Here is a 57,671-nt window from a genome sequence, read left to right as displayed (position 1 = left end):
GGGTGTGAGCCTGGTGGCGCCAGGCAAAAATCATAAACAGCGCATTCGGCAGCCAGACTGCCATGCCTCCACCTAACGCGGAAGCGCCCCAAAAGGGACTTTTCAGGCAAAACAGCAGTCCGATTGCGACAATTGCCAGTAACTGAATAAGCAGAAGCTTGCGGGCCACGTTTCTATTCATGAGCGACACGGACATAGGTTCTCCACTTCTGCTCCCTTCGAGGTATGCCGCGTGTCGTATAAAACTGTCTTTGGGGCTCTGAGTCAAGCTTCAAAAAGCGGTCAAATTATACGGTGCGGCCTCGTGATTTCAAACCATAAGTAGCAAAAAGGTGAATAATTATTTAAAAAATTTTCAGGCGCCCATTTTCCAAACTTTTACAGAAACCCCGCGGGCTCATTCAAAAGTGCAAAAAAGCGGAATCGACTGACAACAAAACGTGCAATTGATCACATAACGCACTTTTTACTGTAAACTTTTTAAGCAATGCGTCGTCGGTACAAAAACTCATCCTACTGATAAAAAAGATAATTTTATTCTATTGTTATTTAAACAGGGCTAAACAAGCAGAAATCATCCCATTGACATTTAAAACCAACATTTAACATCTCATTTTAAATTAGCCTGCCAAATTTATAGCGCCCTGATATTTTCCATGTTGATTATTATTCTGTGTTAGCAAAAAACGCTACGTTAATCGGCAGGAAAACCTTTGTTGTTGTGAGGTTAAATGTAACCAACCATAACAAACCAACACCGTATAATTTTCCACCAAATGTAGCGCCTGTTAATCACACTTTTTTTGATAAATATTAAGTTTTATTTGCTCTGATTATCACCAGATGACGTTCGCCATCCAGCTCGGGAACATCCAGTTTGACCACCTGCTGAACGCTGACGCTGGCAGGCAGTGACGATATCTCGTCATCGGGACGCACGCCTTTCAGGGCATAGAAAGCGCCCTCTTCCCCCGGCAGATGGTGACACCAGCTCACCATATCATTCAGCGAAGCGAAAGCCCGGCTAATCACGCCGTCAAATGGCGGTTCGGCCGGCCACTCTTCCACCCGACTCTGAACCGGCGTCACGTTTTCCAATCCCAGTTCGTGCTGCACCTGACGCAGAAAACGTACCCGCTTGCCCAGGCTGTCGAGTAAGGTGAAGTGAGCATCGGGGCGGACGATTGCCAGCGGAATCCCCGGTAATCCCGGACCGGTGCCCACATCGATAAAGCGAGCCCCCTGCAGATGGGGCTCCACCACAATGCTATCGAGGATATGGCGCACCAGCATCTCCTTCGGATCGCGTACCGAGGTCAGATTGTAGGCTTTGTTCCACTTGTGCAGCAGACCAACATAGTCCACCAGTTGCAGTTTTTGATGATCGGGAAGTTCGATGCCCGCTGCGGCCAGTAGCTGTTCGAGTTTATTCAGCATGGTTATATCCAATAAAAAATGGGTAAGGTTCCCCTTACCCATACCGTCGATAATCCGTCAGGCGCTGCGGCGCAGCATCCCCTGTTTTTTCAGCCATACCAGCAGAATGGAGATCGCCGCCGGAGTGATGCCGGAGATCCGCGACGCCTGGCCAATAGAAGCCGGCTTGTGATCGTTCAGTTTGGCGATCACTTCATTGGACAGCCCCGTCACCTGGTGATAATCAAGGTCGGTCGGCAGCACGGTGTTCTCGTTGCGCTGCTGCTTATCAATCTCATCCAGTTGGCGTGCAATGTAGCCCGCGTATTTCACCTGGATCTCAACCTGTTCCGCCGCCCGTTCGTCTTCCAGCGCCGGAGCGAAAGGCGCATTCGTGGTCAGCTTCTGGTAAGTCATTTCCGGACGCTTAAGCAGATCCTCGCCGTTTGCTTCCCGGGAAAGAGGTGAATTCACCTGTGCATTGACGGCCTCACCGGCTGCCGTGCCCGGATGCACCCAGGTATCCCGCAGGCGCTGAAGTTCACGCTCGATATTCTCGACTTTCTGGTTAAAACGGGCCCAGCGTTCGTCGTCGACCAGTCCCAGCTCGCGGCCGATGGGGGTCAGACGCAGATCGGCGTTATCTTCGCGCAGCATCAAACGGTATTCAGCACGAGAAGTAAACATGCGATAGGGCTCTTTGGTCCCCAGCGTGCAAAGGTCATCCACCAGCACTCCAAGGTAAGCCTCGGCGCGAGCCGGTGCCCAGCCCTCTTTGTCGGCAGAATAGCGGGAGGCATTCAGCCCCGCCAACAGCCCCTGGGCCGCGGCCTCTTCGTAGCCGGTAGTGCCATTGATCTGTCCGGCGAAGAACAGCCCCTGGATGTGTTTACTCTCCAGGGTCAGCTTCAGATCGCGAGGATCGAAGAAGTCATATTCGATGGCATAGCCCGGACGCACGATCTTCGCGTTCTCCATGCCTTTCATGGAACGCACAATCTGCATCTGGACGTCGAACGGCAGGCTGGTGGAGATACCGTTCGGGTAAATTTCGTTGCTGGTCAGCCCTTCCGGCTCAAGGAAGATTTGGTGAGCATTACGATCGGCAAAGCGCATGACCTTGTCTTCAATGGACGGGCAGTAACGCGGCCCCACGCCTTCGATCACTCCGGCGTACATCGGGCTGCGATCGAGGTTGTTACGAATCACCTCATGGGTTTTTTCGTTGGTGTGGGTGATATAACAGGGCACCTGCTGCGGATGCTGGCTGGCGTTCCCCAGGAAAGAGAAGACCGGTTGCGGGTTATCGCCATGCTGCGGTGCCAGCACGCTGAAATCGATGGTGCGAGCGTCGATACGTGGTGGCGTACCGGTTTTAAGACGGCTTACGCGCAGCGGTAGCTCACGCAGGCGACGCGCCAACGGAATGGATGGCGGATCGCCTGCACGTCCACCGCTGTAGTTACCCATACCGATATGAATTTTGCCATCCAGGAAGGTCCCGACCGTTAGCACAACCGCTTTTGCCCGGAACTTCAGCCCCATCTGAGTTACCACACCGACGGCGCGATCGTTTTCTACGATCAGATCGTCAACGGCCTGCTGAAAGATCATCAGGTTAGGTTGATTCTCAAGCGCGGTGCGTACAGCCTGGCGGTAGAGCACGCGATCGGCCTGTGCCCGGGTAGCGCGGACGGCTGGTCCCTTGCTGGCGTTTAGTATCCTGAACTGAATACCGCCCTGATCGATGGCACGTGCCATTAGTCCGCCAAGTGCATCAACTTCTTTAACCAGATGTCCCTTTCCGATTCCACCGATCGCCGGGTTACAGGACATCTGCCCCAGAGTATCGATATTGTGCGTCAAAAGCAGGGTCTGTTGGCCCGTACGAGCGGCGGCCATCGCGGCTTCAGTGCCGGCATGGCCTCCACCAATGATGATGACGTCGAAAGGATCCGGATAAAACATGTTTAACTGCCTCGCGGTGTTGCGCATTGGGTTGGGAGCTCCCCGGGGCGGGAATTCTACTCAACTTTAGACTCCCGAGAAAGTGTTGGGATAGTCGCTTATTAAAAAGAAGATCTTTATATATTGGATCTGTTCTATTGTGATCTCTTATTAGGATCGACCGATCCTGTGGATAAGCAGGATCTTCCCAGAAGGATCATGCAATTAAGAAGGATCCTTTTCTGTGAATGATCGGTGATCCCGAACCGTATAAGCTGGGATCAAAATGGGAGTTTATACACAGGACAAAAACTGAACTGCGGTTGTACATTGGATAACTACCGCTTAATCCGAGCTTTTAAGCATAGTTATCCACAGAAGATCGTACGATCTTTACAATTCTCACAGCAATTTTTGCCAGGATCCCAGCCAGGCTTCCGCCGGATCCTCCGGAATGTCGTGCTGCTGGATGTCGATCTTCAGGATTTCGCCAGTACGGTGAGCCCCCAGATCGCTCAGCAGCGTATCGAACTTCTCTATAGCACCGCAGAAGGTGTCATATTCGCTACTGCCAATACCGATAGCGCCATAACGTAGCGCGCTAAGATCCGGACGCGCCGAGCTGAGTTCGTCATATAGCGGTTGAAGATTATCCGGCAGATCGCCTGCGCCATGCGTGGAGCTCACCACCAGCCAGGTCCCCGTCAGGGAAAGATCCGCAAGCGCGGGACCATGCAAGGTTTCAGTGGTATAGCCCGCAGTTTCCAGCTTTTCCGCCAGATGCTCCGCAACATATTCAGCGCTGCCCAGCGTGCTGCCGCTAATCAGGGTGATATCCGCCATTACAACGTCCCGTCGTTAATCAAAACGCCGCCATTGTACGCTGTGTACGTGATGGGATCTACCTGTGGACAACATGGGTATTAAATTTAGCCTCTCAGGGGGTAATGGTACGCATAATCGGGTTCTGTAAGGAGATCAGCGTCTCGGTAGACTGGATCTCATCAATGGTCTGGATCTTGTTGATAAGTACCTGCTGCAGGGAGTCGATAGAGCGACACATCACCTTAATAAAGATGCTGTAGTGGCCGGTGGTGTAGTACGCCTCCGTTACCTCATCCAGGCTTTCCAGCTTTGCCAGCGCCGCCGGATAATCTCTGGCGCTTTTCAGGATGATGCCAATAAAACAGCAGACATCGTAGCCCAGTTGTTTTGGGCTGATGTCGATGCGTGCGCCGGTAATGATACCTGCCTGCTTCATCTTCTCTACCCGCACATGGATGGTCCCGGGGCTAACGCCAAACTGTTTGGCCAGTTCGGCATAGGGAGTGCGGGCATTTTCCATTAACGCCGTCAGGATGCCGCGGTCCAGATTGTCGATCTGATAATTTTCCATCGCTTTTCCTTATGGATATTGAATGATGTTCATTTTTAGTAGGTTATAATTAGTGGATTATAATAGATATCGGCTTTTTTAATGGTGAATATTGAATGTATGGTGGGTTTTGTTGCTTAATCGTCTCTATTGAAGACAGGAGCAAAGACCATGAAATCCACCTGGATCGCAAAACAACGCCAAATCAGTTTCGTTAAATCCCACTTCTCCCGCCAACTGGAAGAGAAGCTGGGTCTGCTGGAAGTGCAGGCTCCCATCCTGAGTCAGGTGGGTGATGGCACCCAGGACAATCTGTCCGGTTGTGAAAAGGCGGTGCAGGTGAAAGTAAAGGCGCTGCCAGAAGCCCAGTTCGAAGTGGTTCACTCGCTGGCTAAGTGGAAGCGTAAAACCCTGGGGCTACATGACTTCGGCGCCGGTGAAGGGATCTACACCCATATGAAAGCGCTGCGTCCCGATGAAGACCGGCTTTCTCCGGTACATTCGGTGTATGTCGATCAGTGGGACTGGGAGCGGGTTATGGGCGACGGCGAACGTCACCTTGGTACCCTGAAGCAGACGGTTGAAACCCTGTGGCAGGCGATTCGGGCTACTGAAGCCGAAGTGAGTCGCGAGTTTGGCCTGACGCCGTTCCTCCCAGCGCAGATCCACTTTGTTCACAGCGAAGAGTTGCAGCGCCGTTTTCCGGATCTGGACGGTAAAGGCCGCGAGCGCGCTATTGCCCGTGAACTGGGCGCCGTATTTCTGATTGGCATTGGCGGCAAGCTGGCGGACGGTCAGCGCCACGACGTGCGTGCGCCGGATTATGACGACTGGACCACGCCGACGGCGGACGGTTTTGCCGGGCTGAACGGCGATATCCTGGTATGGAACCCGATTCTGGAAGACGCCTTTGAGATCTCATCGATGGGGATCCGGGTGGATGCCGAAACCCTGAAGCGTCAGCTTAAGCTGACCGGTGATGAAGATCGTCTTCAGCAATTGTGGCACCAGAGCCTGCTGGCCGGTGAGATGCCGCAGACCGTTGGCGGTGGCATTGGTCAGTCGCGGCTGGTGATGCTGCTGCTGCAACTGCCGCATATCGGACAGGTACAGTGCGGCGTCTGGCCTGCTCAGGTGCATGAAAGCGTGAACGCGCTGCTGTAATTTCCCCCGCCGGGTGGCATTCGTCGCCCGGCTTGTTTCACTTACGATCGCTTCGCTTCCAGCGCCGTAGCAGGCGGTTGCGCATGCCGGTATCAAAACGCCAGATATGATCGAAGATCCTCAGTATGCCGGGCTTACCGTGGGCAGACATCGCGACCGCGTGAAAGCACTGCTGCTGGCGGCGCTGTAGTGATTTCACCTTACGAATGACCTCATCCGGCAGACGCTGAGCGATAAAGTCGGAGATAACCACCGCATCGGCATCGTACCACTCGCCGTCCTGCATCTTTTCGATGACCGATCGCAGGCAGCCTGCCAGGTCGGTGCCGCCGCGAAAGCGCTGGCTCAGAAAGCGAATCGCCTGCTCGATACCGTCATCGGCGCTCAGTTCATAGCGCACCACCTCGCTGGAAAACAGCATAATAAAGCAGCGGCGTTTATCCGCCAGGGCGATACGCATCAGCGCCAGGCAGAACGCTTTGGCGCAGCGCTCATTAAAGCCGCCCATTGAGCCGGAGGTATCGACACAGACGATAAAGGGCCCGCGCGGCTGCTCGTCAAAATCCTGATGAATCACCGGGCGTTCGCTGATTTTTTCCTGCCAGGCGTCGCCGTGCAGCCGGTAGGTGATGAGCTGTTTTTCCGCCAGACGCCGGTAAAAGTCATACTCCAGCTCGCTAATCCCCAAAGTGACCAGCTCCGGCGGTAGCAGCCGTAGAATATCGTCGCTGTGATGTAGTCCTTCTACCTGTTCGGGCACCGAAGCGGGTACGCACACCTGCTGGCGCCAGATCTCCGTGGGGGCATCTGGTTTGGGGATCGATCGCGCTTCCCGGGATCGACCTAGCTGATCCGCCAGCGCCTGGAGTTCGGGCTGATGCTGTAGAAAATCGCCGTACTTTACAATCATCTGATAGTCGCCACGGCCCAGACGCCCGGCGCTCATATCCCACAGACGCCCGGCGGCATTATCGTTAGCCACCAGCACCGGATCTAACTGGCCGCTCAGCGCCAGGCGCTGCTGAATTTCCGCCAGTAGCTGTTCGCGTTCTTCTTCCAGCAGCTTTTGGCTTAGCGTGGTGGCCTGAACAATCAGGCTCAGGCGCCAGCGCTGCAGAAACAGGGTATGGAGCGAAGGAGTAAAAAGGGGATTATCTGCCGCCATCTGCTGGGCCTGGGCGGCAAAAGGTGAGGCCACCTCTGACAGCAGGGTCAGGGTAGAGGGTAACCGTGCGACAAAGTCCGGGGTTTCCAGTTGCTGGCAGGACTGATAGTGCAGAACTTCCCGGGCCAGCTGTGGCGGCACCCGGGTTTCATGTAGCCGCAGGCTCAGTTTTTCCCGCCAGCGCGGCACATCCCGGGAAACGGCATTCTTCAGACGCGGGAACTTTTTGAAGAAGCTTTCCAGCTGGGGGGCGGCCAGCAGCATGACGATAACCCCTTCTATCAGCTCCCCTTCGCTGATGGCGAGGATGGAGTCCAGCGCCGCCAGACTCAGCACAGTCGCGCCTGTTTTATCTGGGTTGCGACCTCTTCCAGACTGGCTTCTATCTGCCCCAGCCACTCCCGCGGGATAAACAGACACTTCTGCTGTTCATTGAAGTCATGGTGTTGCTGGCGCCAGGTGTTTTCCAGTTCATCGAGCTGTTCGATAATCGATTCTGGTACGCCGGGCTTATGAGCACCCGGTAGCGCCAGGAACGTTTCCTGAAGGCTGACATCACGGATCACCAGATGGCGGTTGCCATCCACTTCCATATTCAGCGGCTGGGCGAAGCCAATACCGTTCAGCTTGCCGCGAATTTCACCGCCCTTCTGTAACCAGTTGCTCAATGCGCTACGGGTGATTTCCACGTGAATCACTTCCATCTCATGGAGTCGCAGCGGTTTTTGCAGCAGCAGGGTGAGGTTGGCGTCCTGCAGGCTTTCCGGCAGGCTGTAGCTGTGGCGACGATTGAACATGCCGCTCTGGCGCTCTACCTTCAGCGCATCCCGATCGCTCTGGTGCTGTTGCAGCCGCAACAGATGCTGTTTGATGGCCCCCAGGCGGGACTGCATCGCCTGCTGTTGCCAGGCGCTTCCGGTCATCAATAACTCAACCTCTTTGTTGAGCTGATGCATGGTGTTGATATCGTGCCACAGGCAGTCTTTAAGCAGGATCAGATCGATGGGGGCTACCGCATCGCGGCCGCTAAAGAAGGCGCTGGCCTGCAGCAAGCGCAGCGCTTTTTTCCAGCGGCGGTCGGAAATGCCCGGTGCCTGAGGCTGTGCCTCCAGGCGTTCGCGCAGTTGGAATATCAGTTCGAAGACGTGATCGGGCAGGGTGATTCGTGTTATCTCCTGCTGCCAGCGTTGATACTCTTCATCGCTGACCTGAAGCCCCGGCGCCACTGGGTTCTCTTTTTCGTCGTGCTGACTGGTCAGCATGGCGCGGAAGTTGCCCTTATCCTGTACCCGCTCCAGATTCAGGCGGATCAGCATGCGATCGTAGAGCGCTTCCAGACTGTTATCCGCTTCCGGCAGTTCGTTGGAAGCGGCAACCAGCAGACGCATAGGGATTTTCTCTTCCCGGGTGCCGTTACGGAAGCGACGTTCGTTAATGGCGGTCAACAGCGTGTTTAGAATGGCGGGGCCGGCCTTCCAGATTTCATCCAGAAAAACGATTTCCGCTTCCGGCAGATAGCCGTCGGTCAGTCGCTCATAGCGCCCTTCATCTTTCAGAGCCTGAATGGATAAGGGACCAAACACCTCTTCCGGCGTGGAGAAGCGGGTCATCAGGTATTCGAACGCCCGGGCGTTGCTAAAAGCGAATTTAAGACGCCTTGCGATCAGGCTTTTGGCGATGCCCGGCGGACCGAGCAGAAAAACGCTTTCGCCACTCAGGGCTGCCAGCAGACAGAGGCGAACGGCGTGGCTACGCTCATAGAGTCCACTTTCCAGCGCCTGGCTGAGTCGTGAAATACGTTCTGCTAAAAGTGGGGGCTGGGCCATAATAGACATCTGCATCCTTACCCGTAATAAAGAGCGAGTATAGTTGTTTACGTTAATACTCAGTAATAGCCTGAAGTGCGGTGCAATTTTCCTTAAAGCTGCACGATTAGGCCAGATCCAGGGGTACGATTTTTTCCATAATCGTGCATACTGTGCGCTTTTTGTGAACCAGGAAGCAGAAATTTCTCTCATTCTTCGCGGTCACACGCGATCGGGAAGGGTTGTTTCCTGACTTAAGATGACGCTATGAGCACTGATAATAAGCAAGCATTGCCAGCTATTACGCTGGCGGCGATAGGCGTGGTATATGGTGATATCGGTACCAGCCCGCTCTATACGCTACGTGAATGTCTGTCCGGTCAGTTTGGGTTTGGCGTTGAACGTGACGCTGTTTTTGGCTTTCTCTCTCTTATCTTTTGGCTACTTGTCTTTGTAGTCTCCATTAAATATCTGACCTTCGTGATGCGGGCCGATAATGCTGGTGAAGGGGGGATCCTGACGCTGATGTCTCTGGCCGGGCGTAATACCTCGGCGCGGGTCACCTCGATTCTGGTGATCATGGGGCTGATTGGCGGCAGCTTTTTCTACGGTGAGGTGGTCATTACCCCGGCCATTTCGGTGATGTCGGCGATAGAGGGGCTGGAGATAGCCGCTCCGGCGCTCGATCCTTACATTGTGCCGCTCTCGATATTGGTACTGACGCTGTTGTTTATGATCCAGAAGCACGGTACTGGCATGGTGGGTAAGCTGTTTGCGCCCATAATGATGACCTGGTTTATTGTACTGGCGGTGCTGGGCGTGCGTAGCATTATGGCTTCTCCCCAGGTATTGCAGGCGTTGAATCCCATGTGGGCTGCGCACTTCTTTATGGAGTACAAGGCCGTTTCGTTTGTGGCGCTCGGTGCGGTCGTGCTGGCGATCACCGGTGTTGAAGCGCTGTATGCTGATATGGGCCACTTTGGTAAGCTGCCTATTCGCATCGCCTGGTTTACCGTAGTACTGCCCTCGCTGGTGTTGAACTACTTCGGTCAGGGGGCGCTACTGCTGCGTAACCCGGAAGCCATCAAGAACCCCTTCTTTTTACTGGCGCCGGACTGGGCGCTGATCCCGCTACTGATTCTGGCTACCATGGCAACGGTGATTGCTTCCCAGGCGGTGATTTCCGGCGTTTTCTCCCTGACCCGTCAGGCGGTGCGTCTGGGATATCTGTCGCCGATGCGCATCATTCATACTTCGGAGCGGGAATCCGGCCAGATCTACATTCCGTTCATTAACTGGCTGCTCTATTTCTCTGTCGTGCTGGTGATTATCAGCTTTGAGCATTCCAGTAATCTGGCTGCGGCTTACGGGATTGCGGTGACGGCTACCATGGTGCTGACCTCTATTCTTTCCTGTACCGTGGCGTGTAAGAACTGGCACTGGAATAAATTCCTGGTACTGCTTATTGGTCTGGCTTTTCTGTGTGTCGACGTACCGCTGTTTTCCGCCAACGTACAGAAGATCTTCTCGGGCGGCTGGCTGCCGCTGGCGCTGGGTTTGATCATGTTTATTGTGATGACCACCTGGAAGAGCGAGCGTTTCCGCCTGTTGCGCCGGATGCATGAGCACGGTAACTCGCTGGAAGCACTGATAGCCTCACTGGAGAAGTCGCCGCCGGTGCGGGTGTCCGGTACTGCGGTCTATATGTCCCGGGCGCTGAACGTCATTCCTTTTGCGCTGTTGCATAACCTGAAACACAACAAGGTGCTGCACGAACGGGTGATTCTGCTGACGCTGCGCACGGAAGATGCGCCTTATGTTCATAACGTGAAGCGCGTGTCCATCGAACAGCTGTCGCCGACCTTCTGGCGGGTGGTAGCCAGCTATGGCTGGCGTGAGACTCCGAATGTTGAAGAGGTGTTCCACCGCTGCGGGCTGGAAGGGCTGAGCTGCCGAATGATGGAAACCTCGTTCTTTATGTCCCATGAGTCGCTGATTATCGGTAAACGGCCCTGGTATTTGCGTCTGCGTGGCCGCCTGTTTCTGCTGCTGCAACGTAATGCGCTGCGGGCACCCGATCAGTTCGAAATTCCGCCTAACCGGGTGATCGAGCTCGGAACCCAGGTCGAAATCTAATGTCTCTTAAGGCTCCTTATTTATAAGGAGCCTTTTGTTTATATAGCTGAATCGATACAAAAAATTCCTGTTTTGTTCCCCCCTGCGAAACGTTTCGATAGCGATCACACTTCTGCCATAACCTGATTGTTGTCGTGGGCGTTGTCTGATTACACTTTCACCAGCGAAACGTTTCGCTCGTGGAGTTACCAAAAAAATGAAAAAAGGCACTGTACTTAACGCTGAGATCTCCTCAGTCATTTCCCGCCTTGGCCATACCGATACGCTGGTGATTGGCGATGCAGGACTTCCCATTCCCCAGGGGCCTCAGCGCATCGATCTGGCTCTGACGCATGGGATACCTTCATTTATCCAGGTACTGGAAAACGTCTGTCAGGAGATGCAGGTTGAAGCTGCCATCCTGGCCGATGAAATAAAAAAATATAACCCGGCACTCCACGATCTGTTGCTCGAATTCTTTTTTCAATTGCAGCAACACCAGGGAAACACCATTGAAATTCGTTACACCCGACATGAGCAGTTTAAACAGCAGACAGCAACCAGCCTGGCGGTGATTCGCAGCGGGGAGTGTTCCCCGTATGCCAACGTCATTCTCTGCGCTGGCGTGACCTTCTGAGGCAGGGATGAACGCACTCTTACAACTTAAAGGGATCGATAAATCCTTCCCCGGCGTGAAGGCGCTCTCCGGCGCTGCGCTTAACGTCTATCCCGGTCGTGTGATGGCGCTGGTGGGCGAAAACGGCGCCGGTAAATCCACCATGATGAAGGTACTGACCGGTATCTATACCAAAGATGCCGGTTCGCTGTTGTGGCTGGGCAAAGAGACGGCATTTAGCGGCCCGAAATCCTCCCAGGAGGCGGGAATCGGTATTATCCACCAGGAGCTAAACCTGATCCCCGAACTCAGCATTGCCGAGAATATCTTTCTGGGCCGGGAGTTCGTGAACGGTTTTGGCCGTATCCAGTGGGGAAGGATGTATGAAGAGGCAGATAAGCTGCTGAAAAAGCTTAATCTGCGCTTTAACAGCCACCGGCTGGTGGGCGAGCTCTCTATCGGCGATCAGCAGATGGTGGAGATTGCCAAAGTCCTGAGTTTTGAGTCCCGGGTCATCATTATGGATGAGCCTACCGACGCCCTGACGGATACCGAAACCGAATCGCTGTTCAGTACTATCCGCGAACTTAAGTCACAGGGGCGCGGAATTGTGTATATCTCCCACCGCATGAAGGAAATCTTCGAGATTTGCGATGACGTGACCGTTTTCCGGGACGGGCAGTTTATTGCCGAGCGAGACGTTTCCACGCTAACGGAAGATACCCTGATCGAGATGATGGTTGGCCGTAAGCTCGAAGAACAGTATCCCCATATCGATAAAGCGCCCGGCGAGATCCGGCTGCGGGTGGAAAACCTGAGCGGCAAGGATCTGCATGATGTGAGCTTTACCCTGCGCAAGGGGGAGATTCTTGGGGTTTCTGGTCTGATGGGTGCAGGGCGCACCGAACTGATGAAAACTCTGTACGGCGCGCTGCCGCGCAGCCAGGGGCGCGTAGCCCTGGATGGCCGGGAAGTTTATGCCCGCTCGCCTCAGGAGGGGCTGGCGAACGGTATCGTCTACATCTCGGAAGATCGTAAGCGCGATGGTCTGGTGCTGGGTATGTCGGTGAAAGAGAACATGTCGCTGACGGCGTTGCGTTACTTTAGCTACGCTGGCGGTAGTCTGAAGCATGCCTCTGAAGCGCTGGCGGTGCAGGACTTCATCCGATTGTTCAACGTGAAAACACCATCAATGGAGCAGACCATCGGCCTGCTCTCTGGCGGGAATCAGCAGAAGGTGGCTATCGCTCGCGGTCTGATGACTCGCCCCGAGGTCCTGATTCTGGACGAGCCGACCCGCGGCGTGGATGTGGGGGCCAAGAAAGAGATCTATCAGCTCATTAACCAGTTTAAAGCCGAAGGATTGAGCATCATCCTGGTATCCAGTGAGATGCCGGAAGTGTTGGGCATGAGCGATCGCATCATCGTGATGCATGAAGGCCATATCAGCGGTGAATTCACACGCGAGCAGGCCACCCAGGAAGCGCTGATGGCCGCCGCCGTTGGCAAGCTTAACCGCGTGAATCAGGAGCAATAATTAATGACCACCATCTCAAACCGCCGCTGGTTCAGCAAGGCGTGGTTAATGGAACAGAAATCGCTAATCGCACTCCTGGTGCTGATTGCGATTGTCTCGACGCTAAGTCCCAACTTTTTTACGGTAAATAACCTGTTCAATATTCTGCAGCAGACATCGGTCAACGCCATTATGGCGGTGGGGATGACGCTGGTGATTCTGACTTCGGGCATCGATCTTTCCGTGGGGTCGCTGCTGGCGCTGACCGGCGCCGTGGCGGCTTCCATTGTGGGTTTCGAGGTGAATGCGCTGGTTGCTGTGGCGGGCGCGCTGGCGCTGGGCGCGGTTATCGGCGGCGTGACCGGGGTTATCGTTGCTAAAGGGCGGGTTCAGGCCTTTATTGCCACTCTGGTGATGATGCTGCTGCTGCGCGGGGTCACCATGGTTTATACCGACGGTAGCCCGGTGAGTACCGGTTTCTCTGATAATGCCGATCTGTTTGGCTGGTTTGGTATTGGCCGCCCGCTGGGCATCCCTACGCCGGTATGGATTATGGCCGTCGTCTTCCTGGTGGCCTGGTACATGCTGCATCACACTCGTCTGGGGCGCTATATCTATGCGCTGGGGGGTAACGAAGCGGCGACCCGTCTTTCCGGTATCAGCGTTGATAAAATCAAGATCGTCGTTTATGCGCTGTGTGGCCTGCTGGCTGCCCTGGCCGGGGTCATTGAAGTGGCGCGTCTCTCTTCGGCCCAGCCGACGGCGGGCACTGGCTATGAGCTGGACGCTATTGCGGCGGTGGTTCTGGGAGGGACCAGTCTGGCTGGCGGCAAGGGGCGTATTGTTGGGACGCTGATCGGCGCTTTAATCCTGGGATTCCTGAATAATGGTCTGAATTTATTAGGCGTTTCTTCCTATTACCAGATGATCGTCAAAGCGGTAGTGATCCTGCTGGCGGTGCTGGTGGATAACAAAAGCAGCAAAGCATAACTCTACAGGACATCTGATATGAACATGAAAAAACTGGCTACCCTGGTTTCTGCCGCGGCCCTTAGCGCCACCCTTAGCGCGAATGCCATGGCGCAGGAGACGATTGCGCTGGTAGTCTCCACCCTGAATAACCCCTTCTTTGTCTCTCTGAAGGATGGTGCTCAGAAAGAGGCGAACAAATTGGGCTATAAGCTGGTGGTGCTGGACTCTCAGAATAACCCGGCGAAAGAGCTGGCGAACGTCCAGGATCTGACGGTACGCGGGGCTAAGCTGCTGATGATTAACCCGACCGATTCCGACGCCGTGGGGAACGCCGTAAAGATGGCGAACCAGGCGAAGATTCCGGTCATCACCCTGGACAGGCAGGCGTCCAAAGGTGAGGTGGTCAGCCATATCGCCTCTGACAACGTGGCAGGCGGCAAGATGGCCGGTGACTTTATTGCCAGTAAGGTGGGCGAAGGCGCGAAAGTGATCGAACTACAAGGCATTGCCGGAACCTCTGCGGCGCGTGAGCGTGGCCAGGGCTTCAAGCAGGCGGTGACCGCACATAAATTTGGTATTCTGGCCAGCCAGCCAGCGGACTTCGATCGTACCAAAGGGTTGAACGTTATGCAGAACCTGCTGACCGCGCATCCGGGCGTACAGGCCGTCTTCGCTCAGAATGACGAGATGGCGCTGGGGGCGCTGCGTGCATTGCAGACCGCGGGCAAATCTGACGTGCTGGTCGTGGGTTTTGACGGCACCGCAGACGGTATGAAAGCGGTACAGGGCGGAAAACTGGGCGCTACCGTGGCTCAGCAGCCGGAGCAGATTGGTATTATCGGCGTACAGACCGCGGATAAAGTGCTGAAAGGCGAGAACGTGGACGCTAAAATCCCGGTCGATCTGAAACTGGTCACTAAATAAGTCAATATAAAGAAAAGCAGGGCAAATGCGCCGCCTTTGGGCGGCGCACATAAAATGGATATCCATAATGAAAACCACAGGTCAGCTCGTTGTATTAGGCAGTATCAATGCCGACCATATTCTGAATCTCGATCGCTTTCCCATGCCGGGAGAGACGCTAAACGGTAACCACTATCAGGTGGCGTTTGGCGGTAAGGGGGCGAATCAGGCTGTGGCGGCCGGGCGTAGCGGGGCGGATATCGCTTTTATCGCCTGCGTGGGCGATGACGATACCGGCGAACGAATCCGGCAGCAGCTGGCAAAGGATCGTATCGATACGGTGCCTGTGGCGGTCATTAAGGGAGAATCTACCGGTGTGGCGCTGATCTTCGTTAACGCCGAAGGTGAAAACTTTATCGGCATCAATGCCGGTGCTAATGGAGCGCTTTCGGCTGAACGGGTGGAACAGCACCACGATCGTATTGCCGGGGCGCAGGCGCTGTTGATGCAGCTCGAATCGCCACTGGAAACGGTGCTGGCAGCGGCGCGTATTGCATATCATAACCAGACCCAAACCATTCTTAATCCGGCGCCCGCCAGCCCATTACCGGACGAACTGCTGGCGCTGGTGGATATCATCACACCCAACGAAACGGAAGCGGAGATCCTTACCGGCATTCACGTGGATGACGATGAGAGCGCGGCCCGGGCGGCGGCGGCGCTGCATGATAAAGGCATTTCTACTGTCCTGATCACCCTGGGAAAACGCGGTGTCTGGTTAAGTGAAAACGGTGCTGGCCAGCGGATCCCGGGTTTTAGCGTTAAAGCGGTGGATACCATTGCGGCTGGCGATACCTTTAATGGCGCGCTGATGACTGCGCTGCTGGAGTCCCGACCGATGGAGGATGCCGTGCGCTTTGCCCACGCGGCGGCGGCGATTGCGGTCACCCGTAAGGGCGCACAGCCTTCCGTACCCTGGCGCCAGGAAATCGATGCCTTCTTGCATCAACAGGGGTAATTCGTGGCGACCATGAAAGATGTCGCCCGCCTGGCGGGCGTATCGACATCGACCGTTTCGCATGTCATCAATAACGATCGTTTTGTCAGCGACGCTACCCGGGAACGGGTAGAATCCGCGATACGGTCGTTGAATTATGCGCCTTCCGCACTGGCCCGCAGCCTGAAGCTTAATCAGACCCACACCATTGGCATGTTGCTGACCGCCAGTAGTAACCCTTTCTACTCTGAACTGGTGCGCGGCGTGGAGCGCAGTTGCTTTGAGCGGGGCTACAGCCTGGTGCTCTGTAATACCGAAGGGGATGAGCAACGGATGAACCGCAATCTGGAAACGCTGCTGCAAAAGCGGGTGGATGGCCTGCTGTTGCTGTGTACCGAAACGCATCTTCCGGCGCCGGATATCATGACCCGCTACCCTTCCATCCCCACCGTGATGATGGACTGGGCGCCCTTTGACGGCGACAGCGACCTGATTCAGGATAACTCGCTGCTGGGGGGCGAGATCGCCACCCGACACCTTATAGATAAAGGCTATACCCGCATTGCCTGTATCACTGGCTCGCTGGATAAAACCCCCTCCCGCCAGCGCCTTGAAGGGTATCGTAATGCCATGCGTGCTGCCGGGCTGAATATTGCGCCGGATTATGAAATTGTGGCCGACTTTGAATTTAGCGGCGGTTTTACCGCTATGAACAGGCTACTGGCTCTGGAAACCCCGCCTCATGCGGTATTTAGCGGCAACGATGCCATGGCGCTGGGGGCCTATCAGGCGCTGTGGCAGGCCGGGCTGTCCGTGCCCGGGGATATGGCGATAGTCGGCTATGATGATATCGAACTGGCGCGTTATATGACGCCGCCGTTGACCACCGTTCATCAGGCCAAGGACGAGCTGGGGGAACTGGCCATCGACGTACTGATCCATCGGATGGCTCAGCCTTCCCTGGGTCAGCAGCGGTTGCAACTGACCCCAGAACTGATCGTGCGCGGCTCGACTTAATCGCGACGTCGCGCCTTAATCAGGTTGCGTCCGTCATGGGCGCGCAGCAGCATAAAGATCGCTGCGGCCATGATGGTGACGGCGCCCATCGTCAGGAAGGTGTAGTGGAAATGCTGCACTGTCGTCGAACTATCGCTAAACCCTTCATAAAAGCGCAATACCGCCGCACTCACGGCGACGCCCAGACTAATGGATAGCTGCTGGGTCACCGCCAGCACGCTGTTGCCGCTACTGGCGTTATCGTCGTTTAAGTCCGCAAGCGTAATAGTGTTCATGGCGGTGAATTGGGTAGACATCCCCATCCCCAGAATAAACAGCGGTATCAGCAGCTGCCACATCGGCATTTGCGCATCCTGTAGCGCAAACTGGCCAATCATCAGACCGATAAAAATGGTCACGCCAATCAGGGTACGGCGGTAGCCCACGCGACGTAAAATTGGGGTAACGGTAGATTTTGCCAGAATGGAGCCAATGGCGATGGGCGCCATCATACAGCCTGCGATCAGCGCATTATGGCCAAAACCGACCTGCAGCATTAACGGCATCAGGAACGGAACGCAGCCGGTGCCCAATCGGGAGGCTATATTACCGGTGATGCCAATGGAAAAGGTACGTACCTTAAATAGCGGTAGTGCGATAAGCGGCGTGGGGTGGCAACGGGCGTGTAGCACGTAGACCATCAGCAGTAGTATCCCCCCGGCGACCACAGACAGCGACACCAGACTGGCAACGACGCGCTCGCCAAAAAGCTCCATCCCGCTGGAAATGAGCACCAGACTCAGGCCGAACAGCAGAAAGCCGACCATATCAAATCCCCGGCGCGGCGCGGTAAAGTCAGGCATATGGCGGTGAGCGTAGATCAGCCCCAGAATGCCGATAGGAATGTTGATCAGGAATATCCAGTGCCAGCTGGCCCATGTCACCAGTACGCCGCCCAGCATTGGGCCGAGGACCGGTCCCACCAGACCCGGCATGGTGACAAAGTTCAGCACCGGCAGTAGCTCATTACGTGGGTAAGCCCGCAGTAACGCCAGACGCGCTACAGGCATCATCATGGCGCCGCCAATCCCCTGAACCACGCGAAAGATAACCAGCTCCGTCAGGGTACTGGATAACGCGCAGGCCAGAGAGCCCAGGGTAAAGAGCGTGACCGCCAGCATAAAAATACGCCGGGTACCGAAGCGATCGGCCAGCCAACCGCTCACGGGAATCAGCATGGCGACCGTCAGGGTATAGCTGATAATGGCGGACTGCATTGCCAGCGGCGAACGGTCAAGGCTATGTGCGATGGCGGGTAGCGCGGTATTGAGTATGGTGGCGTCCAGCGCCTGCATAAAGAAGGCCATGGCTGCAATCCACGGTAGCCCGGCCATACTGCGACGTTTTTTCATTGAGTCAGTGATGTATTCGGTAACGGGGCCAAAAGGAGTGCCTGACAGGCTTGCTCTGCCGCCTGGCTGTCTCCTTTTATAATGGCATTAACCACAGCCTGGTGGAGTTCGAGTTTCACCACGCTGTTGTCAGTAATAAACGAAAAGTAGTTGTAATAGACAGAGCGGAACAGATTTGCGAATGAAGAGAGAAACGGATTGTTGCTCATCGCATAAATTTGCTCATGGAATGCCATGTCGACCTCCACCCAGCGCTGGCGATCGAACTCTTTTTCCAGCTCATTCATCTGCGCCATCAGTGTCTGTAATGCTTCACGCTGTGAATCGTTGCCGTTGGATGCGGCCAGCGAGCAGGCCTGGGGTTCCAGAGAGTGGCGCATAACCAGAAAAGCGTCGATGACACGGGGAAAGCTTTCTACCTTCATCCACCAGGTGAGCAGCTCTTTATCCAGGAAGTTCCAGTTACTCTGTGGCATAACGCGGGTACCAATACGCGGCCGCGGCAGCAACATGCCTTTTGCCGTCAGCGTCTTTACGGCTTCCCTTACTGCAGTGCGGCTTACGCCAAACTGCTCGCCCAACTCTATCTCACCCGGAAGAATACTGCCCGGCGCATACTCGCCGTTAAGAATCTGCTGCGCCAGCTTTTCAGCCAGCACCCAGGAGAGATTTTTGCGTGCTGCCTGTTGTTGTGCATTTAAAGACATAGAGGCATTCTCTGAATCGCTGTTATCGGGACTAGTATGCCATTAGCCATAATTATACGGTGGCAAAAACGGCAAATATCACACAAATTGCTGCTTTTTCATGCTTAAAGGCGAAAAAGCATGCGCTTGAAAGTTTTTTTGAATTAACCTCTTGCCAGCACGAATTCAGGCTCTATAATGCGCCACCACTGACACGGAACAACGCCTTACGGCACACCGGTCAGAAAGAGAAAATCCTGAAAATCAGGGTTGACTCTGAAAGAGGAAAGCGTAATATACGCCACCTCGCGACGATGAGCTTAACGCCTTGTCGCAACTGCTCTTTAACAATTTATCAGACAATCTGTGTGGGCACTCGAAAGCACTGATATCCTGAACGTCGAAAGACGCTAAATGAATATCAAGTCTCAAGAGTGAACACGTAATTCATTACGAAGTTTAATTCTTTGAGCATCAAACTTTAATTGAAGAGTTTGATCATGGCTCAGATTGAACGCTGGCGGCAGGCCTAACACATGCAAGTCGAGCGGCAGCGGAAGGAAGCTTGCTTCCTTGCCGGCGAGCGGCGGACGGGTGAGTAATGTCTGGGGATCTGCCTGATGGAGGGGGATAACCACTGGAAACGGTGGCTAATACCGCATAATCTCGAAAGAGCAAAGTGGGGGACCTTCGGGCCTCACGCCATCAGATGAACCCAGATGGGATTAGCCAGTTGGTGAGGTAACGGCTCACCAAAGCGACGATCCCTAGCTGGTCTGAGAGGATGACCAGCCACACTGGAACTGAGACACGGTCCAGACTCCTACGGGAGGCAGCAGTGGGGAATATTGCACAATGGGCGCAAGCCTGATGCAGCCATGCCGCGTGTATGAAGAAGGCCTTCGGGTTGTAAAGTACTTTCAGTCAGGAGGAAGGGTGTGAGCTTAATACGCTCATGCATTGACGTTACTGACAGAAGAAGCACCGGCTAACTCCGTGCCAGCAGCCGCGGTAATACGGAGGGTGCAAGCGTTAATCGGAATTACTGGGCGTAAAGCGCACGCAGGCGGTTGGTTAAGTCAGATGTGAAATCCCCGGGCTCAACCCGGGAACTGCATTTGAAACTGGCCAGCTAGAGTCTCGTAGAGGGAGGTAGAATTCCAGGTGTAGCGGTGAAATGCGTAGAGATCTGGAGGAATACCGGTGGCGAAGGCGGCCTCCTGGACGAAGACTGACGCTCAGGTGCGAAAGCGTGGGGAGCAAACAGGATTAGATACCCTGGTAGTCCACGCCGTAAACGATGTCGACTTGGAGGCTGTGAGCTTGACTCGTGGCTTCCGGAGCTAACGCGTTAAGTCGACCGCCTGGGGAGTACGGCCGCAAGGTTAAAACTCAAATGAATTGACGGGGGCCCGCACAAGCGGTGGAGCATGTGGTTTAATTCGATGCAACGCGAAGAACCTTACCTGGTCTTGACATCCACAGAAGGTCTCAGAGATGAGACTGTGCCTTCGGGAACTGTGAGACAGGTGCTGCATGGCTGTCGTCAGCTCGTGTTGTGAAATGTTGGGTTAAGTCCCGCAACGAGCGCAACCCTTATCCTTTGTTGCCAGCGATTCGGTCGGGAACTCAAAGGAGACTGCCGGTGATAAACCGGAGGAAGGTGGGGATGACGTCAAGTCATCATGGCCCTTACGACCAGGGCTACACACGTGCTACAATGGCGCATACAAAGAGAAGCGACCTCGCGAGAGCAAGCGGACCTCATAAAGTGCGTCGTAGTCCGGATTGGAGTCTGCAACTCGACTCCATGAAGTCGGAATCGCTAGTAATCGTGAATCAGAATGTCACGGTGAATACGTTCCCGGGCCTTGTACACACCGCCCGTCACACCATGGGAGTGGGTTGCAAAAGAAGTAGGTAGCTTAACCTTCGGGAGGGCGCTTACCACTTTGTGATTCATGACTGGGGTGAAGTCGTAACAAGGTAACCGTAGGGGAACCTGCGGTTGGATCACCTCCTTACCTTTGGATACAGTATTCGCAGTGTCCACACAGATTGTCTGATGAAAAACAAAGAAGCAGTGAAAACCTCTACAGGCTTGTAGCTCAGGTGGTTAGAGCGCACCCCTGATAAGGGTGAGGTCGGTGGTTCAAGTCCACTCAGGCCTACCAAATTTTCCCTGATGCCGCGTTGTGAAATGACTCGCATACTGATTGTATGCTTCGCCATTCCACGCCTTGTCTCAGGAAAAATTAACGGTGAACGAGGTTATCTAACGACTTTGGGGCTATAGCTCAGCTGGGAGAGCGCCTGCTTTGCACGCAGGAGGTCTGCGGTTCGATCCCGCATAGCTCCACCATAACACTACTTCAGAATGTACTTAATCGTGCATTGTGAAGTATCTGCTCTTTAACAATCCGGAACAAGCTGAAAATTGATAATCCATAAACGGGAAAACCGTTTAATGGGTCTCTCAAGCTTACAACACGAAGACATCTTCGGGTTGTGAGGTTAAGCGAATAAGCGTACACGGTGGATGCCCTGGCAGTCAGAGGCGATGAAGGACGTGCTAATCTGCGAAAAGCGTCGGTAAGCTGATATGAGGCGTTATAACCGACGATGTCCGAATGGGGAAACCCAGTGTGATTCGTCACACTATCATTAACTGAATCCATAGGTTAATGAGGCGAACCGGGAGAACTGAAACATCTAAGTACCCCGAGGAAAAGAAATCAACCGAGATTCCCTGAGTAGCGGCGAGCGAACGGGGAAGAGCCCAGAGTCTGAATCAGCGTGTGTGTTAGTGGAACGGTCTGGAAAGTCCGGCGATACAGGGTGACAGCCCCGTACACGAAAATGCACATGCTGTGAGCTCGATGAGTAGGGCGGGACACGTGTTATCCTGTCTGAATATGGGGGGACCATCCTCCAAGGCTAAATACTCCTGACTGACCGATAGTGAACCAGTACCGTGAGGGAAAGGCGAAAAGAACCCCGGCGAGGGGAGTGAAACAGAACCTGAAACCGTGTACGTACAAGCAGTGGGAGCACCCTTTGGGGTGTGACTGCGTACCTTTTGTATAATGGGTCAGCGACTTATATTCTGTAGCAAGGTTAACCGAATAGGGGAGCCGAAGGGAAACCGAGTCTTAACCGGGCGTTAAGTTGCAGGGTATAGACCCGAAACCCGGTGATCTAGCCATGGGCAGGTTGAAGGTTGGGTAACACTAACTGGAGGACCGAACCGACTAATGTTGAAAAATTAGCGGATGACCTGTGGCTGGGGGTGAAAGGCCAATCAAACCGGGAGATAGCTGGTTCTCCCCGAAAGCTATTTAGGTAGCGCCTCGTGAATTCATCTCCGGGGGTAGAGCACTGTTTCGGCTAGGGGGCCATCCCGGCTTACCAACCCGATGCAAACTACGAATACCGGAGAATGTTATCACGGGAGACACACGGCGGGTGCTAACGTCCGTCGTGAAGAGGGAAACAACCCAGACCGCCAGCTAAGGTCCCAAAGTCATGGTTAAGTGGGAAACGATGTGGGAAGGCCCAGACAGCCAGGATGTTGGCTTAGAAGCAGCCATCATTTAAAGAAAGCGTAATAGCTCACTGGTCGAGTCGGCCTGCGCGGAAGATGTAACGGGGCTAAACCATGCACCGAAGCTGCGGCAGCGACACTTAAGTGTTGTTGGGTAGGGGAGCGTTCTGTAAGCCTGCGAAGGTGTACTGTGAGGTATGCTGGAGGTATCAGAAGTGCGAATGCTGACATGAGTAACGATAAAGCGGGTGAAAAGCCCGCTCGCCGGAAGACCAAGGGTTCCTGTCCAACGTTAATCGGGGCAGGGTGAGTCGACCCCTAAGGCGAGGCCGAAAGGCGTAGTCGATGGGAAACGGGTTAATATTCCCGTACTCGGTGTTACTGCGATGGGGGAACGGAGAAGGCTATGTCATCCGGGCGACGGTCGTCCCGGTTTAAGCGTGTAGGCTGACTTTCCAGGCAAATCCGGAGAGTTAAGGCTGAGGCGTGATGACGAGGCACCACGGTGCTGAAGTGACAAATGCCCTGCTTCCAGGAAAAGCCTCTAAGCTTCAGGTAACAACGAATCGTACCCGAAACCGACACAGGTGGTCAGGTAGAGAATACCAAGGCGCTTGAGAGAACCCGGGTGAAGGAACTAGGCAAAATGGTGCCGTAACTTCGGGAGAAGGCACGCTGACATGTAGGTGAAGCCCCTGCGGGTGGAGCTGAAGTCAGTCGAAGATACCAGCTGGCTGCAACTGTTTATTAAAAACACAGCACTCTGCAAACACGAAAGTGGACGTATAGGGTGTGACGCCTGCCCGGTGCCGGAAGGTTAATTGATGGGGTTATGGGTAACCAGAAGCTCCTGATCGAAGCCCCGGTAAACGGCGGCCGTAACTATAACGGTCCTAAGGTAGCGAAATTCCTTGTCGGGTAAGTTCCGACCTGCACGAATGGCGTAATGATGGCCAGGCTGTCTCCACCCGGGACTCAGTGAAATTGAACTCGCTGTGAAGATGCAGTGTACCCGCGGCAAGACGGAAAGACCCCGTGAACCTTTACTATAGCTTGACACTGAACATTGAGCCTTGATGTGTAGGATAGGTGGGAGGCTTTGAAGCGTGGACGCAAGTCTGCGTGGAGCCAACCTTGAAATACCACCCTTTAATGTTTGATGTTCTAACCTGGCGCCATTATCTGGCGTGGGGACAGTGTCTGGTGGGTAGTTTGACTGGGGCGGTCTCCTCCCAAAGAGTAACGGAGGAGCACGAAGGTTGGCTAATCCTGGTCGGACATCAGGAGGTTAGTGCAATGGCATAAGCCAGCTTGACTGCGAGCGTGACGGCGCGAGCAGGTGCGAAAGCAGGTCATAGTGATCCGGTGGTTCTGAATGGAAGGGCCATCGCTCAACGGATAAAAGGTACTCCGGGGATAACAGGCTGATACCGCCCAAGAGTTCATATCGACGGCGGTGTTTGGCACCTCGATGTCGGCTCATCACATCCTGGGGCTGAAGTAGGTCCCAAGGGTATGGCTGTTCGCCATTTAAAGTGGTACGCGAGCTGGGTTTAGAACGTCGTGAGACAGTTCGGTCCCTATCTGCCGTGGGCGCTGGAAGACTGAGGGGGGCTGCTCCTAGTACGAGAGGACCGGAGTGGACGCACCACTGGTGTTCGGGTTGTGATGCCAATTGCATTGCCCGGTAGCTAAGTGCGGAAAAGATAAGTGCTGAAAGCATCTAAGCACGAAACTTGCCCCGAGATGAGTCTTCCCTGAGACCTTTGAGTCTCCTGAAGGGACGTTGAAGACGACGACGTTGATAGGCCGGGTGTGTAAGCGCAGCGATGCGTTGAGCTAACCGGTACTAATGACCCGAGAGGCTTAACCTTACAACGCCAAAGATGTTTTGGTGTGATGTTGAGAGACAGAATCAAATCAGCTTGTGACGGATAAACGCTTATGGCCATGTGTGGCGGTAAGCGGAACAGAATTTGCCTGGCGGCGACAGCGCGGTGGTCCCACCTGACCCCATGCCGAACTCAGAAGTGAAACGCCGTAGCGCCGATGGTAGTGTGGGGTCTCCCCATGCGAGAGTAGGGAACTGCCAGGCATCAAATTAGTGAAGAACCCCGGTCATTGACCGGGGTTTTTTGCGTTCATGGCACGGTAAAAATCGCCCCCTCCTTTGGGAGAGGGCCTGAGAGAATCTGTTCGCTCACACTCCTTTACTGGCGCTGCTGCTTCAGCCACTCAGCAATAAAATCGACGATCTTCCGGGGTTGATTGATATCCAGCTGCGGCAGCCCGACATCGAATGGCACATCACTGGCCAGAGCAAGCGTATGGCTGTCTGGCTGCAGTTCTTCTGGCTGGTGACCACAACCATCACGATAAAGCTGAATTTTGGCGATCGCCTCATGTTTAAAGCCTTCCACCAGAATCATATCCAGATGACGGCTATCCATTCTGCCTGCCAGTTGGTACAGATCCGGCTCTGCGCCGTCAGGTGTCTCGGTCATTAGTGCCCAACGCTGGCGACTGACCACCAGCGTCTGGTTCGCACCCGCCTTACGCAGCTCGTAGCTGTCCTTACCGGGTTTATCGATATCCATATCGTGATGTGTGTGTTTAATCAAGCCGGGACGTATTCCACGCTCACGCAACAGTGGGATTAACTGCTTCAGTAGTGTCGTCTTTCCGGTACCGCTCCAGGCGGCAATGGCCAGTAACGGTGGAAGATGACGTCGTTCCAGATCCTGCGGCGTATTCACATTAATAAAGCAGCTCTTCCTGTCGGAAAAAGTAACCGCATGACCGCCAGCCTGACGCAGGAACACCATTACCCGCCGCTCACCACTCGCCAGATAGCTTTCCAGCATGGGGATAAGCCGCCGATGTACCAGGGCAAGTGTAGGATGGTCCCGCTCGCCGTCGTTTATCCAGACTGCGGGAGCTTCCTCTCGAGCCTGCCACAGTCGTATAGCGAGATCCTGGGGGATATTTGGGGTATCACAGGGGCAAAACAGGAACCAGTCATTGCTCTGGCTCTGCATGGCCGACAGCATACCCGCCAGCGGCCCCGGATAGTCCGGAAGCGTATCGCTAATGACCGGCAGACCGCTTTGCTGGTAAGATTCCAGATTGCGGTTAGCGCTAATAATAATCTGGCCTACCTGGGGAAAGAGCCGGTTAAAGATGCGCTGCCAGAGCGGCTGATAATTTAACAGCAGCAACCCCTTGTCCTGGCCGCCCATTCGGGTGGCTCGCCCGCCCGCAAGAATGACGCCACAAACTTCCGTCAGCCTGGTCATGAAAGTCGCCTCTTTTAATGTGGGTTTGAGCCTGCTAATTTGTCCTGTCACAGGATAAAGGAGCACAGATATGAAATGTAAACGTCTTAACGAAGTGATCGAACTGCTTCAGCCCGCCTGGCAGGAAGAGCCCGATCTAAACCTGCTGCAATTTTTGCAGAAACTGGCTCAGGAGTCAGGTTTTACCGGAGAACTGGCAGATCTGACAGACGATATTCTGATCTATCACCTGAAAATGCGTGGTTCGGCGAAAGACGAAGCCATTCCCGGCCTGAAAAAAGATTATGAGGAAGATTTTAAAACCGCTCTGTTAAAAGCGCGCGGCGTTATTAAAGAGTAAAAGCTTGTAAGCGAATCGTCCGCAAAGCCTGTGAAATGTTATCCTGAACCGAATAACACTTGTATGACCGCGCGGATATCGAATGACAGATAGCGCTTTTCATTTTCAAACATTACACCCGGATACCATACTTGATGCCCTGTTTGAGCAGGGGATCCGGGTGGATTCTGGCCTGACGGCGCTCAATAGCTATGAGAATCGGGTCTATCAGTTCCTGGATGAGGATCGCCGTCGCTATGTGGTGAAGTTCTATCGTCCGGCTCGCTGGAATGCGCAGCAGATCGAGGAAGAGCATCAATTTGCTCTGGAGTTACAGGCTAATGAGGTTCCGCTGGCTGCGCCGCTAGCTATTGATGGTAAAACGCTGTTTGAGCATCAGGGCTTTCTGTTCGCTTTGTTTCCGAGCCTGGGTGGTCGGCAGTATGAAACAGATAATCTGGATCAGATGGAGCAGGTCGGGCGCTACCTTGGGCGTATACACCAGACCGGGCGCGGTGAATGTTTTCATCATCGGCCAACTATCGGAATTCAGGAATACCTCCTGGAGCCGCGAGCGCTGTTTGATGCCACCTCTTTGATCCCCTCTGGGCTGAAAGCCGCGTTTTTGCAATCGGTCGATGCACTGATCGCAGAAGTAACGGCACGGTGGGACCTTGACTACAGGGCCCTTCGGCTGCACGGTGACTGCCATCCCGGTAATATCCTGTGGCGCGACGGTCCGCTATTTGTCGATTTGGATGACTCCCGTAACGGCCCGGCCGTTCAGGATATCTGGATGCTGCTGAACGGCGATAAAGCCAGCCAGCGACTACAACTTGAAACCATTATTGAAGCCTATGAGGAGTTTGGCTCCTTTAATACCGATGAGTTAAAACGGATTGAACCCCTGCGGGCCATGCGTATGGTCTGGTATCTGGCATGGATAATGCGCCGTTGGGATGACCCGGCTTTCCCTGGAAGCTTCCCCTGGATGAAAGAGGAAGATTTCTGGCGAAGACAAACTGCCACCTTTAATGAGCAGGTCAGGGTTCTACGTGAACCCCCACTACAATTAACGCCCATGTATTAAAGCGATATTTTCAGGAGAGATCTAAATGAAAAAAGTCTGGCTGGCCCTGGCGGGAATGATTCTGGCGTTCAGCGCCTCCGCGGCACAGATCACCGATGGCAAGCAGTACACCACGCTGGATAAGCCTGTACAGGGAGAACCTCAGGTTCTGGAGTTCTTCTCTTTCTATTGCCCGCACTGCTATCAGTTCGAGCAGGTATGGCATATTCCGGCCAACGTGAAGAAAAAGCTGCCGGAAGGCACCAAAATGACCAAGTACCACGTCGAATTCCTGGGGCCGCTGGGTAAACAACTGACTCAGGCATGGGCGGTTGCTATATCGCTGGGCGTGCAGGATAAGATCACGGCTCCGATGTTCGAAGCAGTACAGAAAACCCAGACTGTACAGAGTGTGGCCGATATCCGTCAGGTATTTATCGATGCTGGCGTGAAGGCGGAAGAGTATGACGCCGCATGGAACAGCTTCGTGGTGAAATCTCTGGTTGCCCAGCAGGAGAAAGCCGCTGCCGATCTGCAGTTGCAGGGCGTTCCGGCAATGTTTGTTAACGGTAAATATGCCATTAATATGCAGGGCATGGACACCAGCAGCATGGATAAATTCGTTCAGGAATATGCCGACACGGTGAAATTCCTGGTCGAGAAGAAATAAACTTCAGCGCTGTCAGAACAGTAAAACGCCGGTCATTGACCGGCGTTTTTGTATTTCTGCTGGATGGCCTCCAGCTGGTCGTCTTTCTCGCCCCACAAGGTATTCAGCCAGAGCTGGAAGCGACGCTTAAAGTTCTTATCGTTAACATAATCGCCGTGCAGGTTTTCGTTGATGGGCACCAGATTGACCCGTACCACAATCCGGGTCAGGCGCCCGCACAGCATATCGTAAAATGGCGAATGATTATTTTCCGGATAGCAGAGGGTTACGTTAAGCAGCTTATCAAACTGCTTTCCCAGCACGTTAAGCGCCATTGCGATACCGGCCGCTTTCGGCGGTAGTAAATTTCTGAATGGTGACCGCAACTGTCGGTGTTTGTCCGGCGTAAACCGTGAGCCTTCCACAAAATTCACAATGGTTGTCGGATGATGGCGAAATTTTTCGCACGAGCGGCGCGTGGTTTCCACATCCTGGCCGCGTTTTTCCGGATGGCGAATAAGGTAGCTGCGCGAGTAACGTTTCATAAACGGCATATCCAGCGCCCAGCAGGCCAGGCCTATAAACGGAACCCTGGCGAGCTGCTTCTTAAGAAAGTACTTATTCATTGGGATCTGCTTACGGAACAGCACGCAGAGCACCACAATATCGGCCCAACTGCGGTGGTTGCAGATCAGCAGGTACCAGTTTTTCTTGCTCAGCCCTTCCAGTCCCTCGATATCCCACTTTAGCCACGGATTAAGGTGCAGCAGTAGCGCCAGCCCTTCACACCAGCAATACATCATGAAGTTGCAGAAACGGGAAATTGAACGCCACACGAAGGGAATGGGGAGCAGCAGCTTGAGCACGCCCGCAACAATGATGGGCACGGAGCAACCAATCGTGACCAGAATAGTGAGGACAATGCTTAAGAGTAAAGTGAGCGTGGCGAGCAATCTCGACATAGTTATTTTTTAGATGGTTAGAAAACGAAAGACGCTGGCAATAAATATGACAGGGCGCAAATCTTATCAGAAAACCGTCATTAATGATGGCACTAAAAGTAACGGACTTTGAAATATCAGGCGCGGATGAGTCCCTCCTGTTAACGATAATGGCATAACCTGCTTTTATATCCACATTAACGTTCTGTGCACATCGAGCCTGTTTATGGCCTGGATCAATTTTAACATCTTGAATTAAAACAGATTATTATCCCGTCACGGATGTTTAATTTGTGGAATATCAATCGATAACGATTTTGTGCACAAAGTTATCCACAGCCCGATCCTGGAAGCGATCCCGCAGATCGTGACTTCTTTTTTACCGTTCGGCGGCAAGCCGCTTCATGTTTTATGCCCGGCTGTGGCATCCTTTACCCACTGACAGACAACCATCAGGCACGGAACACTATGGCCCAGATCGCAGAAAATCCACTTATCCTCGTCGACGGATCCTCCTACCTTTATCGGGCGTATCACGCCTTCCCCCCGCTGACCAACAGCGCGGGCGAACCGACCGGAGCGATGTACGGCGTGCTCAATATGCTGCGCAGTCTGCTGCTACAGTACCAGCCGTCCCATGCTGCCGTTGTCTTTGATGCCAAAGGCAAGACCTTTCGCGACGAACTGTTTGAAAACTATAAATCGCACCGTCCTCCCATGCCGGACGATCTGCGTGCGCAGATCGAACCGCTACACAGCATGGTGAAGGCGATGGGGCTGCCGCTTCTGGTCGTGTCTGGCGTTGAAGCCGATGATGTTATCGGCACCCTGGCGCGTGAAGCGGAAGGCGCTGGCCGACACGTGCTGATCAGTACCGGCGATAAGGATATGGCGCAGCTGGTCACGCCATCCATTACGCTTATCAACACCATGACCAATACCGTTCTGGGGCCGGATGAGGTGAGTGAGAAGTACGGCGTACCGCCGGAACTGATTATCGACTTCCTGGCGCTGATGGGCGACTCGTCAGATAACATTCCCGGCGTACCCGGTGTGGGCCAGAAGACCGCTCAGGCGCTGCTGCAGGGGCTGGGGGGACTGGAGGTGCTTTATGGCAACCTGGATAAGATTGCCGACCTCAGCTTCCGCGGTGCCAAAACCATGGGCGCCAAACTGGAACAGAACCAGGAGATGGCGCGTCTTTCGTATCAGCTGGCGACCATTAAGACCGATGTACCCCTGGAACTGACCTGCGATGAACTGGAAGTGAAGGCACCGGAAGCCGACAACCTGCTGGCCCAGTTTGAAAAATATGACTTTAAGCGCTGGACCGCCGATGTTGCCGCCGGTAAGTGGCTCCAGGCGAAAGGCAACGCCAGCGCGGCGAAGAGCAAGAAGGTAGAGAGTGTGAGCGCCGAGTCTCAGCCAGAAGCGCAGGAGGCCAGCGTACTGTCCAGTGATGATTATGTCACCATCCTTGATGAAGAGACCCTGAAGTCCTGGATCGCCCGTCTGGAGAAAGCGCCAGTCTTCGCCTTTGATACCGAAACCGATAGCCTGGATGGTCTGACTGCCAGTCTTGTGGGCCTTTCCTTTGCCGACAAGCCGGGCCATGCGGCCTATGTGCCGGTTGCGCATGACTATCTGGATGCGCCGGATCAGATCTCCCGCGATCGGGTGCTGGAGCTACTTAAGCCGCTACTGGAAAATGAAAAAGCGCTGAAAGTTGGTCAGAATCTGAAGTATGACCGGGGGATTCTTGATAACTATGGCATCAGTCTACAGGGTATCGCCTTCGATACCATGCTGGAATCCTATGCGCTGAACAGCGTGGCCGGGCGCCACGATATGGACAGTCTGGCCAGCCGCTGGCTGAGCCACAAGACCATCACCTTTGAAGAGATCGCGGGTAAGGGGAAAAATCAGCTTACCTTTAACCAGATCGCGCTGGAAGAAGCGGGCCGCTATGCCGCGGAAGATGCCGACGTCACACTGCGCCTGCATCAGACCATGTGGCCGCAACTGGAACAGGAAAAAGGTCCGCTCAATATTTTCCGTACTATTGAAATGCCGCTGGTTCCGGTTCTGTCCCGGGTAGAGCGTAACGGTGTGATGATCGATCCCGCCGTGCTGCATGCCCATTCCGAAGAGCTGGGCAAGCGCCTGGTCGAGCTGGAGCAGCAGGCTTATGAGATTGCAGGCGAGCCATTTAACCTCTCTTCTCCCAAGCAGTTGCAGACCATTCTGTTCGAGAAGCAGGGCATTAAACCGCTGAAGAAGACACCGGGCGGCGCGCCTTCCACTTCGGAAGAGGTGCTGGAAGAGCTGGCGCTGGACTATCCGCTACCGAAGGTGATCCTGGAATATCGCGGACTGGCGAAGTTGAAATCGACCTATACCGACAAGCTGCCGCTAATGATCAATCCGAAGACGGGTCGGGTGCATACTTCTTATCACCAGGCGGTAACCGCCACCGGGCGTCTGTCATCGACCGATCCCAACCTGCAGAATATCCCGGTACGTAATGATGAGGGGCGCCGTATCCGTCAGGCCTTTATCGCCCCGGAGGATTACGTAATTGTCTCCGCGGACTATTCCCAGATTGAGCTGCGTATTATGGCGCACCTGTCCCGGGATAAAGGCCTGCTGACCGCCTTTGCCGAAGGGAAGGATATCCACCGCGCCACGGCGGCGGAGGTTTTCGGTAGGCCGCTGGAGAGTATCTCATCTGAACAGCGCCGTAGCGCTAAAGCCATTAACTTTGGTCTGATTTACGGCATGAGCGCCTTTGGCCTGGCGCGCCAGCTTAATATTCCGCGTAAAGAGGCCCAGAAGTATATGGATCTCTACTTTGAACGCTATCCTGGCGTGCTGGAATATATGGAGCGCACACGTCAGCAGGCGAAAGAGCAGGGCTACGTTGAAACCCTGGAAGGGCGTCGCCTGTGGCTGCCGGAAATTAACTCCCGTAACGGCGCTCGTCGCGCTGCGGCGGAGCGTGCGGCAATCAACGCGCCTATGCAGGGTACCGCGGCGGACATCATTAAACGCGCCATGATCGCGGTAGATGACTGGCTACTGAAGTCCGAACCGCGAGTGAAAATGATCATGCAGGTACACGATGAACTGGTGTTCGAAGTACATAAAGACGATCTGCAGGCCGTCTCTCAGAAGATCCATGAGCTGATGGAAGGCTGCATGAAGCTGGAAGTGCCTCTGCTGGTGGAAGTGGGTAGCGGTAAAAACTGGGATGAGGCGCACTAACTGACAGGCCATTCGCGCCGGACGAGCCCGGCGCGCTGAACCGGAATCCGAACCTTATGTTTTGTAACTAAGCAACATCAGAGATAGGTTTTTGTGATGGTTGTTCAAGTTCATAATGTAAAAAATGAAAAAAAACTACAAAAAATGCTTTTTCCTCGCATTAAAAAAGAGTAGAGTTAACGACGTAGGGTACAGAGGTAAGATGTTCTATCTTTCAGACCTTTTACTTCACGTAATCGGATTTGGCTGAATATTTTAGCCGCCCCGGTCATCTAATGACCGGGGCGTTTTTTATTGTCTGCGATCCGCAAAAATACCGCGCGCCCGGCACGCGGCAGATCGGAATTACGCTTCTGCTTCCGGCTCTTCGGCTACGATCCCTGGGAGATCGTTAAACCAGCTGTCCAGCTTATTTCTTAGCTTATCCACGCCCATCTTCTTCAGCGAAGAGAAGATCTCGACTTCAACGTCTCCGTTAAAGGCGATAGCGGCTTCGCGCACCAGATTCAGCTGCTTTTTACGGGCGCCGGAGGCCAGTTTATCGGCTTTAGTGAGCAGGACCAGCACCGGAATATGGCTGTCCACGGCCCATGCGACCATCTGCTGATCGAGATCCTTCATCGGATGGCGAATATCCATCAGTACCACCAGCCCCTGAAGACAGTGACGCATTTGCAGATACTCACCGAGCGCCTGCTGCCACTTACGTTTCATCTCTTCCGGGACTTCGGCATACCCGTACCCCGGCAGGTCGACCAGACGCTTGCCTTCAGCCACCTCAAACAGGTTGATCAGCTGAGTACGGCCTGGTGTCTTACTGGTTCGCGCCAGGTTTCTCTGGTTGGTCAGCGTATTCAGCGCGCTCGACTTACCGGCGTTGGAGCGGCCTGCAAAGGCAACCTCGATCCCGCTGTCGGCGGGGAGGTGGCGAATATCTGGCGCACTGGTTACAAAGTGCGTCAGTTGATAATTCCAGTTAGTCAAAATGGTCGTCTCCATCAGGGATGCATATGGCCGGGATTATACCTGATATGCACCACCGGAAGCCCGCTATTGGCGAACAGGCTGGCAGCATTGCCATACGCTTTGTAAGACATTGACCATTGTTGAGGCGGGAAAAAGCGGCTTTTATTGATCTGAACTTTAATAAAACGGTAATAAAAACAGTGTAGTAATACATTTATACCCTGTGAGACGCATGACCGCTTCCGGGTATCTCCTTGTGAAAACAAGGGATAAGCGTAAAGTATGTCTCACAGGCAAGGAGCCCTAAGGATTCGGTTCAGGATGAACGCTCAGGAGTGACAGGACGTCGAAGAGTAGGGACAAGCCAGGATGGGCGACCGCTGGGATGGCGGAACAGATAAAGGGACAGGGACAACACAAAGGACGTAGTACGCTGAGGGAAAGACAGGGCGTCGACAGCAAACACGGACGATTTAACTCGCAAGAGTTTAGTGATGAATCAGGCGGCAGGCTATCCTGCCGCCTTTTTTATTTTTCACTCCTGTCCGGGGGCGCTATCGCAGATTTGCCGCCGAACCTGCTATTATTCTCACTTCATACCGACCTGAAACGGCCTCGAGACACAGAATCATGAAGCAACAAACCCCTGCCCGCGCTAAAGGGCCAAATAAACGCCGTTCGACGCGTGAAGAGCTGAACCAGCAGGCGCGCGATCGCAAGCGCCAGAAAAAGCATCGCGGCCTTTCGTCCGGTAACCGTAACAGCGATTCCCGGCAGGGCAATTCCGGGAAAGGGGGGAAAAACCTTCCCGATCCGCGCCTGGGCAGCAAAAAGCCGGTTGCTCTGGGCGTGCCAGCAAGCCAGGCGCCGAAAGCGGAAAAAGTGCCTGCCCGACCACTGCTTTCCCCCAGTGAAGAGCTGGAAAAGCTGGAAAACGATCCTCGACTGGATGCGCTGCTGGACAGGATTGAGTCCGGGGAAGCGATCGACAAAAAAGACCGGGATTGGGTCAACGCTCAACTCGATCGCATTGATGAACTGATGCAGCAGCTCGGCCTCTCCTTCGACGACGATGAAGAGGAAGAGGGTGAAGAAGATCTGATGCGCCTGCTTAAGGGCGGAGACTAAACGTAGCGCTATGGGGCCGCTGGTTCTGATCATCGTTCTACCCATAGCCTGTTATCTGTTGTGGTTATTCGTTAAACTACAGCGGTTGTCGCGCCGACAACGGTGGCTGCGCAATCGCATGATGGCCCGGGGCTCGGGCGGCGCGTCTTATCCGGGGCGCGCAGGAAGGCGGTTGCGGCGCCGCAGGAAGGAGTGAGTATGTCTGAGCAGTTAATTGACTGGGATCTGGCCCTAATCCAGAAATATAACTATTCCGGGCCGCGTTATACCTCTTACCCCACCGCCCTTGAGTTTTCAGAATCCTTTAGTGAAGACGATTTTACTCGCGCGGCGGAGCGTTATCCGGAGCGGGCGCTGTCACTCTACGTGCATATCCCGTTCTGCCATAAGCTCTGCTACTTCTGCGGTTGCAATAAGGTCGTCACCCGCCAGCGCCATAAGGCCGACCAGTATCTGGACGCGCTGGAGCGTGAAATTCGCCATCAGGCGCCGCGTTTCGGGCAGCGTCAGGTTAGCCAGATGCACTGGGGCGGCGGTACGCCGACTTACCTGAATAAAGCGCAGATCGGCCGCCTGATGGGGCTGCTGCGTGAAAATTTCCGCTTTAATGACGATGCCGAGCTTTCTCTTGAGCTGGATCCGCGGGAAATCGAACTGGATATGCTGGACCACCTGCGCGCGGAAGGCTTCACGCGCCTGAGCATGGGGGTTCAGGACTTCAATAAAGAGGTGCAACGCCTGGTCAACCGCGAGCAGGATGAAGAGTTTATCTTCGCGCTGATCGCCCGGGCCCGGGAACTGGGGTTCACTTCCACCAATATCGACCTGATCTACGGTTTGCCGAAGCAGACGCCGGAAAGCTTTGCCTTCACCCTGAATAAGGTGGCGGAGCTAAGCCCGGATCGGCTGAGCGTCTTTAACTATGCTCACCTGCCAACGCTGTTTGCCGCCCAGCGCAAAATTAAAGAGGATGACCTGCCTTCAGCGCAGCAGAAGCTTGATATTTTGCAGCAGACTATCGCTTCCCTGACTGGCGCAGGCTATCAGTTTATCGGTATGGACCACTTTGCGCGTCCGGATGATGAACTGGCGGTTGCCCAGCGTAACGGCGTGCTGCATCGCAACTTCCAGGGTTACACCACCCAGGGAGATACCGACCTGCTGGGGCTGGGGGTTTCCGCCATCAGCATGCTGGGAGACTGCTATGCCCAGAACCAGAAAGAGCTGAAGAAATATTATCAGCAGGTAGAAGAGCAGGGCGATGCCCTGTGGCGTGGTCTGACGCTTACCCGGGATGACTGCATTCGTCGCGATATCATTAAGGCGCTTATCTGTAACTTCCGGCTGGATTTTGCCGATATCGAGCGCGCATGGCAGCTCGATTTTCATAATGACTTTGCCGAGGATTTAGCGCTGCTGGCGCCGCTGGCGCAGGATGGGCTGGTGGATATTAATGACCAGGGCATTCAGGTGACGGCGAAAGGGCGTCTGCTGATTCGTAATATCTGTATGTGCTTTGATATTTATTTGCGCCGTAAGGCCAGATTGCAGAAGTTTTCTCGGGTCATTTAGGAAAACTAAAAAAGCGGGGAGCCTGATTCAGGCTCCCCGCTTTTTTTAACTCAAGAAGTTGAACAGCGCCGCGCAGAGTAGCGCCGCAATGGCCGCATGGGGTGACTGGCTGGCTGCCGCGCCCACGTCAGCGCTGCTCGAAATCACATTGATGAATGATTCCAGCATGGTAAACCTCCGTATAATCGTGCCCGATCATACTCATCCTTGCCTCTGAGTCAAAGGCTAAAAAAACGTCAAAAAAAGGTCCTTTTCTACTCCATTCCTAACTCTTTGAGCTTACGGGTCAGGGTGTTTCGTCCCCAGCCGAGCAGGCGCGCCGCCTCCTGTTTGTGGCCATGGGTATGGCGCAGCGCCGTGGTCAGCAGAGTTCGTTCCATTTCCGGTTGCGCTTCGGACAACAGATTTTGATGACCGGAACGCAGCGCCCGATCCGCCCACTGGGCCAGCACCGTCGCCCAACTGTCGGGCTGAACCTGGGTGCCGTTACTTTCTGGCACGCTGGTTTCAAACAGTTCGGGAGGCAGATCCTGAATCAGCACCTCCTGACCGGCGGCCATTACCGTTAGCCAGCGACAGGTATTTTCCAGCTGGCGCACGTTGCCGCCCCAGGCCAGGCGGGTGAGCGCGGCTTCGGTTTCCGGGTGCAACTGCTTGGTCTCGACCCCCAGTTCCTGAGCGGCCTTCTGCAAAAAGTGGCGCGCCAGTCGTGGAATATCTTCGCGTCGCTCGCGCAGGGGCGGCAGATGAACGCGGATTACGTTCAGGCGGTGGAACAGATCCTCACGAAAGGTGCCTTCCTGCACCCGTTGCTCCAGATTCTGGTGGGTGGCGGCAATAATCCGTACGTCCACTTTCACCGGCGCATAACCACCCACCCGATAAAACTGGCCATCGGCCAGCACGCGCAGCAGGCGGGTCTGAACATCCAGCGGCATATCGCCGATCTCGTCCAGAAACAGGGTGCCGCCGTCGGCCTGCTCGAAGCGCCCCTGGCGGATCTGGCTGGCGCCGGTAAAGGCCCCTTTTTCGTGGCCAAACAGCTCAGATTCAATCAGATCGCGCGGGATAGCCGCCATATTCAGGGCGATAAATGGTGATTTTTCCCGCGGGCTGTGACGATGAAGGGCGTGGGCGACCAGCTCTTTACCGGTGCCTGACTCGCCGTTAATCAGCACGCTTATTGACGAGCGCGACAGACGCCCGATAATCCGAAACACGTCCTGCATGGCTGGCGCCTCACCGATAATATCGGCGGCGGGGCTATTAGCCTGAGTCAGGCGCGGCTGCTGCTGCTCCTGATAGTGGTTAATGGCGCGTTCCACCAGGGCTACCGCTTCGTCGATATCAAAGGGTTTAGGCAGATAGTCGAAAGCGCCCTGCTGATAGGCGCTGACGGCGGCGTCCAGATCGGAATGGGCGGTCATAATGATGACCGGAAGCATGGGATGACGCTGTTTAATCTGTTTAAGCAGCGTGAGCCCGTCCATACCCGGCATGCGAATGTCGGAAAGCAGAACATCCGGGGTCTGTGTGGCAAGGGCGTCCAGTACCTGATGGCCGCTCTCAAAGGCGGTACAGCTAATGCCAGCGCTGGTGAGCGCTCGCTCCAGTACCCAGCGGATGGAGCTATCGTCATCGACTACCCAGGCTATCCCTCGTTGCATAGTGACCTCTATTCAGGCGCTTATTTACGGATGGGCAGATAAACCGAAAATTCGGTGTGTCCCGGCCAACTGCTAAATTCAATTTTTCCCGAGTGCTGATCGATAAGGCTGCGGGCGATAGAGAGCCCCAGCCCGGTCCCCCCTTCGCGGCCGCTGACCATGGGATAGAACAGCGTATCCTGCAGGTGGGGGGGAATACCGGGGCCGGTATCTTCAACATCAATGCGTGCCGCCAGGCGGTAGCGCTCGCCGTGCAGGGTCAACTGGAAGGCGGTACGGGTGCGTAGCGTAATTTCGCCGCCCTGTTCGCCCAGCGCCTGGAGCGCGTTGCGCACGATATTCAGCAGCACCTGTTCAAGCTGATCGGGGTCGTGGGTCAGATCCGGCAGACTGGGGTCGTAGTCACGCACCAGGGTGACGTTTTCCGGCAGCTCCAGCTTCACCAGATTCACTACCCGCTCGGCCACCTTATGGATGCTGTCAGTAATATGCATCCCCGGCTGCTGAGGCCCCAGTAGCCTGTCGACCAGATTACGCAACCGGTCGGCCTGCTCAATAATAACGGTGGTATATTCCGTAAGCGTTGGGTCAGGCAGGGCGCGATTAAGCAATTGTGCCGCGCCGCGCAGCCCGCCGAGCGGATTTTTTATCTCGTGCGCCAGGCCGCGTACCAGGTCACGGGCCGCCACCTGCTGGGCGTGTTGCAACTGCTCCTGGCTGAGTCGTCGCTGGTTATCCATTGGGGACATCTCCAGCAGAATCAGGCTATCCGGCATACGCTGCGCTGATAGCGAAAGAATATGGGCGCGACCGTCAATCACCAGCGTGACCTCATTATCGATAAAGCCCTGGCCGGTATTCAGGCTTTCGCGCATCAGTTCGATATTCAGCGAAAAATAGCTAAGAAGCTCCGGCAGCGGCGCACCGAACAGCTTGCGCGAACTCTGCGCCAGCAACTGCTGGGCGGCGGGATTTGCATAGTGTACGGCAAGTTCGTCATCCACCAGCAGAATGCTGTTCATCAGCGAATTCAGGATAAGCCCTGCATCGGGCTGTGTGCCATTTGCCATTATTAGCCCCCTTCCAGCTATTGCACTATTTTAGTGCATACTGGTGTTCGCTTCATTAATAGCCTGGCCCCGGGCGGTATTCTTTGCCGCTACACAGGGTACTAATGAACCGTACACGCAGGTACATGGGAGAAAAAAGCCCATCAGAGATGGGCTAAACGTTTCCACGGCAACAAAAAAATCGTCTGCTGCGCCCAAAAGATGGCAGGCGCAGTCAGTAACATCTTAAACGCTGTAGTACAGTTCGAATTCAACCGGGTGCGGCGTCATGCGAACGCGGTCGTTCTCTTCAAGACGCAGGGCGATGTAGGCATCGATAGCGTCGTTGGTGAACACGCCGCCTGCCGTCAGGAACTCGCGATCGGCATCCAGGGCTTCCAGCGCTTCTTCCAGAGAACCGGCAACCTGCGGGATCTCTTTAGCTTCTTCCGGCGGCAGGTCGTACAGGTTTTTATCCATCGCTTCACCCGGGTGGATCTTGTTCTTGATACCGTCAAGACCGGCCATCAGCAGGGCGGCGAAAGCCAGGTACGGGTTGGCAGCCGGATCCGGGAAGCGCACTTCGATACGGCGAGCCTTCGGAGAAGTGACGACCGGGATACGGATAGAGGCGGAACGGTTACGGGCAGAGTAAGCCAGCATGACCGGCGCTTCATAGCCAGGCACCAGACGCTTGTAAGAGTTGGTGGTTGGGTTGGCCAGGGCGTTAATGGCTTTCGCGTGCTTGATCACACCGCCAATGTAGTAGAGCGCCATTTCGGACAGACCGGCATATTTGTCACCTGCGAACAGGTTATTGCCGTCTTTTGACAGAGACATGTGGCAGTGCATGCCGGAACCGTTATCACCGAACATCGGCTTGGGCATAAAGGTTGCGGTTTTGCCGAAGCGGTGCGCGACGTTGTGGACCACATACTTATAGATCTGAATTTCGTCCGCTTTCTTGGTCATGGTGTTGAAGCGGGTTGCCACTTCGTTCTGACCTGCGGTCGCGACTTCGTGGTGATGCGCTTCAACCACCAGACCCATCTCTTCCATGGTCATACACATCACGGAACGGATGTCCTGAGCGGAATCTACCGGCGGAACCGGGAAATAGCCGCCTTTCACACCCGGACGGTGGCCTTTGTTGCCGCCTTCGTATTTGGTGGAAGAGTTCCAGGCGCCTTCGATATCGTCGATGGCGACGTGAGAGCCGGAAATGGAACTACCGAAACGGATGTCGTCGAACAGGAAGAATTCCGGCTCCGGCCCGAACAGCACAGTGTCGGCAAGACCGGTAGCGCGCAGGTAGTCTTCAGCGCGCTTGGCGATAGAACGCGGGTCGCGATCGTAGCCCTGCAGCGTGCCCGGCTCCAGAATATCGCAGCGGATAAGCAGCGTCGGCTCTTCATAAAACGGGTCGATCACGGCGGTTGACGGGTCCGGCATCAGTACCATGTCGGATTCGTTAATGCCTTTCCAGCCACCGATCGAGGAACCGTCGAACATTTTGCCTTCTTCAAAGAAGTCCTGGTCCACCTGATGGGAAGGAATGGTGACGTGCTGCTCTTTTCCTTTAGTATCGGTAAAGCGCAAATCGACAAACTTTATTTCGTGCTCACTCAGCAGCGTCATAACGTGTTCTGCGGACATAGGTAACTCTCCCGGATTTGTCATTGTCGTCGTGGTACAACTTTTGTTTAAAGTGGCTTTTCGCCTTGTACAGGCTCTTTATAGATAAAAAAGCGAAAAGCGTGCCAACTTTCACATCGCCCCAAAAAGGCGCTATGATGCGCACCGCAGTGAAAAGGGCTGCACCACACTGAACATTATGCACTATAATGGTGCACCCAGAGGATGTCAGGGCACCAAAATGGTGCGAACCTCTCTTTTTCTCTCTCCGTGAAAACGATCACAGACACCAAAAGAAAAAGGTTTCCTGCGATCTGTTCAGTCCTCCGATTAATCCGTGTACAATAACGCGCTATTTCTAATGCCTGAGGCAAAGTTGTGATCGAAAATCTGCGTAACATCGCCATTATTGCGCACGTTGACCATGGGAAAACCACCCTGGTTGACAAGCTGCTGCAACAATCTGGCACCTTCGGTGAGCGTAATGAGCTTACCGAGCGAGTCATGGACTCCAACGATCTGGAAAAAGAGCGTGGGATTACCATCCTCGCGAAAAATACGGCTATTAACTGGCGCGACTACCGCATCAACATCGTTGATACCCCGGGGCACGCCGACTTCGGTGGTGAAGTAGAACGCGTAATGTCGATGGTTGACTCTGTTCTGCTGCTTGTCGACGCAATGGATGGCCCGATGCCGCAGACCCGTTTCGTGACCGAGAAGGCATTCGCCAACGGGCTGAAGCCGATCGTGGTCATCAACAAAGTTGACCGTCCCGGCGCGCGTCCGGACTGGGTTGTCGATCAGGTGTTCGACCTGTTCGTTAACCTGGGCGCTACCGATGAGCAGCTGGACTTCCCCATCGTTTACGCTTCTGCGCTGAACGGTATCGCCGGTCTGGACCATGAAGACATGGCCGACGATATGACCCCGCTGTTCGAAACCATCGTTAAGCACGTGGAAGCGCCGAACGTTGACCTGAACGGTCCGTTCCAGATGCAGATCTCCCAGCTGGACTACAACAGCTACGTGGGCGTTATCGGCATTGGGCGTATCAAGCGCGGCGTGGTGAAGCCGAACCAGCAGGTCACTATCATCGATACGGAAGGTAAACGCCGTAACGGTAAGGTGAGCCAGGTTCTGGGCCACATGGGCCTGCAGCGTATCGAGTCTGCTTCTGCCGAAGCGGGTGATATCATCGCTATCACCGGTCTGGGCGAGCTGAACATCTCCGATACCCTGTGCGATCCGGGTACCGTTGAAGCGCTGCCGCCGCTCTCCGTTGATGAGCCGACCGTTTCCATGTACTTCTGCGTTAACACCTCGCCGTTCTGCGGCAAAGAGGGTAAATACGTCACTTCGCGTCAGATTCTGGACCGCCTGAACAAAGAGCTGGTTCACAACGTGGCGCTGCGCGTAGAAGAAACCGAAGACCCGGATGCTTTCCGCGTTTCCGGCCGTGGTGAACTGCACCTGTCTGTTCTTATCGAGAACATGCGTCGTGAAGGTTTCGAACTGGCGGTATCCCGTCCGAAAGTTATCTTCCGCGAAATCGATGGCCGTAAACAGGAACCGTTCGAGCAGGTCACGCTGGATATCGAAGAGCAGAACCAGGGTTCCGTCATGGAAGCGCTGGGCCTGCGTAAAGGTGAACTGCGCGACATGCTGCCAGATGGCAAAGGCCGCGTACGTCTGGACTACATCATTCCGAGCCGTGGCTTGATCGGCTTCCGTACCGACTTCATGACCATGACTTCCGGTACTGGTCTGCTGTACTCCACCTTCAGCCACTACGATGACGTGCGTCCGGGTGAAATCGGCCAGCGTCAGAACGGCGTGCTGATCTCTAACGGCCAGGGCAAAGCCGTCGCTTATGCGCTCTACAGCCTGCAGGATCGCGGTAAGCTGTTCCTGGGCCACGGCGCGGAAGTCTATGAAGGCCAGATTATCGGTATTCACAGCCGTTCCAACGACCTGACTGTGAACTGCCTGACCGGTAAGAAGCTGACCAACATGCGTGCTTCCGGTACTGACGAAGCCACCACCCTGTCTCCGCCGATCAAAATGACCCTGGAGCAGGCGCTGGAGTTCATCGATGATGATGAACTGGTAGAAGTCACCCCGACCTCTGTGCGTCTGCGTAAGCGTCATCTGACGGAAAACGAGCGTAAACGCGCTAACCGTGGCGCTAAAGAGTAATCTTTAGCCGACGTTGAAAAAGCCTCCGCTACTGCGGGGGCTTTTTTATGACTCCTTGCGTCGGATCAGCATCGATGGCGCAACGCCAAATTTCTGCTTAAACGCTTTACTGAAATGAAAGGTGTCAAAGAAGTTCAGCATATCCGCTACCTGACTCACACCATGGCGCTCCTGCTTCAACAGCGACTGCGCCAGTTCCAGGCGGGCATCCAGGTAGTATTCTCTGGGGCTCTTGCCGGTATAACGCAGAAACAGCCGCCGCAGATACTGTTCGCTGCACTGCATACGCTGCGCCATTTCACTGACCGTCCAGCGCCGTTGAAGGTCGGCATGGATCGCGGTCAGCAGTTTTTCCAGGCGGATAAACTGCGGCTCCCGGGCACCGTTGCGGGCAATCAGGCAGATCCACTGATAGATCATATGGGTCAGTGCGGCCACCGCCAGGTTGTTTTCCATCGATACCGGGCTTTGAATCAGCCGAGCTACTTCCTCAAGTTGATGATTAAATGCGTCACCGTTATATATTAGCGCTGGTTGTGATAAAGGAATATCCATTGCCCCGGTAGGAATAAATTCCATCCAGTATTGCTCCCAGACCAGCCCGTCGCAGTAATAGGATTTAATATCAGTGGGTTTCAGAAAAATAACGCAATTACCGTTAAGCGTAATAACTGAATTATCCTGAAGGATAACTTTACCGCTGCCCTGGAGCGTATAAATCGCCACCCAGGAGTTGGCAATCAGTGGTTTCCGTTTATCACGCGGCCAGCTAACCACGTAGTGGTTATCCGCCAGGGTATGCCACAGTGCCAGAAGCGCGAGGCCGCTTGAGATCACATTTTCTTCAAGAACCAGCGGAATGTTATAGGTAGTTTCGGTTTTTACATCCGAAACACCGTTTTTTCCATTCATTTTATTTCTCCAGAAGAGAATGATGCACCCAACCTGGTTGAAGAGATTAACAGCTCTTCCTTCCTCCGGGGAAACATACTTTCCTGGTTTGAGATTTCAGTCAGCCTGAGCCCCGCCAACCTTCTTCTATTACCTCTGTAATCAGGAATATTGGGGCATAACGATAACTATAGGCCAATGAGATGAACACATTACAACTCGTGAGCTTTTTTGCTTTTACGCTGCTGGTGGCGGTAATCACCTGGTGGAAGCTACGCAAAGATGATACCCAATCCCAGCAGGGATACTTTCTGGCCGGCCGCTCTCTGAAGGCACCGGTTATCGCTGCCTCGCTGATGTTAACCAACCTCTCTACCGAACAGCTGGTGGGGTTAAGCGGGCAGGCCTATAAGAGCGGGATGTCGGTCATGGCCTGGGAGGTTATCTCGGCCATTCCGCTGATCTTCCTGGCGCTGATTTTCCTGCCCAAATATCTGCAGCGCGGTATCGCCACCATTCCGGACTTCATTGAGGAGCGCTATGACAAAACCACTCGTATTGTCGTGGACTGCTGCTTTCTGATCGCCACCGGTATCTGTTTTCTGCCTATCGTGCTCTATTCCGGCGCGCTGGCCCTTAACAGCCTGTTCCACGTGGGCGAATCGCTGGGGATCACCGAAAATGCCGCTATCTGGGGGATGGTGATTCTGCTGGGCTTCGCCGGCATGATGTACGCCGTTATCGGCGGCCTGAAGGCCATTGCCGTCGCCGATGTTATTAACGGTATCGGCCTGGTGATTGGCGGTCTGATGGTGCCGGTATTTGGCCTGATGGCCATGGGCCATGGCAGCTTCCTGCGCGGCGTTGAGCAACTGACCACGGTACACAGCGAAAAACTGAACTCCATTGGTGGCAGTAGCGATCCAGTACCGATCGGCGCGGCGCTAACTGGCCTGATTCTGGTGAATACCTTCTACTGGTGCACCAACCAGGGCATCGTGCAGCGCACCCTTGCATCGAAAAGTCTTTCCGAAGGGCAGAAAGGCGCCCTGCTGACAGCGGTGCTGAAAATGCTCGACCCACTGATTCTGGTGCTGCCGGGGCTTATCGCCTTCCATCTGTTCCAGTCACTGCCCAAGGCGGATATGGCCTATCCGGCGTTGGTCAACGCCGTAATGCCAACGCCGCTGGTGGGCTTCTTCGGCGCGGTACTGTTTGGGGCCATCATCAGCACCTTTAACGGCTTCCTGAACAGCGCCAGCACCCTGTTTAGCTTAGGCATCTACAGCCGTCTGATTAACCCTAACGCCGAAGCCCAGAAGCAGGTCACCGTGGGTCGCTGGTTTGGTCTGGGACTGGCGCTGGTTTCCGTACTGGTTGCGCCGTGGATAGCCAACGCGCCGGAAGGGCTCTATTCATGGATGAAGCAGTTGAACGGCATTTATAACGTTCCGCTGGTTACCATTGTGATTATGGGCTTCTTCTTCCCGCGCATTCCGGCGCTGGCGGCCAAGGCGGCGCTGCTGTTCGGCATTGTTAGCTATATCGTGATCAACTACCTGGTGGATTTCGATTTCCACTTCCTCTACGTGCTGTTTATCACCTTCTGTATCAACGTTGTGCTGATGCTTATCCTGGGCTGGTGGAAACCACGGGAAACGGCGTTCCGCTTTAACGACGCCTTCGCCGTGGATATGCAGCCCTGGCGCCACACTAAAATCGCCGCCGTGGGCGTACTGCTGGGCATGATCGGCGTTTACGCCGGGCTGGCGCAATTTGGCGGCTACCCGACCAAATGGCTGGCGGTGGCTTGCTATGCCGTAGTGGTCGGTATTGTGGGATACCTGATTTATAGCGGTCGCTGTGCAAAACGCGCGGCGTCAAAACTGGCTTGTGACGTTAAGGAGAAATAGATGTCTCGCCCTAACTTCCTGTTTATTATGACTGATACCCAGGCCACCAATATGGTGGGCTGCTACAGCGGTAAGCCGCTCAACACTGACCATATCGACGCCCTGGCGGAAGAAGGCATTCGCTTTAACTCAGCCTATACCTGCACCCCGGTTTGTACCCCGGCGCGGGCGGGGCTGTTTACCGGCATCTATGCCAACCAGTCTGGCCCCTGGACCAATAACGTAGCCCCCGGGAAAAATATCTCCACCATGGGTCGCTACTTTAAGGATGCGGGCTACCAGACCTGCTATATCGGCAAGTGGCACCTGGACGGTCATGACTACTTCGGCACCGGGATCTGCCCGCCGGAATGGGATGCCGACTACTGGTATGACGGCGCTAACTACCTGGAAGAGCTAAGCGAACAGGAGATCGGGCTGTGGCGTAACGGCCTGAATACCCTCGACGATCTGCGCGAAAACAATATCGACGAAACCTTTACCTGGGCCCACCGCATCAGTGACCGGGCGCTGGACTACCTGGGGCGCCCGGAACGCCAGGACGAACCTTTCCTGCTGGTGCTCTCCTATGACGAACCGCACCACCCCTTTACCTGCCCGCCGGAATATCTGGAAAAGTATCAGGACTTTTACTATGACCTGGGGGAAAAAGGTCGCGATAATCTGGAAAACAAACCGGAACACCACCGCCTGTGGGCCCAGGCCATGCCGACACCGGTGGGGGAAGACGGGCTGTATCACCATCCGCTCTACTTCGCCTGCAATGACTTTGTGGATGATGAGATTGGCCGGGTGATCGCGGCCCTGACCCCGGAACAGTGCGCCAACACCTGGGTGATTTACACCTCCGATCACGGCGAAATGATGGGGGCGCATAAGCTCATCAGCAAAGGGGCGGCGATGTATGACGATATCACCCGCATTCCGCTGATCTTCCGCCCGCCTCAGGGTCAGGCCGCGCCGCGTCAGGAAGATGTTCCGGTCAGCCATATTGACATCCTGCCGACCATGATGGCGCTGGCGGGCATCGAACAGCCGGAAATCCTGCCGGGCGGTAATCTGCTGGAGGCCGCTCAGGATCGCGGCGTGATGGTGGAATTTAACCGCTATGAGATCGAACATGACAGCTTTGGCGGCTTTATTCCGGTACGCTGTTGGGTCACCAATCGCTTTAAACTGGTGCTAAACCTGTTCAGCAGCGATGAGCTTTACGACAGGCACGCCGACCCGCAGGAGATGCATAACCTGATCGACGATTCGCGCTATGCTGAGCAGCGTAACCAGCTGCACGACGCCCTGCTGGACTATATGGACAGGATTCGCGACCCCTTCCGCACCTGGCAGTGGGCGAGCCGCCCCTGGCGGCCAGACGCGCAGCCGCGCTGGATGGGCGCTTTCCGCCCGCGTCCGAAAGATGGTTATTCGCCGGTGGTGCGCGACTACGACACTGGTATGCCCACTCAGGGGGTGAAGGTGGAAGAGAAGAAACAGAAGTTCTGATGCTCCCGACAGGGAGGCAACACACAAGGAGACGGCATGAAGATATCACAGCTAGGCGAAGCGCCCGACTACCGCTTTTCGCTGGCGAATGAACGCACTTTCCTCGCCTGGATTCGTACCGCGTTGGGGTTCCTGGCGGCGGGGGTGGGGCTGGATCAACTGGCGCCGAGTCTTGCGACACCCGCAGTGCGTGAAGCGATTTCGCTGTTGCTGTGTCTCTTCGCCGGCCTGCTGGCGGTCTACGGTTACCTGCGCTGGCTGCGTAACGAGAAAGCGATGCGCCTGAAGCAGGATCTGCCCTATACCCGCACGCTGCTTATCGTCAGTATTGCGATGGTTGTAGCGGCGGGCACCGTGGCGCTGATGGTGCTGTATGCCGGATAAGCGCCGGGCGCGCCGTCTTGCCGATCCCGGCCTGCAACCAGAGCGCACCTCGCTCGCCTGGTTTCGCACGCTGCTGGGCTATGGCGCCCTGATGGCGCTGGCTCTGCGCCACGCCTGGTATCAGGCGGGCATGCTGTTCTGGTTCTCGCTGGTGATTATTCTGGTGGTGGCGTTGCTGGTCTATGGCTACGCCCGCCAGCGTAACCTGATGGACGTGGCGACGGATGACTTCGCAAAATCCGGTCCGGTACGCGCCAAAATGCTGATCGCGCTGGCAGTCTGCCTGCTGGCTGCGCTGTTTGCCGTCTCTCATATTAATCAACTGTTGGTGCTATGGAGTGCTGCATCATGAACGGTTGCCACGTCATGGCGAAACCCGCCAGTTCCCGGTGTAACCTGGACTGCCATTACTGCTTCTATATCGATAAACCACGCCAGCCTCGCATGGATGACGCCACGCTTGAGGTCTATATCCGCCAGCATATCGACGCCCAGCCGGGCCAGGTGGTGGAGTTTGCCTGGCAGGGGGGAGAACCGACGCTGGCGGGGCTGGCCTTCTTTGAGCGGGTCGTGGCGCTTCAGCAGCGCTATGCCGCGGGCAGACGCATTCAGAACACCTTACAAACCAATGGTATACTTCTGGATGAAGCCTGGTGCGCCTTCCTGGCCCACTACGGCTGGCTGGTGGGACTATCGCTGGACGGCCCTGCGGATCTCCATGATCGCTACCGGGTCACCCGCGCCGGTAAGCCAACCCATGAACGGGTGATGGAAGCGATGGGGCGCCTGAAGGCGCACGGCGTGGACTTTAATCTGTTGACGGTGGTGAATGCGCACAACATCGGGCAGCCAGAACGGCTGTACCGTTATCTGCGCGACCTGGGCACGCCGCATCTGCAATTTATTCCGCTGGTGGAGTCGGACGAACAGGGCGCACTGACGCCGGAATCGGTCAGCGGCGAAGCCTGGGGGCGTTTCCTGAATGCGGTCTTTGCACTTTGGGTGCGTGAGGATATCGGTCGGGTCTTCGTTCAGTTGTTCGATTCAACCCTTGGGGTATGGTGCGGCCAGCCTTCCCAAATGTGCGTATTTAGTGAAACCTGTGGCCACGCCTTTGCGCTGGAAGCTGATGGCACCCTCTATCAGTGCGATCACTACGTCTTTCCCGAATACCGGCTGGGTAATCTGCATGAGATCCCCATTGCGCAGATCAACGCCAGTGACGCCGCCCGGGTTTTTGGTCAGCACAAGCGACGCTCGCTGGTGAATGACTGTCTGGAATGCCGGGCGCGGCCTTTGTGTCAGGGGGATTGCCCCAAACACCGACTGGACGGCGGTAAGAGTGTGCTGTGCGCTGGTTATCGCGACTTCTTTACCCGCACGGCGCCTTATATGAAGACCATGCGCGATCTTATTCGTCAGCGTCGTTCGCCGGTAGAACTGATGGCGATGCTGCATGCCAGTGAGAAACGTCCGGCGTAAGCGTGGAAGGCTACACCGTCTGACCGTGACGCTGATCGTGATGGGTCAGCGGCAGCCAGCACAGCAGAATCAGAAGCCCCATTGCCAGCATCAGCACGCCCAGGCTGAACTGTCCGTCCTGAGGTAGCACGGCGGAAAACGACGCCAGAGCGCCGGATCCCACGTTTTGCAGGCCGCCAATCAGCGCCCCTGCAGTACCGGCCAGGAAAGGGTAAGGCTCCATCGCGCCGCTGGTGGCCAGAGGAAACAGCATTCCGGCGCCGAAGAAAAACAGCGCCGCAGGCACCAGTAGCGTCCAGACATTCATCACGCCAAACAGGCCGGGCAGCCACATCAGAATACCCGCCAGCAGACAGCTCAGCACCGCCTGCCACATCAGCGACGAGAAGCGCTTAGTCTGGCGACCTGCGTACCAGGCACCGAAAAAGGCGGCCGGTATCGGCAGAATAAACAGAATGCTGACTACCAGGCCGCTCAGACCCAGTCTGGCGCCCAACAGCACCCCGGAGCAGGCTTCGAACACCGCCACCCCGGCCAGGCCGCCAATCAGCATCACCAGATAGCAGTTAAATGCCAGGCTACCGAACAGCGTGCGATAACTGGCCAGAAGACGGGTACGGGAAGCCTGTAACGGGCGGGTTTCCGGCATCCAGCGCCACATACTGAAAGTGACCAGAATGCTCAGGGTAAGCAGAAAAACGAAACAGGCGCGCCAGCCGAACAGCGTATCCAATACGCCGCCGATCATGGGCGCCAGTAGCGGACTCACCAGAATGCCCATATTCAGCAGGCTGTTCGCGTGGCGCAGGTCCGGGCCTTCATAAAGATCCCGCGGCAGGGTACGCGCCATCACGCCGCCCACGCCGGTGCCCATTCCCTGCATAGCGCTGGCGGCAATCAGCACCGTCAGGCTGTGAGTAGTCATGGTGAACAGCGTCGCCACCATAAAGATAATCATGCCTGCCAGAATCACCGGACGGCGTCCAATGCGATCGGAAATGGGGCCGTAAATTAGCTGCGAGCCTCCGTAAGTCAGCAGATAAGCGGCCATCACGCCCTGTACTGCGCCTTCACGCACGCCCAGCGTCTGCGCCATATCGGCAATAGCTGGAATATAAATGGTCTGGGCCATCTGGCCGACGGCCACCAGCAGGATCAACATGATCAACAGATGGCGATTATCATTTGTTTTCATGACAATTAACGGAGTCGCTAAAATGAAAGAACTGGCGATGTGCCAGATAAATGCGCTGCAAATCTAACATATGGCAGCAATATATCCAGATGATTAGGTTATTTATACTAATTATTATTTATATGGCAGTGTAAAGTTTTTATGGCAACGGGAGTTGTCAGTCAAAGAAGCGGGCCATCAGAGGGCTGGAAAGGCGGTACGTACGGTGTCCAGCAGAGCCTGAGCGGCGGCGGAAAGCGGCTGGCTGCTGGCGCGAATCACCCCCACCCGCCGTTCGATAACCGGGTGACTAAGGGGAAGGCAGACCGCGCCCAGTTCCGTCATCTGGCTGGCGCACAGCGTTGGCACCGCGCTGGCACCCAGACCGCTGGCGACCATGCGTCCCACGGTCACCAACTGGTGGCTTTCAAAGGCGACCTCCAGCCGACGACCGCTTTTCATCAGGCTCTCTTCCAGTAACAGACGCACCGCAGAGGGGCGCTGCAGGGTAATAAAGTCGAGCGAGAGCAGTTCACGCCAGCTCAGTTTAGACCGCGTTGCCAGTCGGGAGTCGGCGGGCACAATCGCCACAAAGCGATCGCAGGTCAGAGGGGTAAAATGCAGACCGGAATCAGGTTCCGGCTCGAAGGCTATCCCCATTTCTACCCGGCCATCGCGCACCATCTCCAGCACCTGCTCATTAACCACATCATGCACCGTCACGTTAATACCGGCATAGCGATCGCGAAAGGCTCGCAGAATCGGCGGCAGGGGATTGCCCGCGAACGACGGCATTGCGGCGACTGAAACCTTACCGCGCTGGAGCGTGAAGCGCTGGCGCATCGCCTCTTCCACATTATCCCAGTCCGCCAGTAACTGGCGCGCCATGGGAAACAGCGCTTCGCCTTCCGGCGTAAGCGCCACCCGCCGGGTAGTACGCGTCAGCAGCGCGCCGCCTAATGCCTCTTCCAGCCCGCGAATAGCCAGACTCAGTGCCGGTTGGGAAAGATTCAGCCGCTCGCTGGCCTGGGCAAAGTTCAGAGTGTGAGCCACCGCTAAAAACGCGCGTAACTGTTTGACGCTGATTTTCATTCTGCCGCCATTTAACTAATTGGAAAACATACACTAACAATAAATTAATAACAAAAACGGATTAATGGCTCACAAAAACAAAATTCACAAATCAGTCGCAGGATTAACAAGATGGCGGATATCAGAGTGAGCAAGAGGCAACGATATGGCCGGACTGGATAAACGAGTCGCCAGCTATCAGGAAGCGCTGGACGGAATAACGGACAACATGACGGTGCTGGCAGGCGGTTTCGGCCTGTGCGGCATTCCGGAAAACCTGATCGACGAAATTCGCCGCCGCGGCGTGCGCGGGCTAACGGTGGTCTCTAATAACTGCGGGGTGGATGGCTTCGGCCTGGGTCGCCTGCTGGAAACTCACCAGGTCAGCAAAGTGGTGGCCTCTTACGTGGGGGAAAACGCCCTGTTTGAACAGCAGGTGCTCAACGGCTCTCTGGCGGTAGAACTCACGCCGCAGGGCACCCTGGCAGAGAAAATCCGCGCAGGCGGCGCCGGGATACCCGCGTTCTACACTGCCACAGGTTACGGCACGCCGGTGGCTGAAGGCAAAGAGGTGCGGGAATTCGATGGCCGCCACTACGTGATGGAACGGGCCATTACCGGCGATTTCGCCATTGTTAAAGGCTGGAAAGCGGACTGGTACGGCAATGTCATTTACCGCCACACCGCCCGGAACTTCAATCCGCTAATGGCCAGCGCCGGGCGTATTACGGTGGTCGAAGTTGAAGAGATAGTCGCCCCCGGCGAGCTGGATCCCAATGCCATTCATACCCCGGGCATCTATGTGGATCGCCTGATCCAGGGCCAGTTCGAAAAACGCATTGAGCAGCGCACCCTGCGCGCATAACCGGAGGCACAAATGCTGACACGACAAGAAATGGCGCAGCGTGTGGCCTGCGAACTGCGCGACGGCTACTACGTAAACCTGGGGATCGGCATTCCTACCCTGGTGGCGAACTATGTGCCGCCCGGTGTGGATGTCATGCTGCAATCGGAAAACGGCCTGCTGGGGATGGGCGCTTTTCCCACAGAAGAAGAGCTGGATCCGGACATGATCAACGCCGGTAAACAGACGGTCACGGCCCGCAAAGGGGCGGCTGTCTTCGATTCTGCGGATTCGTTCGCCATGATTCGCGGCGGTCATGTCGATCTTACCGTTCTGGGCGCGCTGGAAGTGGATGTGACCGGCAATATCGCCTCCTGGATGATCCCTGGCAAGATGGTGAAAGGAATGGGCGGAGCCATGGACCTGGTGGCCGGAGCGGAAAATATCATTGTGATGATGACGCACGCGTCAAAGAGCGGCGAATCCAAACTGCTGCCGCGCTGCACCCTGCCGCTCACCGGCGCGGGCTGCATCCGGCGGGTGGTGACCGATCTCGCTTATCTGGAAATTGAAGATGGCGCTTTTATTCTGCGGGAGCGGGCGCCCGGCGTCAGCGTGGAAGAGATTGTGGCGAAGACTGCGGGAAAACTGATTGTGCCGGATGCAGTGCCGGAAATGACGCTGACTCCGGGAGGTGCCTGATGCGGGATGTGGTGATTGTTAACGCCCTGCGAACGCCCATTGGCAGCTTTCATGGCGCGCTTTCCTCGCTAAGCGCTGTCGATCTGGGTAGCGCGCTGGTGAAGGCGTTAATAGAAAACAGCGGCGTGCCGCCAGAACAGGTAGATGAGCTGATCTTCGGGCAGGTACTCAGCGCCGGTTGCGGTCAAAACCCGGCGCGCCAGACGGCGGTACGGGCCGGTTTGCCGTACAGCGTGCCTGCCGTCACCCTTAATCAGGTGTGCGGATCCGGGCTGAAAGCGGTGTTGCAGGGGGCACAGGCGATTCGCAGCGGCGATGCGGAGATCGTTATCGCTGGTGGTCAGGAGAGCATGAGTCAGGCTCCTTATGTGCTCACCGGTGCCCGCTCCGGGTTGCGGCTGGGCCACGGCAACATGGTGGATTCTCTGATTCACGACGGCCTGTGGGACGCCTTCAATGACTATCATATGGGGATAACCGCAGAAAACCTGGCGCAGCGTTACGGCATAGACAGGCAAAGCCAGGACGCCTTTGCCCTGCGCTCTCAGCAGCGGGCCGCAGCGGCCCAGGCCGCCGGGCGTTTTGATGATGAGATCGTGGCGCTCACGGTTCCCCAGGGTAAAAAGGAGCCCAGAGTAGTGAGCCAGGATGAACAACCCAGGCCGGACAGTTCCGCTCAGCGCCTGGCCGCCCTGCGCCCGGCCTTCCTGCGTGAAGAAGGTACGGTGACTGCCGGTAATTCCTCCACCCTCAACGACGGGGCGGCAGCGGTCCTGATGATGAGTGCAGAGCGGGCGGCGGCGCTGGGTCTTCCGGTGCTGGGAAGCATTACGGCTGGCGCCCTGGCGGGTGTAGACCCGGCGGTTATGGGCATTGGCCCGGTCCTGGCCAGCCGCCGCTGTCTGACGCGGGCCGGATGGACGCTGGACAGCGTCTCTCTGATTGAAGCCAACGAAGCTTTTGCAGCTCAGGCGCTGGCGGTAGGCCAGGAGCTGGGCTGGGACGATGAGCGGGTCAATGTGAACGGCGGTGCGATAGCGCTGGGACACCCGATCGGCGCTTCCGGCTGCCGAATTCTGGTGACGTTGCTGCATGAAATGCGGCGCAGGAAGGTAACCCGGGGACTGGCGACGCTGTGCGTCGGCGGTGGGCAGGGTGTGGCGCTGGCGATTGAGCGCGACTAACAATGCAGGAGTCTGTGATGAATCTGGAAGGAAAAACGGCGCTGGTGACCGGTTCGACCAGCGGTATTGGTCTGGGGCTGGCCGAAAGCCTTGCCCGGGCTGGCGCTCAGGTGCTCCTGAACGGTTTTGGTGATGTGGCGACCGCCCGGTCGCGGGTGGCGGCTCAGGGAAAACAGCCGGGATACCACCCGGCGGATATGAGCGACGTGGCGCAAATCGAGGCGATGATGGCCTGGGCCGCCCGGGAGTACGGCGGCGTAGATATTCTGGTCAACAATGCCGGAATCCAGCATCAGGCGCCGGTAGAGCATTTCCCGGTAGAAAAATGGGACGCGATACTGGCCATCAACCTGAGCGCGGCGTTTCATACCACCCGGCTGGCGCTGCCGGAGATGCGTTCCCGCAACTGGGGACGCGTCATTAATATCGCTTCAGTGCATGGGCTGGTGGGCTCCCGGGAAAAATCGGCCTATGTGGCGGCCAAGCATGGTCTGCTGGGACTCACCAAAGTCACGGCGCTGGAAACGGCGCAAACCGGTATCACCTGCAATGCGCTGTGTCCGGGTTGGGTGCTGACGCCGCTAGTTCAACAGCAAATCGATAAGCGTATTGCCGAAGGCGCCACTCCCCGGCAGGCGAGGGATGCGTTACTGGCAGAAAAACATCCTTCCGGCGAATTTGTCACGCCGGAACAGTTGGGTGAACTGGCGCTCTTTTTATGCAGCGATGCCGCTATTCAGGTTCGCGGCGCTGCCTGGAATATGGACGGCGGTTGGGTGGCGCAATAAAACATTATTATTCCCCGGCGCTTTCGGATGCCGGGTTCTTTTTATTGTTTGTCCAGCTTTTGACGAAATTGTTTCAAACTATCGAGCGCTACCGGGTGAAATATTTAGCCTGCACCTGGTTGCCTGCTTTATTATTTTGGGTGGAGGTGTTTTTGTTGGCTTTATGATGTAAAGAACTGTTCGCTTTCGATCATCGCCTCACGCCTGGTACACCAGGTTTTCTGTTATTCCTCTTACTGTGACTTTCCTTCCTGTCGTTATTTTTCGGGCATTATCCTAATCCACTTTATGGGTAGCGAGAGGGCGTTTTTATCGACTATTGAAAATATACTGTTAAATGTTTGTACTGTGATGTTGCCTTTTTTAAATAAACAGGGCTATTTGATAAGATAAAAACACCTGTATGCGATTTTTAAGTTTTTTAAGGCTGCTGAAAGGTAGTTTTTTGTGTGGGTTGTGGCTACCTGTTACTATCATTTATTGGTGTTTTAGTCTGTTGTTTTGATTGTTGATGGTGTTTTTTGTTTAAAAAATGCAATTTATAAGAATAATTGTTTACCGTGTGGTTCTTTGGTGGTGTTATATCCCTCACTTCCCGAGCGGCTGCGATAGCCATGATGCTCAATGGAAGGCAACTCTGAAAAGTGATACGGGTTATTAACGGACGCCTGATTTACTGGTGCTCCTTTTAATTTCCCGCAGGATATTAATTCTAAGGATTACCGGGACATCGATATGTTCAAGAAAAGTCTGGTGGCGGCTGCCGTAATTATGTTTGCTGGTGTTGCTAATGCAGCAACTGATGAAGGTGTTGCGGGGGGTACTATTACCTTCAATGGTTCGGTAACAGATACTACCTGTAATGTGACCACAAATAATGGTTCAGATTTTACTGTAAGTCTTGATCCCATTACTTTGGATTCTCTGGGTACTACTGCGGGTGTTGTCGCGAACGGTGCTAAACAATTTACCATGGCGGTTTCTGGTTGCACGGGTTCTTCCACCGCAGATGACACGCTGAAAATTACCTTCAGCAGCAGCAACGTTTCTGACGATCAAAAATACCTGACCAACTACAGCGGCGACGCTGAAGGTGTTGGTATCGCGCTGACGACCGATGGCTCCGCCGGTACGGCGGTGGCTTTTGATAGCGCGCTGGATACTGGCGTCACCTCTACCGACGCGGCTTCCACCACTGGTGCTAACGTTAGCTTCTTCGCTAACTACTACAACTACGGCGGCGCCAGTGTCTCTACCGGTAGCGTAGTGACCACCGCGACTTACACCTTTACCTACGAGTAAAAACGCGTGGCCGGGGAGCCCCCCTGCTTCCCGGCTTCTGTGTTTGATCAAAACCTATGCGCCATTTTCTTATTCTGCTGAGCGCGATGCTGTTATCGGTATCGGGCCATGCCAGCGTTGTGATTAACGCAACGCGTGTTATTTATCCATCCTCATCCAAATTCGTGAATGTGCAACTGGTCAACCGTAGCACCACCACGCATCTGGTTCAGTCCTGGATCGACGATGGTAACCCGGCCGCAGCGCCGGAAAGTATTAAAGTGCCTTTCACCCTGGCGCCGCCGGTCGTCAAAATGGCCGCCAGTGAAGGGCAGACCCTGAAAATCACCCTGCGCAAAGGCACGCCTTTGGCGAAAGATCGGGAAACCGTCTACTGGATGAACGTGCTGGATATTCCTCCGGTTCCGGAAAACGCCAGCGGTGGTGATAACTACCTGCAGGTAGCCATTCGCAGTCGCATCAAACTGCTCTATCGCCCGGATGAAATACCGTCACCGGCCAGCGATATCCATAAAAAACTGACGCTGGAGTCGCGCTCGGGCGGCAGTTGCCTGAAAAACAGCGGCCCTTATTACGTGACCGTGCCGCAAATCATTGCATGGAGCGGCGGCGATCTGAAAAAGAAAACGGACGATAACCTGCTGAAAGCCACCGTGTTTGTTGAACCTTTTGGCTGTCAGTCTGTACCGGCCAGCATTAAAGCCGGTTCCCGCTATCGGGTGACATGGATGGATGACTACGGCAGTAAAAAATTCGGCGTCATTCAGTAAATGACTTAACGGTATTTTTCATCGGGTTCTTTTCCAATGAAATGTAAGGCTCTTATCCGTAATGGATTATTAGTGAACTCCATTGGCGCCGCGCTTTATTCCTGCTGTGTATTTGGTGAGAGTTTTAACAGCAGCCTGCTGGTGGGCAGCGCTGGCAGCATGGACTGGAATAACCAGGCCATGGTGATGACACCCGGTGAATATGAATTTGATGTTTATGTGAATGATGAATGGAAAGGGAAATTTCCATTCAAAGTAACGAATGGCAAAGAAGGCACGCTGCAGATTCAGGCCAGCCAGATAAGCATGCTGGATATTCGCGATATCAGCAGCACAGCAACCGGCGGTGCGGAGTACATCGATATCGATACCCTGCTGCACGGCGGTAAAAGTTCGCTAAAGCCGGGAGAAATGCGGGTCAACCTGGAAGTGCCTCAGGCATGGGTCAATAAGTCCGATCGTAACTGGGTAGCACCAGAAAAATGGGACCAGGGCATTAACGGCCTGTATACCAACTACAACCTGAACTACTACAGCTTTCACGCGAAACAGGCGGACTACAGCAACACCGATAATATCTACCTGTCGCTGAACAGCGGGTTAAATCTGTTTGGCTGGCACCTGATCGATAACTCGACTTATATGCGTTACAGCAACACCGGCAAAGGCTACTGGCGTAACTCCACCCGCTATCTGGAACGCCCGTTCGCCAGCCTGGGGGCAGTGCTGCGCATTGGTGATGCCTATACCTCATCGGAATATTTCGACAGCATTCGCTTTCGCGGCGTAACGCTGAACAAGAGTCGCCAGATGTTGCCGGATCGCGAACAGGTCTATATGCCGGTGATAAGTGGCGTAGCCAACACGGCATCAATCGTGAACGTGTATCAGGACGGACACGTGATTTACCAAATCACAGTACCGCCCGGGCCGTTCGCAATCCGTGATTTGATGCCGACCGGTTCGCGTAGCGACCTGACTGTGGAAGTTAAAAACAGCGGCGGTGGCGGTAACGTTGAAACCTTCGTGGTGCCATTCTCTTCTATCCCCGACATGCTGCGGCCAGGCACCAGCGACTGGCGCTTTAACGCGGGCGAAGTGAACGTGCTGAATTCCGGGGATGACACCCGATTTATGCAGTTCAGCTACACCCGAGGCATGAATAACTACTGGACTCTCTATTCCGGTCTGACAGCGAGCAGCGATTACCAGTCCTGGCTGGCTGGTAGCGCGGTTTCCATCCCCTGGGTGGGATCGGTTTCTGGCTCGATGGAGCAGGCCCG

The 57,671-nt window shown here is 55.1% G+C and carries 46 protein-coding genes, 2 tRNA genes, 3 rRNA genes and 1 pseudogene (2 of these 52 running past the window's edge); 32 read left to right on the top strand and 20 right to left on the bottom strand.

The window, feature by feature from the left end:
• From atpI to asnC, 5 genes are all read right to left on the bottom strand, one after another.
• Nucleotides 1-196: the 5' portion of a F0F1 ATP synthase subunit I gene (gene atpI, locus SCU88_RS25025; protein WP_175341345.1), read on the bottom strand. It extends 185 nt beyond the left edge of the window; only the first 196 of its 381 coding nucleotides appear in the window; it begins with the start codon at nt 194-196; its stop codon lies off the left edge, out of view.
• 617 nt (nt 197-813) lie between these two features.
• Nucleotides 814-1,437, bottom strand: a complete 624-nt coding sequence (rsmG, locus tag SCU88_RS25020; RefSeq protein WP_175341346.1) for a 16S rRNA (guanine(527)-N(7))-methyltransferase RsmG — start codon at nt 1,435-1,437, stop codon at nt 814-816.
• A gap of 57 nt (nt 1,438-1,494) precedes the next feature.
• The gene (gene mnmG / locus SCU88_RS25015; RefSeq protein WP_175341347.1) at nt 1,495-3,384 is read right to left on the bottom strand and encodes a tRNA uridine-5-carboxymethylaminomethyl(34) synthesis enzyme MnmG; all 1,890 of its coding nucleotides are present in this window, start codon (nt 3,382-3,384) and stop codon (nt 1,495-1,497) included.
• 381 nt (nt 3,385-3,765) lie between these two features.
• Nucleotides 3,766-4,206, bottom strand: a complete 441-nt coding sequence (gene mioC / locus SCU88_RS25010) for an FMN-binding protein MioC (protein WP_175341348.1) — start codon at nt 4,204-4,206, stop codon at nt 3,766-3,768.
• A 94-nt stretch (nt 4,207-4,300) separates the two neighbouring features.
• Entirely contained in the window at nt 4,301-4,759 is a 459-nt protein-coding gene (asnC, locus tag SCU88_RS25005) for a transcriptional regulator AsnC (protein WP_138095036.1), read from the bottom strand.
• A gap of 150 nt (nt 4,760-4,909) precedes the next feature.
• Here asnC and asnA point away from each other — a divergent pair, with 150 nt between their 5' ends.
• Nucleotides 4,910-5,902: an aspartate--ammonia ligase gene (gene asnA, locus SCU88_RS25000; protein ID WP_175341349.1), complete on the top strand. Its 993-nt coding sequence runs from the start codon at nt 4,910-4,912 to the stop codon at nt 5,900-5,902.
• 37 nt (nt 5,903-5,939) lie between these two features.
• Here the strand turns inward: asnA and viaA are convergent, their stop codons facing one another.
• Together viaA and ravA are read right to left on the bottom strand one after the other, a co-directional pair.
• Complete coding sequence (gene viaA / locus SCU88_RS24995; RefSeq protein ID WP_175341350.1) at nt 5,940-7,403, bottom strand: ATPase RavA stimulator ViaA; 1,464 nt, start codon at nt 7,401-7,403, stop codon at nt 5,940-5,942.
• On the bottom strand, nt 7,397-8,893 hold the full coding sequence (gene ravA / locus SCU88_RS24990) for an ATPase RavA (RefSeq protein WP_138099117.1): 1,497 nt from the start codon (nt 8,891-8,893) through the stop codon (nt 7,397-7,399). The genes viaA and ravA overlap by 7 nt, the downstream gene beginning before the upstream one ends.
• 246 nt (nt 8,894-9,139) lie before the next feature.
• Here ravA and kup point away from each other — a divergent pair, with 246 nt between their 5' ends.
• From kup to rbsR, 7 genes are all read left to right on the top strand, one after another.
• Entirely contained in the window at nt 9,140-11,008 is a 1,869-nt protein-coding gene (gene kup / locus SCU88_RS24985) for a low affinity potassium transporter Kup (RefSeq protein ID WP_175341351.1), read from the top strand.
• 196 nt (nt 11,009-11,204) lie between these two features.
• Nucleotides 11,205-11,624, top strand: a complete 420-nt coding sequence (rbsD, locus tag SCU88_RS24980) for a D-ribose pyranase (protein ID WP_175341352.1) — start codon at nt 11,205-11,207, stop codon at nt 11,622-11,624.
• Between the two features lie 7 nt (nt 11,625-11,631).
• A complete protein-coding gene (gene rbsA, locus SCU88_RS24975) occupies nt 11,632-13,140 on the top strand; it encodes a ribose ABC transporter ATP-binding protein RbsA (RefSeq protein WP_175341353.1) in 1,509 nt (502 codons plus the stop codon).
• Between the two features lie 3 nt (nt 13,141-13,143).
• Complete coding sequence (gene rbsC, locus SCU88_RS24970) at nt 13,144-14,109, top strand: ribose ABC transporter permease (RefSeq protein ID WP_175341354.1); 966 nt, start codon at nt 13,144-13,146, stop codon at nt 14,107-14,109.
• Between the two features lie 18 nt (nt 14,110-14,127).
• Nucleotides 14,128-15,015 (top strand): ribose ABC transporter substrate-binding protein RbsB, encoded by an 888-nt coding sequence (gene rbsB, locus SCU88_RS24965; protein ID WP_138095029.1) that lies wholly within the window; start codon nt 14,128-14,130, stop codon nt 15,013-15,015.
• Nucleotides 15,016-15,082: 67 nt separating this feature from the next.
• Nucleotides 15,083-16,012, top strand: a complete 930-nt coding sequence (gene rbsK / locus SCU88_RS24960; RefSeq protein ID WP_175341355.1) for a ribokinase — start codon at nt 15,083-15,085, stop codon at nt 16,010-16,012.
• A 3-nt stretch (nt 16,013-16,015) separates the two neighbouring features.
• A complete protein-coding gene (gene rbsR, locus SCU88_RS24955; protein ID WP_175341356.1) occupies nt 16,016-17,008 on the top strand; it encodes a ribose operon transcriptional repressor RbsR in 993 nt (330 codons plus the stop codon).
• Here rbsR and mdtD read toward each other — a convergent pair.
• Together mdtD and SCU88_RS24945 are read right to left on the bottom strand one after the other, a co-directional pair.
• The gene (gene mdtD / locus SCU88_RS24950; RefSeq protein WP_175341357.1) at nt 17,005-18,399 is read right to left on the bottom strand and encodes a multidrug transporter subunit MdtD; all 1,395 of its coding nucleotides are present in this window, start codon (nt 18,397-18,399) and stop codon (nt 17,005-17,007) included. The two genes, rbsR and mdtD, sit on opposite strands and share 4 nt — an antisense overlap.
• Nucleotides 18,396-19,106, bottom strand: coding sequence for an FCD domain-containing protein (locus tag SCU88_RS24945; RefSeq protein WP_175341358.1), 711 nt, complete (start codon nt 19,104-19,106; stop codon nt 18,396-18,398). Before SCU88_RS24945 ends, mdtD begins: the two co-directional genes overlap by 4 nt.
• 461 nt (nt 19,107-19,567) lie before the next feature.
• Here SCU88_RS24945 and SCU88_RS24940 point away from each other — a divergent pair.
• From SCU88_RS24940 to rrf, 5 genes are all read left to right on the top strand, one after another.
• Nucleotides 19,568-21,109: ribosomal RNA gene (locus SCU88_RS24940) — 16S ribosomal RNA — on the top strand.
• 73 nt (nt 21,110-21,182) lie between these two features.
• Nucleotides 21,183-21,259, top strand: a tRNA-Ile gene (locus tag SCU88_RS24935).
• Nucleotides 21,260-21,371: 112 nt separating this feature from the next.
• Nucleotides 21,372-21,447 (top strand) — tRNA-Ala (locus tag SCU88_RS24930).
• Nucleotides 21,448-21,597: 150 nt separating this feature from the next.
• Nucleotides 21,598-24,503 (top strand): 23S ribosomal RNA (locus SCU88_RS24925).
• Between the two features lie 105 nt (nt 24,504-24,608).
• Nucleotides 24,609-24,724, top strand: a 5S ribosomal RNA gene (rrf, locus tag SCU88_RS24920).
• The 16S, 23S and 5S rRNA genes sit together here with 2 tRNA genes alongside, the layout of an rRNA operon.
• Before the next feature lie 115 nt (nt 24,725-24,839).
• Here the strand turns inward: rrf and mobB are convergent.
• Both mobB and mobA read right to left on the bottom strand, forming a co-directional pair.
• Nucleotides 24,840-25,367, bottom strand: coding sequence for a molybdopterin-guanine dinucleotide biosynthesis protein MobB (gene mobB, locus SCU88_RS24915; protein ID WP_431810190.1), 528 nt, complete (start codon nt 25,365-25,367; stop codon nt 24,840-24,842).
• Nucleotides 25,359-25,916, bottom strand: a pseudogene (gene mobA, locus SCU88_RS24910) (molybdenum cofactor guanylyltransferase MobA); the annotation flags it as partial. The gene mobB and the pseudogene mobA, both read right to left, overlap by 9 nt.
• A gap of 79 nt (nt 25,917-25,995) precedes the next feature.
• On the opposite strand from mobA, the gene SCU88_RS24905 reads away from it, so the two are divergent.
• The 3 genes from SCU88_RS24905 (at nt 25,996) to dsbA (ending at nt 27,983) form a co-directional block, all read left to right on the top strand.
• A complete protein-coding gene (locus tag SCU88_RS24905) occupies nt 25,996-26,265 on the top strand; it encodes a YihD family protein (protein WP_138095023.1) in 270 nt (89 codons plus the stop codon).
• 82 nt (nt 26,266-26,347) lie between these two features.
• Nucleotides 26,348-27,334 carry a serine/threonine protein kinase gene (locus SCU88_RS24900; protein ID WP_175340208.1) on the top strand — a complete coding sequence of 329 codons (987 nt, stop codon included), beginning with the start codon at nt 26,348-26,350 and terminating at the stop codon, nt 27,332-27,334.
• A 25-nt stretch (nt 27,335-27,359) separates the two neighbouring features.
• Nucleotides 27,360-27,983: a thiol:disulfide interchange protein DsbA gene (gene dsbA / locus SCU88_RS24895; RefSeq protein WP_138095021.1), complete on the top strand. Its 624-nt coding sequence runs from the start codon at nt 27,360-27,362 to the stop codon at nt 27,981-27,983.
• Between the two features lie 32 nt (nt 27,984-28,015).
• On the opposite strand, the gene SCU88_RS24890 is transcribed toward dsbA, so the two are convergent.
• The gene (locus SCU88_RS24890) at nt 28,016-28,924 is read right to left on the bottom strand and encodes an acetyltransferase (RefSeq protein ID WP_175340207.1); all 909 of its coding nucleotides are present in this window, start codon (nt 28,922-28,924) and stop codon (nt 28,016-28,018) included.
• 447 nt (nt 28,925-29,371) lie between these two features.
• Between SCU88_RS24890 and polA the strand changes: the two genes are divergently transcribed.
• On the top strand, nt 29,372-32,167 hold the full coding sequence (gene polA, locus SCU88_RS24885; protein ID WP_175340206.1) for a DNA polymerase I: 2,796 nt from the start codon (nt 29,372-29,374) through the stop codon (nt 32,165-32,167).
• A 345-nt stretch (nt 32,168-32,512) separates the two neighbouring features.
• On the opposite strand, the gene yihA is transcribed toward polA, so the two are convergent.
• On the bottom strand, nt 32,513-33,151 hold the full coding sequence (gene yihA / locus SCU88_RS24880) for a ribosome biogenesis GTP-binding protein YihA/YsxC (protein WP_175340205.1): 639 nt from the start codon (nt 33,149-33,151) through the stop codon (nt 32,513-32,515).
• A 612-nt stretch (nt 33,152-33,763) separates the two neighbouring features.
• On the opposite strand from yihA, the gene yihI reads away from it, so the two are divergent.
• Both yihI and hemN read left to right on the top strand, forming a co-directional pair.
• The gene (gene yihI, locus SCU88_RS24875; RefSeq protein WP_138095017.1) at nt 33,764-34,261 is read left to right on the top strand and encodes a Der GTPase-activating protein YihI; all 498 of its coding nucleotides are present in this window, start codon (nt 33,764-33,766) and stop codon (nt 34,259-34,261) included.
• Nucleotides 34,262-34,459: 198 nt separating this feature from the next.
• The gene (gene hemN / locus SCU88_RS24870) at nt 34,460-35,833 is read left to right on the top strand and encodes an oxygen-independent coproporphyrinogen III oxidase (protein ID WP_175340204.1); all 1,374 of its coding nucleotides are present in this window, start codon (nt 34,460-34,462) and stop codon (nt 35,831-35,833) included.
• A gap of 45 nt (nt 35,834-35,878) precedes the next feature.
• Here hemN and SCU88_RS24865 read toward each other — a convergent pair whose 3' ends face one another.
• The 4 genes from SCU88_RS24865 to glnA all read right to left on the bottom strand — a co-directional run bounded on the left by SCU88_RS24865 (nt 35,879) and on the right by glnA (nt 40,205).
• The gene (locus tag SCU88_RS24865) at nt 35,879-36,001 is read right to left on the bottom strand and encodes a YshB family small membrane protein (RefSeq protein ID WP_138095014.1); all 123 of its coding nucleotides are present in this window, start codon (nt 35,999-36,001) and stop codon (nt 35,879-35,881) included.
• Nucleotides 36,002-36,087: 86 nt separating this feature from the next.
• Entirely contained in the window at nt 36,088-37,500 is a 1,413-nt protein-coding gene (glnG, locus tag SCU88_RS24860) for a nitrogen regulation protein NR(I) (protein ID WP_138095013.1), read from the bottom strand.
• A gap of 20 nt (nt 37,501-37,520) precedes the next feature.
• The gene (gene glnL, locus SCU88_RS24855; RefSeq protein ID WP_175340203.1) at nt 37,521-38,570 is read right to left on the bottom strand and encodes a nitrogen regulation protein NR(II); all 1,050 of its coding nucleotides are present in this window, start codon (nt 38,568-38,570) and stop codon (nt 37,521-37,523) included.
• A gap of 225 nt (nt 38,571-38,795) precedes the next feature.
• The gene (gene glnA, locus SCU88_RS24850) at nt 38,796-40,205 is read right to left on the bottom strand and encodes a glutamate--ammonia ligase (RefSeq protein WP_138095011.1); all 1,410 of its coding nucleotides are present in this window, start codon (nt 40,203-40,205) and stop codon (nt 38,796-38,798) included.
• Nucleotides 40,206-40,562: 357 nt separating this feature from the next.
• Between glnA and typA the strand changes: the two genes are divergently transcribed.
• Nucleotides 40,563-42,383 carry a ribosome-dependent GTPase TypA gene (typA, locus tag SCU88_RS24845; protein ID WP_138095010.1) on the top strand — a complete coding sequence of 607 codons (1,821 nt, stop codon included), beginning with the start codon at nt 40,563-40,565 and terminating at the stop codon, nt 42,381-42,383.
• Between the two features lie 45 nt (nt 42,384-42,428).
• Here the strand turns inward: typA and SCU88_RS24840 are convergent, their stop codons facing one another.
• Nucleotides 42,429-43,295, bottom strand: coding sequence for a helix-turn-helix domain-containing protein (locus tag SCU88_RS24840; protein WP_175340202.1), 867 nt, complete (start codon nt 43,293-43,295; stop codon nt 42,429-42,431).
• A gap of 182 nt (nt 43,296-43,477) precedes the next feature.
• Between SCU88_RS24840 and SCU88_RS24835 the strand changes: the two genes are divergently transcribed.
• The 5 genes from SCU88_RS24835 to SCU88_RS24815 are packed head-to-tail and all read left to right on the top strand — an operon-like array spanning nt 43,478 to nt 48,553.
• The gene (locus SCU88_RS24835; RefSeq protein WP_175340201.1) at nt 43,478-45,187 is read left to right on the top strand and encodes a solute:sodium symporter family transporter; all 1,710 of its coding nucleotides are present in this window, start codon (nt 43,478-43,480) and stop codon (nt 45,185-45,187) included.
• Complete coding sequence (locus tag SCU88_RS24830; RefSeq protein ID WP_175340200.1) at nt 45,188-46,687, top strand: sulfatase-like hydrolase/transferase; 1,500 nt, start codon at nt 45,188-45,190, stop codon at nt 46,685-46,687.
• A 36-nt stretch (nt 46,688-46,723) separates the two neighbouring features.
• A complete protein-coding gene (locus tag SCU88_RS24825; protein ID WP_175340199.1) occupies nt 46,724-47,071 on the top strand; it encodes a DUF202 domain-containing protein in 348 nt (115 codons plus the stop codon).
• Nucleotides 47,061-47,423 carry a DUF202 domain-containing protein gene (locus SCU88_RS24820; RefSeq protein WP_138095005.1) on the top strand — a complete coding sequence of 121 codons (363 nt, stop codon included), beginning with the start codon at nt 47,061-47,063 and terminating at the stop codon, nt 47,421-47,423. The genes SCU88_RS24825 and SCU88_RS24820 overlap by 11 nt, the downstream gene beginning before the upstream one ends.
• The gene (locus tag SCU88_RS24815) at nt 47,420-48,553 is read left to right on the top strand and encodes an anaerobic sulfatase maturase (RefSeq protein ID WP_175340198.1); all 1,134 of its coding nucleotides are present in this window, start codon (nt 47,420-47,422) and stop codon (nt 48,551-48,553) included. The genes SCU88_RS24820 and SCU88_RS24815 overlap by 4 nt, the downstream gene beginning before the upstream one ends.
• Before the next feature lie 10 nt (nt 48,554-48,563).
• Here the strand turns inward: SCU88_RS24815 and emrD are convergent, their stop codons facing one another.
• Nucleotides 48,564-49,748, bottom strand: a complete 1,185-nt coding sequence (emrD, locus tag SCU88_RS24810; protein WP_175340197.1) for a multidrug efflux MFS transporter EmrD — start codon at nt 49,746-49,748, stop codon at nt 48,564-48,566.
• 177 nt (nt 49,749-49,925) lie between these two features.
• Nucleotides 49,926-50,819, bottom strand: coding sequence for a LysR substrate-binding domain-containing protein (locus SCU88_RS24805; RefSeq protein WP_175340196.1), 894 nt, complete (start codon nt 50,817-50,819; stop codon nt 49,926-49,928).
• A 145-nt stretch (nt 50,820-50,964) separates the two neighbouring features.
• On the opposite strand from SCU88_RS24805, the gene SCU88_RS24800 reads away from it, so the two are divergent.
• From SCU88_RS24800 to SCU88_RS24770, 7 genes are all read left to right on the top strand, one after another.
• Nucleotides 50,965-51,663, top strand: a complete 699-nt coding sequence (locus SCU88_RS24800) for a 3-oxoacid CoA-transferase subunit A (RefSeq protein ID WP_175340195.1) — start codon at nt 50,965-50,967, stop codon at nt 51,661-51,663.
• A gap of 12 nt (nt 51,664-51,675) precedes the next feature.
• The gene (locus SCU88_RS24795) at nt 51,676-52,344 is read left to right on the top strand and encodes a CoA transferase subunit B (RefSeq protein ID WP_138095001.1); all 669 of its coding nucleotides are present in this window, start codon (nt 51,676-51,678) and stop codon (nt 52,342-52,344) included.
• Nucleotides 52,344-53,528 carry an acetyl-CoA C-acyltransferase gene (locus SCU88_RS24790; protein ID WP_175340194.1) on the top strand — a complete coding sequence of 395 codons (1,185 nt, stop codon included), beginning with the start codon at nt 52,344-52,346 and terminating at the stop codon, nt 53,526-53,528. Before SCU88_RS24795 ends, SCU88_RS24790 begins: the two co-directional genes overlap by 1 nt.
• Before the next feature lie 17 nt (nt 53,529-53,545).
• Nucleotides 53,546-54,316 carry a 3-hydroxybutyrate dehydrogenase gene (locus SCU88_RS24785; protein ID WP_138094999.1) on the top strand — a complete coding sequence of 257 codons (771 nt, stop codon included), beginning with the start codon at nt 53,546-53,548 and terminating at the stop codon, nt 54,314-54,316.
• A 735-nt stretch (nt 54,317-55,051) separates the two neighbouring features.
• A complete protein-coding gene (locus SCU88_RS24780; RefSeq protein WP_175340193.1) occupies nt 55,052-55,618 on the top strand; it encodes a fimbrial protein in 567 nt (188 codons plus the stop codon).
• 56 nt (nt 55,619-55,674) lie between these two features.
• A complete protein-coding gene (locus SCU88_RS24775; RefSeq protein ID WP_175340192.1) occupies nt 55,675-56,388 on the top strand; it encodes a fimbria/pilus periplasmic chaperone in 714 nt (237 codons plus the stop codon).
• A gap of 36 nt (nt 56,389-56,424) precedes the next feature.
• Nucleotides 56,425-57,671: the start of a fimbria/pilus outer membrane usher protein gene (locus SCU88_RS24770; RefSeq protein ID WP_175340191.1), read on the top strand. 1,261 nt of this gene lie beyond the right edge of the window; 1,247 of the gene's 2,508 nt are visible here — the first part of the coding sequence; the start codon lies at nt 56,425-56,427; its stop codon lies beyond the right edge, outside the window.

Source organism: Jejuibacter sp. L23 (assembly GCF_050815825.1).
Classification (GTDB): Bacteria; Pseudomonadota; Gammaproteobacteria; order Enterobacterales; family Enterobacteriaceae; genus Jejubacter; species Jejubacter calystegiae.
Note: the sequence above shows the minus strand (reverse complement) of the source record. Positions and strands in the feature narration are given on the sequence as shown.

Bases quoted from the DNA above. Each gene is read 5' to 3' on its own strand.
- kup (WP_175341351.1), top strand. From the start codon at position 9,140: ATGAGCACTGATAATAAGCAAGCATTGCCAGCTATTACGCTGGCGGCG.
- SCU88_RS24890 (WP_175340207.1), bottom strand. From the start codon at position 28,924: ATGTCGAGATTGCTCGCCACGCTCACTTTACTCTTAAGCATTGTCCTC.
- SCU88_RS24945 (WP_175341358.1), bottom strand. From the start codon at position 19,106: ATGTCTTTAAATGCACAACAACAGGCAGCACGCAAAAATCTCTCCTGG.
- SCU88_RS24785 (WP_138094999.1), top strand. From the start codon at position 53,546: ATGAATCTGGAAGGAAAAACGGCGCTGGTGACCGGTTCGACCAGCGGT.
- SCU88_RS24805 (WP_175340196.1), bottom strand. From the start codon at position 50,819: ATGAAAATCAGCGTCAAACAGTTACGCGCGTTTTTAGCGGTGGCTCAC.
- rbsB (WP_138095029.1), top strand. From the start codon at position 14,128: ATGAACATGAAAAAACTGGCTACCCTGGTTTCTGCCGCGGCCCTTAGC.
- rbsK (WP_175341355.1), top strand. From the start codon at position 15,083: ATGAAAACCACAGGTCAGCTCGTTGTATTAGGCAGTATCAATGCCGAC.
- rbsC (WP_175341354.1), top strand. From the start codon at position 13,144: ATGACCACCATCTCAAACCGCCGCTGGTTCAGCAAGGCGTGGTTAATG.
- glnL (WP_175340203.1), bottom strand. From the start codon at position 38,570: ATGGCAAATGGCACACAGCCCGATGCAGGGCTTATCCTGAATTCGCTG.
- rbsD (WP_175341352.1), top strand. From the start codon at position 11,205: ATGAAAAAAGGCACTGTACTTAACGCTGAGATCTCCTCAGTCATTTCC.
- polA (WP_175340206.1), top strand. From the start codon at position 29,372: ATGGCCCAGATCGCAGAAAATCCACTTATCCTCGTCGACGGATCCTCC.
- SCU88_RS24905 (WP_138095023.1), top strand. From the start codon at position 25,996: ATGAAATGTAAACGTCTTAACGAAGTGATCGAACTGCTTCAGCCCGCC.
- mdtD (WP_175341357.1), bottom strand. From the start codon at position 18,399: ATGAAAAAACGTCGCAGTATGGCCGGGCTACCGTGGATTGCAGCCATG.
- mioC (WP_175341348.1), bottom strand. From the start codon at position 4,206: ATGGCGGATATCACCCTGATTAGCGGCAGCACGCTGGGCAGCGCTGAA.
- mnmG (WP_175341347.1), bottom strand. From the start codon at position 3,384: ATGTTTTATCCGGATCCTTTCGACGTCATCATCATTGGTGGAGGCCAT.
- glnG (WP_138095013.1), bottom strand. From the start codon at position 37,500: ATGCAACGAGGGATAGCCTGGGTAGTCGATGACGATAGCTCCATCCGC.
- SCU88_RS24815 (WP_175340198.1), top strand. From the start codon at position 47,420: ATGAACGGTTGCCACGTCATGGCGAAACCCGCCAGTTCCCGGTGTAAC.
- SCU88_RS24800 (WP_175340195.1), top strand. From the start codon at position 50,965: ATGGCCGGACTGGATAAACGAGTCGCCAGCTATCAGGAAGCGCTGGAC.
- SCU88_RS24840 (WP_175340202.1), bottom strand. From the start codon at position 43,295: ATGAATGGAAAAAACGGTGTTTCGGATGTAAAAACCGAAACTACCTAT.
- ravA (WP_138099117.1), bottom strand. From the start codon at position 8,893: ATGGCCCAGCCCCCACTTTTAGCAGAACGTATTTCACGACTCAGCCAG.
- SCU88_RS24825 (WP_175340199.1), top strand. From the start codon at position 46,724: ATGAAGATATCACAGCTAGGCGAAGCGCCCGACTACCGCTTTTCGCTG.
- rsmG (WP_175341346.1), bottom strand. From the start codon at position 1,437: ATGCTGAATAAACTCGAACAGCTACTGGCCGCAGCGGGCATCGAACTT.
- SCU88_RS24795 (WP_138095001.1), top strand. From the start codon at position 51,676: ATGCTGACACGACAAGAAATGGCGCAGCGTGTGGCCTGCGAACTGCGC.
- asnC (WP_138095036.1), bottom strand. From the start codon at position 4,759: ATGGAAAATTATCAGATCGACAATCTGGACCGCGGCATCCTGACGGCG.
- SCU88_RS24830 (WP_175340200.1), top strand. From the start codon at position 45,188: ATGTCTCGCCCTAACTTCCTGTTTATTATGACTGATACCCAGGCCACC.
- hemN (WP_175340204.1), top strand. From the start codon at position 34,460: ATGTCTGAGCAGTTAATTGACTGGGATCTGGCCCTAATCCAGAAATAT.
- SCU88_RS24790 (WP_175340194.1), top strand. From the start codon at position 52,344: ATGCGGGATGTGGTGATTGTTAACGCCCTGCGAACGCCCATTGGCAGC.
- SCU88_RS24865 (WP_138095014.1), bottom strand. From the start codon at position 36,001: ATGCTGGAATCATTCATCAATGTGATTTCGAGCAGCGCTGACGTGGGC.
- SCU88_RS24775 (WP_175340192.1), top strand. From the start codon at position 55,675: ATGCGCCATTTTCTTATTCTGCTGAGCGCGATGCTGTTATCGGTATCG.
- SCU88_RS24900 (WP_175340208.1), top strand. From the start codon at position 26,348: ATGACAGATAGCGCTTTTCATTTTCAAACATTACACCCGGATACCATA.
- SCU88_RS24780 (WP_175340193.1), top strand. From the start codon at position 55,052: ATGTTCAAGAAAAGTCTGGTGGCGGCTGCCGTAATTATGTTTGCTGGT.
- dsbA (WP_138095021.1), top strand. From the start codon at position 27,360: ATGAAAAAAGTCTGGCTGGCCCTGGCGGGAATGATTCTGGCGTTCAGC.
- emrD (WP_175340197.1), bottom strand. From the start codon at position 49,748: ATGAAAACAAATGATAATCGCCATCTGTTGATCATGTTGATCCTGCTG.
- SCU88_RS24835 (WP_175340201.1), top strand. From the start codon at position 43,478: ATGAACACATTACAACTCGTGAGCTTTTTTGCTTTTACGCTGCTGGTG.
- yihI (WP_138095017.1), top strand. From the start codon at position 33,764: ATGAAGCAACAAACCCCTGCCCGCGCTAAAGGGCCAAATAAACGCCGT.
- SCU88_RS24820 (WP_138095005.1), top strand. From the start codon at position 47,061: ATGCCGGATAAGCGCCGGGCGCGCCGTCTTGCCGATCCCGGCCTGCAA.
- rbsA (WP_175341353.1), top strand. From the start codon at position 11,632: ATGAACGCACTCTTACAACTTAAAGGGATCGATAAATCCTTCCCCGGC.
- asnA (WP_175341349.1), top strand. From the start codon at position 4,910: ATGAAATCCACCTGGATCGCAAAACAACGCCAAATCAGTTTCGTTAAA.
- glnA (WP_138095011.1), bottom strand. From the start codon at position 40,205: ATGTCCGCAGAACACGTTATGACGCTGCTGAGTGAGCACGAAATAAAG.